Source organism: Umezawaea sp., from assembly GCF_036375055.1.
In the GTDB taxonomy this organism is placed as follows: Bacteria; Actinomycetota; Actinomycetes; order Mycobacteriales; family Pseudonocardiaceae; genus Umezawaea.
In genome coordinates this window covers 1-57,671 of record NZ_DASUSQ010000065.1, presented here as the reverse complement: position 1 = coordinate 57,671, position 57,671 = coordinate 1, and the positions used below count along the sequence as shown (strand labels likewise).

Below are 57,671 nucleotides of genomic sequence, written 5' to 3'. Positions count from 1 at the left end.
CGGTGCCGACCGGCGGGCGGGCGGCTGGATCGTCGGCCCGCCGCGCCCGCACGCGCCCGCCGTCCGGCTGTTCTGCCTGCCGTACGTGGGCGGAGCGGCCTCGGTCTACCACCTGTGGCGCGGTGCCCTCGGCGACGACGTCGAGGTCTGCCCCGTCGAGCTGCCCGGCCACCAGACCCGCCTGCGGGAGCAGGCCTTCGGCAGGCTGGACGACGTGGTCGACGCGCTCGCGTCGGCGATCAGCGACGAGCTGGACGTGCCGCACGCGCTCTTCGGCCACAGCCTGGGATCGCTCGTCGCGTTCGAGCTGGCGCGGGAACTCCGCCGCCGCGGCGCGGGCGAGCCGCTGGCGCTGTTCGTGTCCGGCGGGCCCGCGCCCCGGCTGCCGCGGGTGCACCCGCCGGTGCACGACGGGTCCGACGCCGACGTGGTCGCCCGGCTCCGGCTGCTCGGCGGGCTGCCGGACGAGGTCCTCGCCGAACCGGAGCTGCTGCGGCGCTTCCTGCCGACGATCCGGGCGGACTTCGCGGTGTTCGAGACCTACGCGTACACGCCCGAGCGTCCGCTGACGTGCCCGGTGGTGGCGTTCACCGGCAGCGAGGACACCGACGTTCCCCCCGCTCGGGTGGACCCCTGGGCGGAGGAGTCCACCGGCCGGTTCACCCACCACGTCCTGCCCGGCGGCCACTTCTTCGTCCACACGGCGCGCACCGCGCTGCTCGACCTGGTGCGCGGCGAGCTGGCCGCCCCCTCGCACCCCCGTGACCAGGACAGCCGCGGAGCTGTCGACCAGTGAGCGCTCGTCGCCGTTGAGGAGTCAGACCCATGCCGGAATACTCGATCACCCTCTCCCCGGAGGTCCCTCCGGGCATGGCGGAGGAGTTCGCGAAGCGCGTCTACTACGCCGCGTCCGAGATCCACGGGTTCACCCTCGTCCACGGGCGGGGCGGCGAGGTGCGGGAGATCGAGATCTCCACGGCGGGCGAGGTCGACCCGTCCGAGATCGGCCGCAAGCTGAACCTGGTGGTGCGGCGCGACGTGCTGCCCCAGGGCGCGGTGGAGGACAGCCCCGCGGTGTGGCAGTCGATGGCGATGCCGCGCGCCTCGCGGATCGGGTTCGCGGACCTGGAGGACAACGGGCTCGTGACCCGCATGGGCGACGGGGCCTACGCGGCGACCGGGGTGCTCGCCCGCCTGCTCTACCAGCTGGACCACCGCGTGCGCACGATGGCCGTGGAGGGGTTCGGGGCGGTCGACAACTGCTACCCGGCCCTCATCCCCACCTCCGTGCTGCACCGGGCGGGCTACTTCGACTCGTTCCCGCAGTTCCTGATGACCGCGGGCCGCTTCCGGTCCGACGCCGACGTGTACCAGGGGTTCGCGACCGAGTTCGAGGCGGCGGAGGACAGGACGGCGTTCCTGGACGGCCGGACCGAGCACATCGGGTACTGCCTGTCGCCCACGGTCTGCTACCACTCCTACCACCAGCTGGCCGGGCGGCAGGTGCCGGACGCGGGTGCGGTCCTGACCGCCACCGGCAAGATCTTCCGGTTCGAGTCGCGCTACCACCGCACGCTGGAACGGCTGTGGGACTTCACCATGCGGGAGATCGTGTTCTTCGGCAGCCGCAAGGCGGTGACCGACCTGCGGCAGAACGTCGTGACGGCCGTCTGCGCGCTGGTCGACGACCTCCGGCTCGCGGGTCACGTGGAGGTCGCGAACGACCCGTTCTTCACCAACGGCGCCGACGCCAAGCGGGCCATGGTCCAGCGGGCGCTGAGGATGAAGTACGAGCTCCAGATGCCCGTGGTCGACGGCCGCACCATCTCCGTCGGCTCGTTCAACCTGCACGGCACGAAGTTCGGCGAGGCCTTCGACATCACGACGCCCGGCGGCGCCCCCGCGTACTCCGGGTGCGTCGGCATCGGGTTGGAGCGGATCGCCTACGCCTTCCTGTGCCGCCACGGGATCGACCCGTCCGACTGGCCCGAGATCTGAAGCACCCGACCCACTCCTGGAGGACGACGACATGGCGCACCCAGCGCCCCGCAGATCACCCACGTCCACGCGGACGGCGGGCCTCGCGGGCAACAGCCTCACCGAACTGTTCGTCATGGCCCGCGCCAGCGGAGCGGTCGACCTGGCGGTCGGCACCCCCGGCTACCCCGCGACCTCCGAGAGCCTCGTCGAGGACGCCGCCGAGGCCATGCGCGCCGGGCGGAACCAGTACGAGCACCCCGCGGGGGTCGCCGAGCTGCGGCAGCGGATCGCCGACATGCTCGGCGACGGCGCGGACCCCGACCGCGAGATCACCGTCACCGCGGGCGCCACCGAGGCGCTCTACATCGCACTCCTGTCCACCCTGGACCCCGGTGACGAGGTCGTCCTGTTCTCGCCGGGCTACGAGCAGCTCGCCGCGTCGGCCGCGCTGGTCGGGGCCCGCCTCCGGTACGTGCGGCTGCACGGGCCCGAGTGGCGCTACGACCCGGCCGAGCTGGCCGCCGCGTTCTCCTCCCGCACCAGGGCCGTGCTGCTCAACACCCCGGCCAACCCCACCGGCCGCGTGCTGAGCCGCGAGGAGATGGAGGAGATCGCCGCGCTCTGCGAACGCTGGGACGCCACGGTGATCTGCGACGAGGTGTACCGCTCGTTCACCTTCGACGGCAGGCGGCACGTCTCGGCCACCGAGATCCCCGCGTTCACCGGCCGCAACGTCGTCATCGGCTCGCTGTCCAAGAGCCACGCGATCAGCGGCTGGCGGCTGGGGTTCCTGCGCAGCGACGCCAAGCGCAGCGAGACGTTCCGCCGCGTGCACGAGCTGACCACCAACGGCACGGCGGCACCGCTCCAGGCCGCCGCCGCGAGCGCCGCCCGGTCGGTCGACCTGGACGAGGTGTGCCGCGAGATGAGCCTGCGCCGCGACCTGGCGCAGGAGGTCTTCTCCGGCATGGGCATGAAGTTCACGCCCGTGGAGGGCGGCATCTTCCTGTTCGCCGACATCAGCCCGCTGACCGGCGGGCGCGTGGACTGCCGGGCGTTCGCCCACGACCTGCTGGACCGGGCAGGGGTGCTGCTCGCGCCCGGAGCGCCGTTCTTCGGAGACCCGGCGCAGGGGCGCGACCACGTGCGGATCGCGTTCAACCGGCGGGCCGAGACGCTGCGCGAGGCCGAACGCCGCATCACGGCGTGACGGCGGGACGACGGACGTGGTAGCGGAGAGGAGCACGCGAGTGGCACAGGAGCACGGTGTGGACGACCTGGGTCCGCTCCCGGCGTTCATGGAGCCGGGAAGCGGGGTCGTCCCGTTCGTCACGCCCGTGGGCGACGGGATGTGGCTGGTCCGCGACCACGCCCTCGGCAGGGCGGTGCTCGCGGACCAGCGGTTCAGCCGGGCCGAGGCGACGAAGCCGCACTCGCCGAGGTTCAACGACGCGCAGCCCGCGCCGGACGCCGTGATGAGCATGGACGGCGCGGACCACGCCCGGCTGCGCCGCGTCGTGAGCGGCGCGTTCACCACCCGCCGGGTCGCCGCCATGGCGCCCGCGGTCGAGCGCCTCGCCGACGAGCGCCTCGACGCGCTCGCCGCGGCCGGGCCGGGCGCCGACCTGATCGGGCTGCTCGCCACCCCGCTGCCGCTGTCCGTCCTCTGCTCGATGCTCGGCATCCCGGCCGAGGACGGCGACGTCTTCCGCGACTGGGTCGAGGTGCTGTTCGACATCTCCGCCAGCTCGCCGAGGGAGAAGTCCCGCCGCCGCCTCGAACTCGTCGACTACATGGCGGAGCTGGTGGCGCGCAAGCGCGACAGCGACGACGAGGACCTGCTCACCGACCTGATCGCGGCGCAGGACCAGGGCAGGCTGTCGCCGGGGGAGATGCTGACGCTGGGCCTGTCCCTGCTGATGGCGGGCTACGAGACCACCGTCGGCCAGATCGGCCTGTCGGTGCTCGCGCTGCTGTCGGACCCCGTCGTGCTCGACGACCTCCGCGCCCACCCCGAGAACCTGGACGGGCTGGTCGACGAGCTGCTGCGGCTCACCCCGTCCACCCCGCTCAGCTTCCCCCGCGTGGCGCTGGAACCGGTGCGGCTCGGGACCGTCGTCGTCCGCACCGGCGAGGCCGTTGTCGTCTCGCTGCTGCACGGGAACCGGGACGCCGCGGCGTGGGAGCGGCCGGAGGGCCTGTGCCCCAGCGGTCACGGCGCCGCGCACCTGACGTTCGGGCACGGCGTGCACCGCTGCCTCGGCGCGCCGCTGGCGAGGCTCCAGCTCCGGATCGTCCTGGAACGCCTGCTGCGCCGCTTCCCCGGACTGCGCGTCGCCACGGGGTCCGACGCCGTGGTCTGGAAGGAGGGGATGTCGATCCGCGGCCTCGCCCGCCTGCGGGTGGAGTGGTAGCGGGCCGGGGTTCCCGCACCGCACCTACGGAAGTCGAGTGAGGAGTCACGTGTCCGCCGAGAACACCCACCGCGTCCCGGAGCCCGAGCTGGAGGCCGTCGCCGTCATCGGCGTCGCGTGCCGCTTTCCCAGGGCGGACGGCCCCGCCGCCTTCTGGCGGCTGCTGGAGGACGGCGCGAGCGCCGTCGTCGACGCCCCGCCGGGCCGGTGGGAGGGCGTTCCCGGCCCCCGGCGAGGCGGTTTCCTCGACGCCGTCGGCGACTTCGACGCGGCGTTCTTCCGCGTCTCCCCGCGCGAGGCCGCGGCCATGGACCCCCAGCAGCGCCTCGTGCTCGAACTGGTCTGGGAGGCGCTGGAGGACGCGGGCGTGGTCCCGGAGTCGCTGCGCGGCAGCCGCACGGCGGTCCTCGTCGGCGCGCTGCGCGACGACTACGCGGCCCTGGTCCACCAGCACGGCGACCGGGCGGTCACCCAGCACACGATGACCGGCGTGAACCGCGGGATCATCGCCAACCGCGTCTCCTACCACCTGGGGCTGCACGGGCCGAGCCTCGCGGTCGACACCGCGCAGTCCTCCTCGCTGGCCGCGGTCCACCTGGCGTGCGCCAGCCTGCGCGGCGGCGAGTCGACCCTCGCCATCGCCGCGGGCGTGAACCTGAACCTGCTGCCCGGCAACGTGCTGGCCGAGCTGCGCTTCGGCGGGCTGTCACCGGACGGCACCACGTACGCGTTCGACTCCCGCGCCAACGGCTTCGTCCCCGGCGAGGGCGGCGGGGTCGTCGTCCTCAAACCGCTGAGCCTGGCGCTGGCCGACGGCGACCGCGTCCACGGCGTCATCCTCGGCACCGCGCTCAACAACGACGGCGCCACCGACGGCCTCACCGTGCCGAGCGCGTCCGCCCAGGAGGCGATGCTGCGGGAGGCCTACGGGAAGTCGGGCATCGCCGCCGACGAGGTGCAGTACGTCGAGCTGCACGGGACAGGGACCCCTGTCGGCGACCCGATCGAGGCCGCCGCGCTCGGCGCCGCGCTGGGCACCGGCCGCCCCGCCGACGCGCGGCTGCGGATCGGCTCGGTCAAGACCAACATCGGGCACCTGGAGAGCGCGGCGGGCATCGCCGGGCTGATCAAGGTGCTGCTGAGCATCCGCCACCGCAGGATCCCGTCCAGCCTCAACTTCGAGGCCCCCGCGCCGCGCATCTCCCTGGTGTGGCTGGGCCTGGAGGTGCAGCGGCGGCTGACCCCGTGGCCGCGCGAGGACCGCCCGCTGGTGGCGGGCGTCAGCTCGTTCGGCATGGGCGGCACCAACTGCCACGTCGTGGTGACCGAGCCGCCGCCGGTGGGGACGGCCGCGGTCGCGCCGGTCGAGGGCCACGACCGCGCGGCGCTGTCGTGGGTGGTGTCCGGGCACACCGACGCGGCGCTGCGCGCGCAGGCGTCGCGGCTGCGGGACTTCGCCGCCCGGCACCCCGAGCACGCGCCCACCGCCGTCGCCCGCGCCCTGGTCACCCGCCGGGCCGTGTTCGGCCACCGCGCGGTCGTCACCGCCGCGGACCGCGAGGGCCTGCTGAGCGGACTCGACGCCGTGGCCGCCGGGCTGCCGTCGGCCTCGGTCGTGACGGGCGCGGTCGCTCCGGGGAAGCTCGGCTTCCTGTTCACCGGGCAGGGGTCGCAGCGCGCCGCCATGGGCAGCGGGCTCTACGACGCCTTCCCCCGCTACGCCCGCGCGTTCGACGAGGTCGCCGCGGAACTGGACCCGCTGCTGCCCCGGCCGCTCGCGGACGTGATCGCCGAGGGCGGGGCCGACCTGGACCGCACCGGCTTCACCCAGCCCGCGCTGTTCGCCGTGGAGGTGGCGCTGTTCCGGCTGCTCGAATCGTGGGGGCTGCGCCCCGACTTCGTCGCCGGGCACTCGATCGGCGAGATCGGTGCCGCCCACGTCGCCGGGGTGCTCGCGCTGCCCGACGCGGCCCGCCTGGTGGCGGCCCGCTCCCGGCTCATGCAGGCCCTGCCGGAGGGCGGGGCCATGGTGGCGGTGCGGGCCACCGAGGCGCAGGCGCACGACCTGCTGCGCTCCGAGGAGGGGCGGCTGGCCGTCGCCGCCGTCAACGGTCCCGACTCCGTGGTGCTCTCCGGGGACGTGGAGGCCGCCCTCCGCGTGGCGGCGGCGTTCACCGCGCTCGGGCACCGGACCAGGCGGCTCGACGTGAGCCACGCCTTCCACTCGCCGCACGTGGACGCGGTGCTCGACGAGTTCCGCGCGGCGGTCGCCCCGCTCACCCTCGCGGCACCGGCGATCCCGGTCGTGTCCACGGTGACCGGTGAGGTCGCCACCGCCGACCGCCTCACCTCACCCGACCACTGGGTCGAGCAGGTCCGGCGGCCGGTGCGCTTCCTGGACGCGGTCCGCACCCTGGCGGCCGAGGGCGTCACGACCCTGCTGGAGCTGGGCCCGGACGGCGTCCTCTCGGCGCACGCGGCGGCGTGCCTGCCCGATCCCGGCGCGGTCGTGGCCACCCCGGTCCTGCGCGCGGACCGCCCCGACGTCGACACGGCCCTCACGGCGGTGGCGCACGCCCACGTGCGGGGCCACGGCGTCGACTGGGCCTCGGTGCTCGCCGACGACCCGGCCGCCGCGGACGTCGAGCTGCCCACCTACGCCTTCCAGCGCGCGCACCACTGGTTCGACGACCGCGAGCGGATCACCCCGGCCCTGCCGGGCCCCGCGGGCGAGCCGAGGCCCGTCGAACCGGCCGCGGACGTCGAGGAGCTGGTGAGCAGGCACGTCGCCGCCGTGCTCGGCAGCGCACCGGGCGAGCGGGTGCCGGCGCACACCGCGTTCACCGACCTGGGTTTCACCTCGCTGATGGCCACCGAGCTGCGCACCGCCCTCGCGCACGCCACCGGTCTGGCGCTGCCGAGCGGGCTCCTGTACTCCCACCCGACGCCCGCGGCGCTGACCGCGTTCCTCCGGTCCGAGGAGGACGGTGCGGTCGCGGCGAACACCTCGACCGCGGCGCGGGTCGGCGCCGACGAGCCGATCGCGATCGTGGGCATGGCGTGCCGCTTCCCCGGCGGGGTCTCGTCGCCGGAGGACCTGTGGCGCCTGGTCGCCGACGGCGTGGACGCGGTCGGCGAGTTCCCGGCCAACCGCGGCTGGGACACCGACCTGTACGACCCCGAGCCCGGCCTGCCGGGGCGCAGCACCGTGCGGCACGGCGGTTTCCTGCACGACGCGGGCGAGTTCGACGCGGAGTTCTTCGGGATCTCGCCGCGCGAGGCCGAGGCGATGGACCCGCAGCAGCGGCTGCTCCTGGAGACCGCGTGGGAGGCCGTCGAACGGGCGGGCGTCGACCCGAAGTCGTTGCGGGGCAGCGCCACCGGCGTCTTCGTCGGCGCCACGGCCCTGGAGTACGGGCCGAGGATGGCCGAGGCTCCCGAGTCGACCCACGGGCACGTGCTGACCGGGACGACCACCAGCGTCGCGTCCGGGCGCATCGCCTACCAGCTCGGGCTGACCGGGCCCGCGCTGACGGTCGACACGGCGTGCTCGTCGTCGCTGGTGGCGCTGCACCTGGCCGTGCGCTCGCTGCGCTCGGGCGAGAGCGACCTCGCGCTCGCGGGCGGTGCCACGGTGATGGCCACGCCCGGCATGTTCGTGGAGTTCTCGCGGCAGCGCGGACTGGCGGTCGACGGGCGGTGCAAGTCGTTCGGCGCGGGCGCGGACGGCACGGGCTGGTCCGAGGGCGTGGGCCTGGTCCTGGTCGAGCGGCTGTCGGACGCCACGCGGCTGGGCCACCCCGTGCTGGCCGTGGTGCGGGGCAGCGCGGTGAACCAGGACGGCGCGTCCAACGGCCTCACCGCGCCGCACGGCCCGTCGCAGGAGGCGGTGATCCGGTCCGCGCTGGCCGACGCGGGACTGGCCGCCTCGGACGTGGACGCCGTGGAGGCGCACGGCACCGGGACCGTGCTCGGGGACCCGATCGAGGCCGAGGCGCTGGCGGCGGTCTACGGCGGGAGCCGGTCCGACGGGCGCAGGCTGTTCGTCGGGTCGCTCAAGTCCAACATCGGCCACGCCCAGGCGGCGGCGGGCATCGGCGGCGTGATCAAGATGGTCGGCGCCGTCCGGACGGGAGTGCTGCCGCGCTCCCTGCACGCCGACGTGCCGACACCGCACGTCGACTGGGACACCAACGGTCTCGTCCTGCTGTCGAAGCAGCAGGACTGGCCCGAGTCGGGACGGCCGCGCCGCGCGGGGATCTCCTCGTTCGGGATCAGCGGCACCAACGCGCACCTGATCCTCGAACAGGCCCCGGAGTCCGAGCCCGCCGAGGCCGCGGCCGACGGCGGTCCGGGGGTGGCGGCGCCGTGGGTGCTGAGCGCGCGCGGCGAGGCCGCGCTGCGGGCGCAGGCCTCCCGGCTGCGCGTCCACCTCGACGAGTCCGGAGTGGACACCGCGGGCGTCGGGATCGCCCTGGCCACCGCTCGTTCGGTCTTCGAGCACCGCGCGGTGGTCCTCGGCGGTGACCTCCGCGCGGGCCTGGACGCGCTCGCGGCGGGCACCGCGGCGCCGAACCTGCACCGCGGCTCGGCGGTCGACGCCGGGCGCACCGCGTTCCTGTTCACCGGGCAGGGCGCCCAGCGCGCGGGCATGGGTCGCGGTCTCCACGCCGCCCACCCCGTGTTCGCCGCGGCCTTCGACGAGGTCTGCGCCGCCTTCGACGGCCTGTTGGACGAGCCGCTGCGCGACGTCGTGTTCGCGGCGGACGACAGCGGCCCGCTGCACCTCACCTCCTACACCCAGCCCGCCCTGTTCGCCCTGGAGACGGCGCTCGTCCGGCTCCTCGCGCACCACGGCACCGTCCCCGGTCTGGTGGCCGGGCACTCGATCGGCGAGATCGGCGCGGCCCACGCGGCGGGCGTGCTCTCGCTGCCCGACGCCGCGCGGCTCGTCGCGGCACGGGGCCGGTTGATGATGTCGGCGCCCCCCGGCGGCGCGATGATCGCGATCGAGGCCGAGCCGGACGAGGTGCGGGAGTCGCTGTCTGACCTGGTCTCGCTCGCCGCCGTCAACGGTCCCCGCTCGGTGGTCGTGTCCGGCGACGCGGCCGAGGCCGAGCGCGTCGCCGCCCGGTGGCGCGCGGCGGGCCGCCGGGTGCGCCGCCTGACCGTGAGCCACGCCTTCCACTCCCCGCACATGGACGCGGTCCTGGACGACTTCCGGGCGGTCGCGGCGGACGTCGACCTCCACGCGCCCCGGATCCCGGTCGTCTCGACCGTCACGGGCGAGCGGGCCACGGCCGAGCAGTTGGCCTCGCCCGACCACTGGGTGCGGCAGGTCCGCGACACCGTCCTGTTCGCCGACGCGACCCGCGCGCTGGCCGCGCTGGGCGCCACGGTGTTCCTGGAGGTCGGCCCCGACGCCGTCCTGACCCCGCTGGCGGCGGCCGTCCTGCCGGACACCGCCACGGTCGTGCCGCTGCTGCGGGCGGGCCGCGACGAGGTCGCGACCCTCGGCGCGGGCCTCGCCGAGGCCTACGTCAACGGCGCCCCGCTGGACGCGGGCTCGTTCTTCCCCGGCGCGACCCCCGCTCCGCTGCCCACGTACGCCTTCCAGCGGCGGCACTTCTGGCAGGCCCCCGCGGCGCGGGCCGACGCCCGCTCCCTGGGGCTCGTGCCCGCCGACCACCCGCTGCTGGCGGGCGAGGTGGACCGGGCCGACCAGCGGGACACCCTGTTCACCGGCCGGGTCACGCCGTCGGCCCGGTCGTGGCTGGCCGACCACGTGATCACCGACCGCGTCCTCGTGCCCGCCACGGTGTTCCTCGAACTGGCCGTGGCCGCGGGCGAGCGGCTCGGCGTCCCGAGGGTGGACGAGCTGACGCTGGAGGTACCCCTGGAACCGCTGGGGGACACCGCGCTCCAGCTCCAGGTGGCCGCCCCGGACGCCGAGGGCCACCGCGCCTTCACCGTCCACGCCCGGCCGGAGGGGGCCCCGTGGACCCGCCACGCCGCCGGTGTCCTCGCCCCCGCCGCCGAACCGGGTGACGAGCCGACCGCGTGGCCGCCGGAGGACGCGACGGCCGTGCCCGTCGCCGACGCCTACGAGCGCCTCGCCGACCTCGGCTACCGCTACGGACCCGCCTTCCGGGGGCTGCACGCCGTCCGGCGGGCGGGCACGTCGACGTTCGCCGAGATCCGGCTGCCCGAGCCGCCGAGGGGTGGCGAACGGTACCGGGTGCACCCGGCGCTGCTGGACGCCGCGCTGCACGCGCTCGTCCTGGACGCCGCGGGTGCCGACGACGAGATCCTCCTGCCGTTCAGCTGGCGCGACGTCACCCTGCACCCCAGCGGTGCCACCGAGCTCCTGGTCCGCGCCACGCCGAACGACGACGGCACCACCGCCCTCGTGCTGACCGAACCCGACGGAACCCCCGTGGCGACGGTCGGGTCGCTGACCCTGCGCCCGGTGGCCAGGCGGCGGCTCGCGGCGCCCGCCACGGACGCGCTGTTCACCGTGGACTGGCCGGTCGTCCCGATCCCGGTCGCGGACCCGTCCCCGACAGTCGACGTCGTGCCGGGCGACACCCTCCCCGGTGTCCTGCGCACCGTCCAGGAGTGGCTGGCCACCGACCGCCCGGCCGACGCCCGGCTGCTCGTGGTCACGCGGAACGCCGTCGCGGTGCGCCCGACCGACGACGTGGACCTCGACACCGCCGGGGTCTGGGGCCTCGTGCGCACCGTCCAGTCCGAGCACCCCGGCCGGGTGCTGCTGGCCGACCTCGACGCGGACGCGGCGACCGACCTCCTGCCCTCCGTCGTGGCCACGGGCGAGCCGCTGGTGGCCGTGCGCGCGGGGGAGTTCCACGTCCCCCGGCTCGCCAGGCGCCGGTCGACCACCACGACGGCCCGCCGCCTCGACCAGGGGGGCACGGTGCTGGTCACCGGCGGCACCGGTGGTCTCGGAGCCCTCGTCGCCCGGCACCTGGTGACCGAGCACGGCGTGCGGCACCTGCTGCTCGTCAGCCGCCGCGGCCCGGACGCGCCGGACGCGGACGCCCTCGCCGCCGACCTGACCGCGCTGGGCGCCGAGGTCACGATCGCCGCCGCCGACGTCGCGGACCGCGACGCGCTGGCCGCGGTGCTCGCCGTCGTCGGGCCCCCGCTGACGGCCGTGGTGCACGCCGCGGGCGTCCTGGCGGACGCGACCGTGGAGAACCTGACCCCGGCCCGCCTGGCGGAGGTGCTGCGGCCCAAGGCCGACGCCGCGCGCGTGCTGCACGAGCTGACCGAGGGGACGGACCTCGCGGCGTTCGTGCTGTTCTCCTCCGTCTCCGGCATCATCGGCACCGCGGGCCAGGCCAACTACGCCGCCGCGAACGCGGTGCTGGACGCCCTCGCCCACCACCGCGCGTCCCGCGGCCTGGCGGGCACCTCGCTGGCGTGGGGCCTGTGGGACGAGGGCATGGGGAGCGGGCTGACCGACGCCGACCTGGCCCGGTGGCGGCGGACCGGCGTCCGGCCGCTGACGGCCGCCCGCGGCCTCGCGCTGTTCGACGCGGCCCTCGCGGCGGGCGACCCCCTGGTGGTGCCCGCGGCGCTGGAGCCGTCGAGCCCCCTCCTCCGGGCCCGTCCCCGACCGGCCGCCCGCCCCCGGCCCACCTCGGACTGGGCGGGCCGCGTCGCCGCGCTGCCCGAGGCGAAGCGGGCCGCCGCCGTCCTGGACCTGGTCCGCGCCGAGGCCGCCGCGGTGCTCGGCCACGAGGGACCCGTGGACGCGCGGCGCACGTTCAACGACCTCGGCTTCGACTCGCTGGCGGGCATGGACCTGCGCTCCCGGCTCGGCACGGCCACCGGCCTGCGGCTCACCGCCTCGGTGACCTTCGACCACCCCACGCCCGACCGGCTCGCCGCGCACCTGCTGGCCGAGGTGGCGGGCGCGAAGCCGACGGCGCGGCGCGCGGCGCGGGTCGGCGCCGACGAGCCGATCGCGATCGTGGGCATGGCGTGCCGCTTCCCCGGCGGGGTCTCGTCGCCGCGGGACCTGTGGCGCCTGGTCGCCGACGGCGTTGACGCCGTCGGCGGGTTCCCGACGAACCGGGGCTGGGCCGAGGACCTGTACGACCCGGACCCGGAGCGGACCGGCACCTCGACCACGCGCGACGGCGGCTTCCTGCACGACGCGGACCTGTTCGACCGCGAGTTCTTCGGCCTGTCCCCGCGCGAGGCGACCGCGACCGACCCGCAGCAGCGCCTGCTGCTGGAGACCGCCTGGGAGACCTTCGAGAGCGCGGGCATCGACCCGGAATCGGTGCGGGGCAGCAACACCGGCGTGTTCACCGGCGCCATGTACGACGACTACGCGTCCCGGCTCGCCGACACCCCCGAGGAGTTCGAGGGGTTCCTGCTGGCGGGCAACCTCTCCAGCGTCCTCTCCGGACGGTTGTCCTACACCTACGGGCTGCGGGGTCCCGCGCTGACGGTCGACACGGCGTGCTCGTCGTCGCTGGTGGCGCTGCACCTGGCCGTGCGCTCGCTGCGCTCCGGTGAGTGCGACCTCGCGTTCGCGGGCGGGGTCACCGTGATGAGCAGCCCGCACACCTTCGTCGAGTTCTCCCGGCAGCGCGGGCTGGCGGCGGACGGGCGGTGCAAGTCGTTCGGCGCCGGCGCGGACGGCACCGGGTGGTCCGAGGGCGTGGGCCTGCTGCTGGTGGAACGGCTCTCGGACGCCCGGCGGCACGGGCACCGGGTGCTGGCCGTGGTGCGGGGCAGCGCGGTGAACCAGGACGGCGCGTCCAACGGCCTGACGGCGCCGCACGGCCCGTCGCAGGAGGCGGTGATCCGGTCCGCGCTGGCCGACTCGGGGCTGACCCCCGCGGACGTCGACGCCGTGGAGGCGCACGGCACCGGGACCGTGCTGGGCGACCCGATCGAGGCCGGGGCGCTGGCGGCGGTCTACGGCGCGGGCCGGGGCGAGGCCGACCGGCTGTTCGTCGGGTCGCTCAAGTCCAACATCGGTCACGCCCAGGCCGCGGCGGGCGTCGGCGGCGTGATCAAGATGATCGGCGCGCTGCGGGCGGGCGTGCTGCCGCGCTCGCTGCACGCCGACGTGCCCTCGCCCCACGTCGACTGGGACACCAGCGGACTGTCCCTGCTGACGCGGCGGCGCGACTGGCCGGACCAGGGCAGGCCGAGGCGCGCGGGCGTCTCGTCGTTCGGGATCAGCGGCACCAACGCGCACGTCATCCTCGAACAGGTCCCGGACGCCGAACCGCCGTCGCCCCCGAGCGGCGGCGTCGTGCCGTGGATCGTGACCGGCCGGACCGACCAGGCGGTGCGCGAGCAGGCCGCCCGGCTCGCCCGGCACGTCAAGGACCACCCCGAGCTGTCGGCAGCCGACGTCGGCTACTCGCTCGCCACCGGCCGCGCGCTGCTCGACCGCGGTGCCGCGGTGGTCGGCGCGGACCGGGACACCCTGCTGCGCGGTCTGTCCGCCATCGCCGCGGGCTCAGCGGCACCGGGGGTCGTGCTCGGCCACCGGGCCGCGGCGCCGGGGAAGACGGCGTTCCTGTTCACCGGCCAGGGCAGCCAGCGGCCCGGCATGGGCGCGGGCCTGCACGCGGCGCACCCGGTGTTCGCGGCGGCGCTCGACGAGGTGTGCGGCCACCTGGACCCGCTCCTGCCCCGTCCGCTCAAGGAGGTGCTGTTCGCCGAGGCCGACTCGCCCGAGGCGAAGCTCCTGGACGACACGGTGTTCACCCAGGCCGCGCTGTTCGCCGTGGAGACGGCGCTGCACCGGCTGCTGCGGCACTGGGGGGCCGCACCCGACTACGTGCTCGGCCACTCCGTCGGCGAGGTCTCGGCGGCGTGCGCGGCCGGCGTGCTCGACCTGCCCGACGCCTGCGTCCTGGTCGCCGAGCGCGGCAGGCTGATGCAGGCGGCCCGCCGCGGCGGCGCGATGATCGCCATCGAGGCCGGTGAGGACGACGTGCGCGCCACGCTCGCGCCGTACGGCGACCGGCTCGGCGTCGCGGCCGTCAACGGCCCGAGGGCCGTGGTGGTCTCCGGTGACGCCGAGGCGGCCGACGAGGTCGCGGCCCGGTGGCGGGCCGACGGCGTCCGCACCACCCGGCTGCCCGTGTCGCACGCCTTCCACTCGGCCCACATGGACGGGGTGCTCGACGAGTTCCGCGCCGTCGTGCGCACCCTGACCTTCCACCCCCCGCGCGTCCCGGTCGTGTCCAACCTGACCGGCGACCTCGCCGACGAGGAGCAGGTGATCTCGCCCGAGTACTGGGTGCGCCACGTCCGCGAGGCCGTGCGCTTCGCCGACGGCGTGCGCTGCCTGGAGCGGGAGGGCGTCACGGACTTCGTGGAACTCGGCCCGGACGCCGTCCTGACCGCGCTGGCGCGGACCTGCCTGGCCGAGCCGACCGGGGAACTGGTCCCGACGCTGCGCCGCCGCCGCGACGAGGCCGAGTCCGTCGCACGGGCCGTGGCCCTGCTGCGGCTGCGCGGCGCCGCACCGGACTGGCGGGCCGTGTTCCCCGGCGCGCGCCGGGTCGACCTGCCCACCTACGCGTTCCAGCGCGAGCGGTACTGGCTCTCGGCCGCGGGCGGGCCGGTCGACGCGAGCGGTCTCGGCCTGACCGGCACGGGGCACCCCGTGCTGGGCGCGGTGGTGGGCCTGGCCGACCGGGACGTCCACGTGTTCACGGGTCGGCTCGCCACGGGCACGCACCCGTGGCTGGCCGACCACGTGGTGGCGGGCGTCCCCCTGGTCCCGGCGAGCGCCGTCGTGGAGATGGCCGTGAGCGCGGGCGAGCACCTCGGGGTGCCGCGGATCGGGGAGCTGACGCTGTCGGCGCCGCTGGTCCTGTCGTCGGACGCGCTCCAGCTCCAGCTCACCGTCGGCGAGGCGGGCCAGGCGGGGGACCGCGGCTTCACCCTGCGCGCCCGGTCCGACGGCGGGCCGTGGACGGCGCACGCCGAGGGCGTGCTGACCCCCGCCGCCGATGACGGCGAGGGCCTGGCCCCGTGGCCGCCCGCCGCCGCCGAGGTGGCCGTGGACGACTTCTACGGCACCCTGCCCGGCTTCGACTACGGTCCCGCCTTCCGGGGGCTGCGCCGGGTGTGGCGCGGGGACGGCGAGCTGTTCGCCGAGGTCGACCTGCCCGAGCCCGCGCGGTCGGAGGCCCGCCGCTACGCGCTGCACCCCGCCCTGCTGGACGCCGCGCTGCACCCGCTGCTGCTCGACGCCGACGCGCCGCGCGTGCCGTTCACGTGGCGCGGGGTGGGCCTGCACCCCGCTGGCGCGTCCTCGCTCCGCGTCCGGCTCCGGACGACCGGGGAGCTGACGTCGATCACGGTCGCCGACGGAACCGGTGCGCCGGTCGCCACCGTGGAATCCCTGCTCCTGCGCCCGTTCGAGCGCGGTGCCGTGCGGTCGGGCGGGCTGCACCGGGTCGCGTGGACCCCGCTGCCCGCCACCCTCCGCGCGGCGGGGGGGACTCCGGTGATCACCGGGGACCCGGCGGAGTTCCTCGCCGCGGTGGACCCCGTTCCCGAGACCGCGGTCCTCCAGGCCCGCTCCACCGGACCGGACGTCCCCTCGGCGGCCCGCGCGGTGCTGGGCCGGACCCTGCGCGCCCTGCGGACGTGGCTGGCCGACGAGCGGTTCGCCCGCTCGACGCTCGTCGTCGCCACGCGCGGCGCCGTCGCGACCGGCGGCGAGGGCGTCACGGACCCGGCCGCCGCGGCGGTGTGGGGACTCGTGCGCACCGCCCAGACCGAGCACCCCGGCCGGGTCGTGCTGGCCGACCTGGACTCCGACACCGTGCCGTCGGGACTGGTGGAGCTCGGTGAACCGCAGCTCGCCGTGCGCGACGGCCGGGCACTGGTGCCCCGGCTGGCCGCGGCGGGACCGCCCGCGCCCGCCACGGCCCGGTGGGACCGGGGCACCGTCCTGGTCACCGGGGCGACCGGGGCGCTCGGCACGCACCTCGTCCGCCACCTGGTGACCGAGCACGGGGCGCGCAGGCTCCTCCTCGTCTCCCGGCGCGGCGCCGGGCGCGACCTGGTGGGCGAACTCGCGGCCCTCGGCGTGGACGTCACCACCGCCGCCTGCGACGCGGGCGACCGGGACGCGCTCGCGGCGGTGCTGGCGGCCGTGCCCGCCGAACACCCGCTGACCGCGGTCGTGCACGTCGCGGGCGTGGCCGACGACGCGGTCCTCGCGGACGTGACCGAGGAACGCCTCGACGGGGTCCTCACGGCCAAGCTCGACGCCGCCTGGCACCTGCACGAGCTGACCAGGGACCTGGACCTGTCCGCGTTCGTCCTCTACTCGTCCGTCGCGGGCCTGCTCGGCACCGCCGGGCAGGCGGCGTACGCGGCGGCCAACACCTCCCTGGACGCCCTCGCCGAGCACCGCGCGGCGCTCGGCCTGCCCGCGCGGTCCCTCGCGTGGGGCCTGTGGGAGACGGCCAGCGCGCTGAGCGGGCACCTCGCCGAGACCGACCTGCGGCGCCTGGCCAGGACCGGCCTGCGCCCGCTGGCCACGGCCGACGCGCTGGCCCTGTTCGACGCGGCGATGTCCGCGACCGAGCCGGTGCTGGCCGTGACCCGCCTGGACCTCGACGGCCTGCGCGACCCCGTGCCGCCCCTGCTGTCCGGCCTCGCGCCGCGGACCGCCGCGCGGCCGAGCGCGACGCCCGCCCCCGGCGCGGCCCGGCTCGCCGCGCTGCCGGACAGCGAGGTCGACCGGGTGCTGACCGACCTCGTGCGCGGGCACGTGGCCACCGTCCTGGGCCACAGCGACCCCACCGCCGTCGGCACCGACCGCCCGTTCCGGGACCTGGGCCTCGACTCGCTCACGTCCGTCGAACTGCGCAACCTGCTGACCAGGAGCACCGGCCTGCGGCTGTCCGCGAGCCTGGTCTTCGACCACCCCACGCCCGCCGCCCTCGTGCGGCACCTGCGCGAGCTGGTCGAGGCCGAGCGCGCCCCGGCCGACGAACCGGTCACGGCGCGGCTCGGCGGCCTCACCGAGGCGGTGCGCACGGCCGCCGAGGACCCCGTCGCGTTCGCCCGCATCACGGCGGAGCTGCGGGCGCTGCTCGACGTCGCCGAGGAGGCGGCGGGCCGTCGGGCCGAGCAGGACACCGGGGCCCCACTGGACTCCGCGAGCGACGAGGAGCTGTTCGCGCTGATCAACGACTTCACCTAGCGGTCCCACCCCCACCCGAACCGGACGAGCAGCACGACGGCGGAGAGCTGAGAGCACGTGGCAAACGAAGAGGAACTGCGGACCTACCTGAAGAAGGCCGTCGCCGACGCGCAGGACTACCGCAAGCGGCTCCGCGAGGCCGAGGAGAGGGACCGCGAGCCGATCGCGATCATCGGCATGGCCTGCCGCTACCCCGGCGGTGTCGCGTCTCCGGAGGACCTGTGGCGGCTCGTCGCCGACGGGGTGGACGCGGTCGGCCCGTTCCCGGACAACCGCGGCTGGGACCTGTCGGCGCTCTACGACCCGGACCCGGACAACCACGGGACGTCCTACGCCCGCGAGGGCGGCTTCCTGCACGACGCCGCGAACTTCGACGCCGACCTGTTCGGCGTCTCCCCGCGCGAGGCGCACGCGATCGACCCGCAGCAGCGGCTGCTCCTGGAGGTCGCCTGGGAGGCGTTCGAACGCGCGGGCCTCGACCCGACGTCGGTCCGGGGCAGCCGGACGGGCGTGTTCGTCGGCGCCATGTACGACGACTACGCGTCCCGGCTCGTCCCCGCGCCGCGCGAGTACGAGGGGTACCTGAGCACGGGCAGCGCGGGCAGCGTCGCGTCCGGGCGGCTCGCCTACACGTTCGACCTGACCGGTCCGGCCGTCACGGTCGACACGGCCTGCTCGTCGTCGCTGGTCGCCCTGCACCTGGCCGCCCAGTCGCTGCGGCGCGGCGAGTGCTCGCTCGCCCTCGCGGGCGGCGTGGCGGTCATGGCGACGCCCACCTCGTTCATCGAGTTCAGCAGGCAGCGCGGCCTGGCCGCCGACGGCCGCTGCAAGGCGTTCGGCGAGGCCGCCGACGGCACCGGCTGGGCCGAGGGCGCCGGGCTGCTGCTCGTGGAGCGGCTCTCGGACGCGGTGCGCAACGGCCACGAGGTCCTGGCGGTCATCCGCGGCTCGGCGGTCAACCAGGACGGCGCCAGCAACGGCCTGACCGCGCCCAGCGCCGCCGCCCAGGAACAGCTCATCGAACGCGCCCTCGCCGACGCCGGGGTCTCGGCCGCGCAGGTCGACGTCGTGGAGGCGCACGGCACCGGCACCAAGCTCGGCGACCCCATCGAGGCGCAGGCGCTGCTCGCCACCTACGGGCGGGCGCACACGCCGGAGCGCCCCCTCCTGCTGGGCTCGCTGAAGTCCAACATCGGTCACGCGCAAGCCGCCGCGGGGGTCGGCGGCGTGATCAAGATGGTCGAGGCGCTGCGCCGCGGCGTCCTGCCCGCGACCCTGCACGTCGACCGGCCCACGCCCTACGTGGACTGGTCCGACCGGAGGGTGGCGCTGCTGACCGAGCGGATCGCGTGGCCCGAGGCCGAGCACCCGAGGCGCGCGGCGGTGTCGTCGTTCGGCATCAGCGGCACCAACGCCCACCTCGTCGTCGAGGCCGCCCCGGCCGTGGAGACCGCCGTGCGGGCGGCGGGCGGGCAGCCGCTGACCGCCGTGCCGCTGCTGCTCTCCGCGAGCAGCGCGCCCGCGCTCCGCGCCCAGGCGGACGCGCTGCTGGGCCACCTGGCAGGCGCCCCGACCGCGGACCTGCCCTCGCTCGGCTTCTCCCTCGCCACCACCAGGGGCGCGCTGAAGCACCGCGCGGTGCTGCTCGCCGCCGACCGCGCCGAGTTCGAGGCCGGGCTGCACGCCATCGCCGCGGACGGCACGTCGTCGCGGCTGGTCAGGGGGATCGCGGGCGAGGGACGCACGGCGTTGTTGTTCGCCGGGCAGGGCGCCCAGCGCCCCGGCACGGGCCAGGAGCTGTACCGGACGTTCCCGGCGTACGCCGAGGCCTTCGACGCCGTGTGCGACGCCCTGCGCCCGCACCTCGACCGCCCGCTGCGCGACGTGGTCTTCGCGACCGACCCCACCCTGCTCGGCCGCACCGACTGGACCCAGCCCGCCCTCTTCGCCTGCGAGGTCGCCCTGTTCGGGCTGCTGGAGTCGTGGGGCGTGCGACCGGACGCCGTCCTCGGCCACTCGGTCGGCGCCCTGGCGGCGGCCCACGTGGCGGGTGTCCTCACGCTGACCGACGCCGCCGCGCTCGTGGCCGCCCGCGGTCGGGTGATGGCCCGGCTGCCGGAGGGCGGCGCCATGGTGGCGCTGCGCGCGACCGAGGTCCAGGCCGCCGCGCTCGTGGCGGGCCACGAGCACGAACTCGCCGTGGCCGCCGTCAACGCGCCGGAGTCGACCGTCCTCTCCGGCGACCGCGAGGCGCTCACCGCCGTCGTGGAGGCGTTCCGGGCGGCGGGCGGCACGGCGACGTGGCTGCGCGTCAGCCACGCCTTCCACTCCCCGCTGGTGGACCCGGTGCTCGCGGAGCTGCGCGACGTGGCCGCGCGCACCACCCCCGGCGAACCGCGGATCACCCTGGTGTCCGACCTGACCGGCAAGCCGGTGGAACCGGGCCAGCTCGCCGACCCCGACTACTGGGTGCGCCACGCGCGCGGCACGACCCGCTTCCAGGACGCCGTGCACAGCCTGGTGGACCTGGGCTGCACCCGGTTCCAGGAGCTGGGTCCCGGCGGCGACCTCACGGCGCTGGCCACCGAGTGCCTGGCCGAGGCGATCCCGACCAGCGCACCGGTCCCGTCGCTGCGGCCGAACCGGCCGGAGCCCGAGACGCTGCTGGCGGCGGTCGCCCACCTGCACGTCACCGGACAGGCGGTCGACTGGGCCGCCGTCTTCGCCGACCGGGGCGCCCACCGCGTCCCGCTGCCGACCTACGCCTTCCAGCGCGAGCGCTACTGGCTGACCGCGCCCGCGCCGTCGGGCCTGCCGACCGCCGACCTGCGCGCGGCGGGCCTCACCCCGTCCGAGCACCCGCTGCTCGGCGCGCTCGTCGAACTGCCCGACTCGGACGGCCTGCTGCTGAGCGGCCGGCTGTCGCTGGCCGACCACCCGTGGCTGGCCGACCACCGCGTCGCCGGGACGGTCCTGGTGCCGGGGACCGCCCTGCTGTCGATGGCCGCGTGGGCGGCCGAGCGGGCGGGCTGCGACGTCGTCGAGGAACTCGTGCTGGAGGCCCCGTTCGCGGTGCCCGACGACGCGGAGTTCCAGGTGCGGGTCTCCGTTGCCGCCCCCGACGCCGCCGGGGTGCGGCCCGTCGCCGTGCACGCCCGCCGGGACGACGGCGAAGCGGGCGGGTGGACCCGGTACGCCCACGGCACGCTCGCGCGCGGCCCCGCCGAACCCCCGGCCGACCTGCGCGCGTGGCCGCCCCCGGACGCGGAACCCGTGCCCGCCGACGGCCTCTACGCCGACCTGGCCGCCAGGGGCCTGGAGTACGGACCGGCGTTCCGGGCCGTCCGCGCCCTGTGGCGGCGCGGCGAGGAGGTCTTCGCCGAGGTGGCGCTGTCCGACGGCAGGCTCCACCCGACCGACTACCCCGTGCACCCGGCCCTGCTCGACGCCGCCCTGCACGCCGCCGCGCTGGGAACCGCCGAGACCCTGCTGCCCTACACCTGGTCCGGCGCGCGGACCCTGGCTCCCGCGGGCTCCCGCCTGCGCGTTCGCCTCGCCCCCGCGGGGGCCCGTTCGGTCTCGGTCGACGCGGCCGACGTCGACGGCAACCCGGTGGTCTCGATCCGCTCCCTCGCGCTGCTGCCCCGCGCCGACGGGACCGGCGCCGACGGCCTGCTCTTCCCGTCCTGGACCGCGCTGCCCGACCTTCCCGCGCCGGTCGCGACCGACCGGTGGGCGCTCGTCGCCCCGCCCGGCGACGACCTCGCCGACACGGGCGCGACCGTCCACCACGACCTCGCGGCCCTCGTCGACGGCCTGGCGGGCGGCGAGGCCCCGGACTGGGTCCTCCTGTCCTGCCCGAGGACCGTGGACGACCCGGCCGCCGCCGTGCGCGAGGTGCTCCACGAGGTCCTGGCCTGCGCCGACGTGCTCACCACCGACGACAGGCTCGCCCGCGCGCGACTGGTGGTGTGCACCCGCGGCGCCGTGGCCGTGGACGGCGAGCAGGACCCGGCCGGGCTGGCCCACCGCGCCGCCTGGGGCTTCGTGCGCGCGCTCCAGGCCGAGCACCCCGACCGGTTCGTCCTCCTCGACTCCGACGGCGACCCGGCGTCCCGCCGCGCCCTCGCCGCGGCCCTCGCGACGGGGGAGCCGCAGCTCGCGCTGCGCGTGGGCACCGCCCACCGGCCGACGCTCACCGACGTGGAGCCCGACGCGGTGCTGACCCCGCCCGCGGGGGAGCGGCACTGGCGCCTGGACTTCGTGGGCAGGCAGACGTTCGACAACGTGGCGCTGGCCCCGTGGCCGGAGGCGGGCGGACCCCTCGGCCCCGGTCAGGTCCGGGTGCGGCTGCGAGCCGCGGGCCTCAACTTCCGCGACGTCCTGCTGGCCCTCGGGGTGATCCCCCCGTCGGTCGACCCGGACGCCACCAGCACCGGCCAGGGCGGAGAGGGGGCGGGTGTCGTCGTCGAGACGGGCCCCGGCGTCGTCGGACTCCGGCCCGGCGACCGGGTGATGGGCCTGTTCGCGGGCATCGGACCGGTCTCGCTCACCGACCACCGGCTGCTGGCCCGCGTGCCGGACGGCTGGACGTTCGAGCAGGCCGCCGCGGTCCCGGTGGCCTACCTGACGGCGTACCACGGCCTGGTGACCCTGGCGGGCCTGCGCGCGGGCCAGTCGGTCCTGGTGCACGCCGGGACCGGCGGCGTCGGCACGGCCGCCGTCCGGCTCGCCCGCCACCTGGGTGCCGAGGTCTTCGCCACGGCGGGCCCGGCGAAGTGGGACGCCCTGAGGGCCGCGGGCCTGACCGAGGACCGCATCGCCTCGTCCCGCACGCTCGACTTCGAGCGGAGCTTCCTCGCGGCCACCGGCGGCCGGGGCGTGGACGTGGTGCTCAACTGCCTGGCCGGGGAGTTCATCGACGCCTCCCTGCGCCTGCTGCCGCGCGGCGGCCACTTCCTGGAGATGGGCAAGACCGAGCGCCGCGACCCCGACGCGGTCGCGGCGGCGCACCCCGGCGTGTCCTACCGCGCCTACGACGTGCGCGAATCCGGTCTCGACCGGACGCGGGAGATGTTCGCCTCCCTGGTGGACCTCTTCGACCGGGGTGTCCTCGCCCCGCCGCCGGTGTCGGTCTGGGACGTCCGGCGGGCGCCGCGCGCGTTCCGCCACCTCGGCGAGGCCCGGCACATCGGCAAGGTCGTGCTGACCCTCCCGCAGGAGGACGAGGCGTGGGACACCACCCGCGCCGTGCTGATCACCGGCGGCCACGGCCAGCTCGGCCGCCTCGTCGCCCGGCACCTCGTCGTCGAGCACGGCGTGCGGCAGGTGCTGCTGATGGGCAGGCACCTCCCGGAGCCGGGCGGTGCGGCGGCCGGGGCCGTCGCCGACCTGGTGGGCCTCGGGGCGGACGTCCGCACCCTCGCCTGCGACGCCGCCGACCGCGCCGAGCTGGACGCGGTGCTGGCCGACCTGGCCCGCGACGGCGTCCGGATCGGCGGGGTCGTGCACGCGGCGGGCGTGCTGGACGACGGCGTGCTCGCGTCCACCACCCCGGACAAGCTGGACCGCGTGCTGCGGCCCAAGGTGGACGCGGCCCTCAACCTGCACGCGGCCACCCGCGACCTCGGGGCGTTCGTCCTGTTCTCCTCGCTCGCCGGGACCCTGGGCACGGCCGGGCAGGCGGGCTACGCCGCGGGCAACGCGTTCCTGGACGCCCTCGCCGAGCTGCGGCGCTCGACCGGGCAGCCGGGGATCTCCGTGGTCTGGGGCCTGTGGCAGGGCTCCGACGGCATGGGGTCCGACCTGGCCGCCACCGACCTCGCCCGGATGGCGCGCACGGGCGTGGCCCCGCTGTCCGACGAGCGCGGCCTGGCCCTGCTCGACGCGGCGGTGCGCCGCGACGCGCCGACCGCCGTCGCCGCCGAGTGGGTTCTCGACGGTCTGGGGGACACCGTGCCGGGCCACCTGCGCGACCTGGTCCGGACCCCCGCCCCGACCTCGTCCGCCCCGGCCGCGGGCCCGACGCTCCTGGACACCATCCGGCACGAGACGGCCGTCGTCCTTGGCCACGCGTCCGGCCAGGCGGTCGACCCGCGCGAGCTGTTCGACCGGATGGGCCTCGACTCCCTCGCGGCGGTGGAGCTGCGCAACCGGATCGCCACCGCGACCGGCGTCCGCCTGCCCGCCACGTTCATCTACGACTGGCCGACCCCGGCACACCTGGCCGACCGCCTCGGTGAGCCCACCGGCCCCGCACCCGAGGACGGGACGCCATGACCCTGACCGACATCTCCCCGGTGCGCTCGCCGCACCCCCGGCGCGACCCCGCGGTCCGGCTCGCGTGCTTCCCGCACGCGGGCGCCTCCGCCGACGCCTTCACGGCGCTGGCCCGCGCCCTGCCCGAGGACGTCGAGGTCCTCGCGTTCCAGTACCCCGGCCGCCGCGAGCGCCGGTCCGAGGCCTGCGCCGCGGACGTCGCGGACCTCGCGGGCGAGGCCGCCCGCCTCCTCGCGCCCTACACCGACCGGCCGCTGTCCCTGCTCGGGCACAGCATGGGGGCGCTCGTCGCGTTCGAGACCACCCGGCTGCTCGAAGAACGGGGCTCGGTCGCCCGGCTGTTCGTCTCGGCCGCCCGGCCGCCGAGCGAGGACTGGGAGGAGCAGGACCTCGACGCGGTGGACGACGCGCGCGTGGTCGCCGAGCTGAGGCGGCTGGGCGGCGTGCCGGAAGCGCTGCTGCGGGAGGAGGACGTGGTCGCGGAGATCCTCCGGCTCCTGCGCGCCGACCACCGGGCTCTGCGGCGCTACCGCTGCCCGCCCGACGCGCTGGTGAAGGCGCCCATCACCGTGCTGCTCGCCGACGCCGACCCGAAGAACACCCCGGAGCAGGTGCGGGGCTGGGCCGGGCACACCGCCCTGGACTGCGACACCGAGGTGCTGTCCGGCGGCCACTTCGCCCTCACCTCCGGCGATCCCGCCGTGACCCGGCTCCTCGCGGGCCGCGTGCACCCGAGGACCCCGGCCGACCTGGTGCGCGAGATCTACCTGGCCGGGACCACCGGCGGCACCCCGGCCCTGCCCACCGACCTGACCGCGCTGGAGGAACGGGCGCGCGCCGTCCTGACGCCAGCCGCGGTCGGCTACGTCCTCGGCGACGCCGGGACCGGCGAGACCGGCCGGGCCAACCGCCGCGCCTTCACCCGGCGGCAGCTCGTGCCCCGGATGCTGCGCGGGGCCGCCCGGCGCGACCTCGGGGTGTCGCTGTTCGGCCTGCGGCTGCCCGCGCCGGTGCTGCTCGCGCCGATCGCGGCCCAGACCGTCGTGCACGCCGAGGGTGAGCTGGCCACGGCCGGGGCCGCCGCGGAGGTGGGCGTTCCGCTCGTCCTGTCCACCGGCTCGTCGCACAGCCTGGAGGACGTGGCGGCCGCGGCCGGTGCGGGGCCGAGGTGGTTCCAGCTCTACTGGCCGTCGGACCGCGAGGTGGCGGCGTCCCTGGTGCGCCGCGCCGAGCGGAGCGGCTACACGGCCATCGTCCTCACGGTCGACGCGCCGACGTTCGGCTACCGGCCCACCGACCTCGACAACGGCCACCTGCCGTTCCTGCACGGCCACGGGATCGCGAACTTCACCTCCGACCCCGCGTTCCGGGCGGGCCTGCCCGCCGACCACGACGGGGCGGCCGTGGTCGGGCACTGGGCGCGCGTCTTCGCCAACCCCGCCCTCGACTGGGACGACCTGCCCTGGCTGCGCACCGTCACCTCGCTGCCGATCCTCCTCAAGGGCGTCCTGCACCCCGAGGACGCCCGCCGCGCCCTCGACCTCGGCGCGGTGGACGGGCTGGTCGTCTCCAACCACGGCGGGCGCCAGCTCGACGGGACCGTCGCCGCGCTGGACGCGCTGCCCGCCGTCCGCGCGGCCGTCGGCGACGACGTGCCGGTCCTCGTCGACTCCGGCGTCCGCACCGGGAGCGACGTCCTGAAGGCGTTGGCGCTCGGCGCGGACGCGGTCCTCTACGGCAGGCCGTACCTGTACGGGCTCGCGCTGGACGGCCAGGCCGGTGTCGCACACGTCCTGCGCTGCCTGCTGGCCGACCTCGACCTGGCCCTCGCGCTCGCCGGGTGCCCGAGCACCGCCGACGTCACCGCCGACCTGCTCGCCCCGCCGTCCTGGGGGTGAACGTCCACACGGGAGGGAATGACCAGGTCAGCGCTACCGCTGCTGGAATTGTCGGTGCGTCGGGCTACCGTGCGGTCGACATCGATCCACTGTGGTGGGAGGGCTCGTGCGTCGGCTGGAGTACGTCGGGGGAAGTTCGGAGAAGTTCTGGGAGGCGTCCTGTGAGGACACCGCCGTGACGGTCCGCTGGGGGCGGCTCGGCACGACGGGGCAGACCAAGCGCAAGGAGTTCGCCGACGTCGCCGCGGCCGAGGCGTTCCTGTCCGCCCAGGCGGCGGGCAAGCTCCGCAAGGGCTACCGCGAGATCGGCGCGCCCACCGCCGTCGAGCCGACAGCCGCCTCGACCGCAGCCGTGCCCAGCAGCGCTGAACCGGCGGTGGCAGCGCCGGTCGTGCCGGCTTCCGCCAAACCCGCAGCCGCCTCGACCTCAGCCGCGTCCACCGCCGCTGAACCCTCGGTGGCAGCGCCGGTCGTGCCGGCTTCCGCGGATCCCGCAGCAGCCCCGCCCGCAGCCGCGTCCACCGCCGCTGAACCGTCAGCCGCCCCACCGTCAGCCGTGCCCACCGCCGCCGAACCGCCGGCGGCAGCGCCGGTCGTGCCGGCTTCCGGGGATCCCGCAGCCGCCCCACCGTCAGCCGCGTCCACCGCCGCTGAGCCGGCAGCCACCTCCACCCGCCCCTCCTCGGCGCCGGAGGCCACCGACTGGCCGGACGAGGACGTGTTCGCCCCCGGCACCCAGGTGCGGGCCGCCTACCCGCGCCGGGACGAGGGCAGGGCGAAGTTCAAGGCCGACCCGGCCGCCGCGGGCGCCTCCGCCGCGCTGCTCGATCAGTACCGGCACTCGGTGGGCCCGCTGGTCGAGAGGTCCGAGCCGGAGTTCGCCGACGCGATGGCCCGGTACCTCGCAGGCGCCGCCGACCCGCTGGGTGCCGCGACCGCCGCCGCCGCCCTCGCCGCGGTCGTCGGCTACCAGGAGCGCCGCCAGTTGGCGAAGCTGGCGTCGGAGTGGGTCCTGGGCCACGGGCCCGCGTTCGCGGCCGTCGCCACCGTGCTCGTGACCGAGATCGCGGTCGACGCCGACCGAGCCACGCCGAGGGCGAAGTTCCTGCGCCGCACACGCCCCGGCGACCGGCTGCCGTGGGGGGCGGCCGTCGACGAGGTGCGCGGCGACGTCCGGCGCGCGCTCGCCTCGGCGGGCGACGAGGACTACGCCGCGGCGGTCGCCGAGGTCGGCGCGCTGTCCACCAACGATTCCGGGGCCTGCGTCGCGGCGTTCCTGCTGCCGACCGAACCCGCGCTGGTGGAGCGGGCGGTCGCCGCCACCGAAAGCACCTCGGGCTGGATCACGGCGGCCTGCACGCTGGCCGCGGTCAGCGCACCGGGGCAGCTCGCGAACCTGTCGCGGTACACCGCGCACCGGGCCGTCGACCGCGACGGTCGGGTGGTGCCGACGCTGCTGCGCACCCTCGGCCCCGGCGCGGCGCCCGCGTTCGCCGAGTGGCTGGAGGGCGCCGACACGGACCTGACCCGCAAGCTGCTGGCCGCGCTGGTCGAGATGCCGACGGACGACGCGTTCACCCGACTGCTGGTCCGGGCAGAGGTGCCGCACGTCCGCTCCGCGCTCCAGGAGGCGGCGCGCCGCTACCCGCGTCGCGCGGTCCGCCTGCTCGCCGAGGCCGCCGTGGCGGACCAGCCGTGGTCACCCGCCGCGCGAGACCTGCTGCGCGGCCTCCTCGTCGCCGTCCCCGCCCTGGTGGACGCCGTCGTCCCCGGTCTGGCGCCCGCCGAGCGCGAGGCGGCGCGGGCGCTGCTCGTGGGGGTCGAACGGCTGCCCGACGCACCCGTCGACCTGCTACCCGACGTCCTGCGCACCCCACCGTGGACGCGGCCCCGGCCCGCACCGCCGGTCGTGGTGCCCGACCTGCCGGTCACGGACACCGCGCGGATCGCCTGGCTGCCGGGCGAGGAGCGGGCCGCGGCGGCCGAGCGCGCCGTCAACCTGCTCTACCACAGCCCCACCACCGACTGGGCGGCCGACGTGGCGCAGCACGCGCAGCGCGGCACCATCACGCACTCCACCCTCCTGCACGCTCCACTGGAACTCGTCGAGCCGCTGATCGCCGAGTACCGGCCGTCCTCCACCTGGCGCCTGGAGTCGTGGGGCTCGGCGCTGCTGGAGCGGTTCGGTCTCGCCGCGCTGCCCGCGCTGCTGAGCCTCGCCACCTCCGCCGACGCCCTGCACGTGCTCCAGCCCGTGCTGGAGGAGCGGGTCGCGCGGGCGATGGTCGCCGCGCTGGACAAGAAGACCCTGCGCCCGCAGGCGTTGTCCTGGCTCACCCGGCACGGCGCCGCCGCCCTGCCGTTCCTGCTGCCCACCGCCCTCGGCACCGTCGGCCGCGAGCGCGCCGCGGCGGAGAACGTGGTGCGGCTCATCGCCGCGGACGTGGGGGAGGCCGCGGTGCTCCGCGCCACGTCGCCCCTCGGCGCGGACGCGGTGCGCACGGTCCTCGCGACGGACCCGCTGCTCCTGCTGCCGAAGAAGCTGCCGGTGGCCGGAGCGTGGGTCGACGTGGCGACGCTGCCGCAGGTCCGGTTGCGCGGTCAGCCGTTCGCGCTGTCCGCCGACGCGGTGCGCGACCTGGTGACGATGCTCGTGCTGTCCCGGCCCGGCGAGCCGTACGGCGGGGTCGAGCCGGTCGTCGAGGCGTGCGAGCCCGCGTCGCTCGCCCGGTTCGTCTGGGAGCTGTTCGAGCAGTGGCGCGCGGCCGGGATGCCGCCCAAGGACGGCTGGGCGTTGAGCGCGCTGGGCGTGCTCGGCGACGACGACACGGTCCGCGCGCTCGCGCCGGTGATCCGCTCCTGGCCGGGGGAGGGCGGCCACGCGCGCGCCGTGACCGGTCTGGACGTGCTGGCCGACATCGGCACCGACGTCGCGCTCATGCACCTCAACGGCATCGCGCAGAAGGTGAAGTTCGCCGGGCTGCGCGAGCGGGCGCGGGAGAAGATCGCCTACGTCGCGGCGAGGCTGGGCCTGTCGCCGGAGCGGTTGGCCGACCGCCTCGTCCCGGACCTCGGCCTGTCGCAGGACGGTTCGCTGGTGCTGGACTACGGTCCGCGCCGGTTCGTCGTGGGGTTCGACGAGCGGCTGAAGCCGTTCGTGTCCGATGAGGACGGTACGCCGCGCAAGGCGCTGCCGAAGCCGGGCGTGAAGGACGACGAGGAGTTGGCGACCGCCGCGTACCAGCGGTTCACCGGTCTGAAGAAGGACGTGCGCACGCTCGCGGCCGACCAGCTCACCAGGCTGGAGCGCGCGATGGCGAGCGGCCGCACGTGGTCAGGCGCGGAGTTCACCGAGTTCCTCGCGGGCCACCCGCTGCTGGTGCACCTGGTGCGGCGGCTGGTGTGGGTGGTGCTGGACGGCTCGGGCGCCGTGGTCGGGTCGTTCCGGGTCGCGGAGGACCGCTCGCTGTCCACCGTGGACGACGACGTGTACGTGCTGCCGGAGGACGCCGTGGTGGGCGTGGCGCACCCGGTGCACCTCGGCGAGTCGGTGGCCGCGTGGTCGGAGGTGTTCGCTGACTACGAGATCCTGCAACCGTTCCCGCAACTCGGCCGCCCGGTCCACGAGTTCACCGAGGAGGAGCTGGCCGCGACGAGGCTGGCCAGGTTCGAGGGCGTGGTGCTGCCCACCACCCGCGTGCTGCTGCTGGTGCGCCTGGGCTGGGAGCGCAGCGCGCCGATGGACGGCGGCGTCGAAGCCGGCCTGTTCAAGCACCTCACGGACGGCCTCCACGCCATCGTGGAACTGGATCCCGGCCTGGTCGTGGGCGATCTGGACGCACTGGGCGACCAAACCCTGCACCGGGTGTACCTCGGCCGCAACACCGAGGGCCACCGCTGGCACGCCAACCAGAGCGACACCACGTTCGCCGCACTGGACGCCGTGTCCGCGAGCGAACTGCTGGCCGACCTGACGGAACTGGTGGAGGGAGCCACACCGTGACCACGCAGGTTCGTCCGTGACTGCCTGCCGGCGCGGGCGGCCTCCGGATGGTGTCGGCGAGGCACGACGACCTGCCAGACCGACACCATCCCGCCGCCGTCCCGCCTGACCGACGCACCACCCCACCTGGCGCACCACCCCACCTGGCGCACCACCCCGCCCTACGCGCCAGACCGCCCGACGCACCCGATGCACCACCCACTTGGCGCACCACCCGCCCGACGCACCAACCCACTTGGCGCGTCAGCGCACCCGGCGCACCACCCCGCCCGACGTGCCACGCGTCGCCCGGCGCACCACCCCGCCCGCCAGACCACCCCACCCGCCGCACCAGCCCACCCGACTCTCACCGCTGCGGCTATCCCACAGCGGAATCCTGTCCTCCTCCACCGGCTCCCTGAGCCCACCACCCCGCCGCATCCCCCTCACCCGTGATGGTGGGCAGGAACAACACCTGGTCCACCTGACCGAGCAACGTCTCGTCGATCGGGAAGAAGCGGTAGGTCGGGCTCTTCCGGGGCACGCTCCGCTGTTGCAGGGGCAGCAGCTCAGGCGCGGACAGGAGGTGGATGCCCGGCGACAGGGCCTCGTGGAGCGCGCCTTCGACGGTGTCCGGCGGGGGTGCGGGGAGGTCGAGGTGGGTGGCTTCGCCGAGGGCGCAGGCGATCACGCGGTAGTCCTCGCCCATGCGGTCGGCCAGGAGGGCACCCGCGGGTTGCCAGCGCAGCGTCGTCGTGTCGAACGGCGTCGAGGTGGAGCCGGTGCGCAGGTGCTGGTTGTGCGCGAACGCGAAGGTCGGGCCGCGGTCGGCCAGCACCTGGAGGTTCTCGGCCATCATCGTGTCGCGGATGGCGGCGAGGCGTTGCCAGCGGTTCTCGGTGTCCCGCGCCATGGCCGCGTGGTAGGCGAGCAGGCCCGCGGCGGTGCGGGCCGCGAGTTGGACGTCCTCGATGGTGTGGGGGCTGGTGTCGTCGCGCAGGCGCGGGAGGTCGCCCGCGAGGGTCCAGCGCAGGTCGTCGGTGAGCGCGCGCAGCGCGTGGACGCGCGGGTCGGCGCCGATCGACCGGGCGGGGTCGCGGGCCGCGGCCGGTTCCTCCCAGAGTTCGTCGGCGCCGAGCAGCCGGTCGACGGTCTCCCACGCCGGGAGGTCGAAGTAGCCGCTCAGGAAGTCGTGCAGCACCTGGAGCGCCGATCGCGGACTGGGGGCCGCGGCCATCTCGACGGGTGCGTCGAAACCGGTGAACCGCAGGTGCTCGGCGCGCGGGCGGTGCCGGTTGCGCTCGCGCACCCAGCGGACCAGCGCCCGGTTGGCGGGCGACGCGCCGAAGTCGTGGGTGAAGCCGGTCGCCATGACCTCGTCCTCGTCGCCCTCGCCGCCCCTGACGTAGGCGTCGACGACGCGGGCGTGCCAGGCGCTGGTCTCCAGGGCGACCGTGGTGAAGCCCGCCCGGTCGACGAGCGCGGCGAAGACGGCGTTGCGGAGACGGCCGAACTCGTCCTCGCCGTGCGTGGGCTCGCCGAGTCCGATCAGCCTCGGCCGGTGCGGCAGGTGGGCGACCTGCGCGGCGATGGTCTCGCCGATCGTCTGGCGGTCGTCGCCGCCCGCGCTGATCAGTGGTGTGGGGATGCCGCCGGTCATCATCGGTCCTTCCGGTCTGCGATTGACCAGCTCAACCGTATCGTTGAACATTCGTGTGAACCTTCGAGCCGCTTTCCGCAGGTGGGCTCCGACAAACCTTCAACCGGGGGAGCAATGCGACCGATCGACCTCGCGCGAGGCCACGGGCTGTCGAGCCAGGCGGTGCGCAACTACGAGGAGTCGGGCCTGCTGCCGCCCGCCGACCGCACCGACTCGGGCCACCGCCGCTACACCCGGCGTCACGCACAGGCCCTGGCCGCGTTCCTGGCCTTGGCGCCCGGTCACGGCCACGCGACGGCTTCCGCGATCATGGTCGCGGTCAACGAGGGCAGGCAGGACGACGCGCTCGACCTGATCGACCGCAGCCACGCGGGCCTCGTCTCGGCACGCGCCACCGTCGACGCGGTGGAAACCACGCTGCGAGACCTCACCGTCCAGTCGTGGGACGGCGGCCCGATCTCGATCGGCCCCCTGGCCCACCGCCTCGGCCTGCAACCCGCGACGGTCCGCCGCTGGGAACGGGAAGGCCTGCTGCGCACCACCCGCGACCACCAGGGCCACCGGGTCTACGCCCCGGCCGACGTCCGCGACGCCCACCTGGTCGGCCAACTCCGCCGAGCGGGCCACACCATCGCCGACATCCGCCTGCTGCTCGACGAACTCCGCGACACCCGCGACCCGGCCAGGATCACCCGAGCCCTCGCCGACCGCCGCCGCGCCCTCGACACCCGCTCCCGAGCGATGCTGGCAGGCGCCGCGGCCCTGCACCGCTACCTGGACACCGTGGACCCATGACCCGATCGCCCCCGCCCCGAGTTCGGTCGCCCGCGGTGCCACCGCACCGCCACCACCCGGCTCGCCGCGCAGGTGCCGGTGCACTTCTCCGCCTTACCTGCTCCAGTTCGTCGGCGACTCCCTGCTGGCCGCGCCGTACGAGCAGCGCCGGGCCCAGCTCGACGACCTGGCTCCCGCTCCCGGCGGGCGGGTGATGGTCCCGTCGTTCTACCCGGAGAGCGCGGGGCCGACCGCCTGAAAGATGCGGCCGGTGAACAGCGACACCGAGCTGAGGAAGATCGTGCGGGGGTGGAGCTTCCGCACGAGGAAGCCAGTGGCCGATGAGGATCGCGAGTGCCAGCGGGTAAACGGTGGGCCATGGTGCGGTGGTGGAAGTGACGCCGAGGTCGTCGACCAGGGTGGGAAGGGCCACTCCAGCAGGATCTGCCGTCGGCGCCGGGGTGCGCTGTCGGCTGCCGGAGCCGATGCGCTCAGGTTTGTGCTGCCGGTCATGTCGACAGCCTCACGTCGTCACGACACTGCGCCCGGCCGCAGCAACGTCGAGGTGGCCGGGCGGGCGCAGGCCGGAGCGTGGGTCAGTTGTGGATGAGGCGGTTGACCCGGACCAGGAAGTCCTTGCCGAGGTCGCTGGTGGGGTCGCCCATCAGTTCGGCGATGACGTGCATCGCCAGGTCCCGGCGTTTCGGGGAGCGTTCGGCGATGGCCTTGCCGAGCGCGGCGGGCATCTGTTCGGCGGTGAGGTCGGTGCAGTAGACGGGGCTGCCCGGCTGCTGGCGCCACGAGTCGGTGATGGTGCCGGCGTCGAAGCCGTCGAAGCCCGTCTGCTCGACCAGCGACATGCCCAGGGCCCGGTCGTCGTCATCGTCCGCGGCGACGGGGATCGCGATCCGGCCGGGGGTGCCGCTCGGGTTCGCGTAGGCGACGAAGGACTGTGCCGTGATGGCGTTCCACGCCTTGACGACGCGCCGGCCGAGGTGCTCCTCGACCCAGCGGCTTTCCACCTGCCCGCGATCGAGGGCCGCGATGTGCCCGTCGCGGGTCGGGTAGTAGTTCGAGGTGTCGATGACGACGGCGTCAGCGGGCAGGCCGGTCAGCAGCGGCTTGAGGTCGGGCACCCGGATGAGGGGGACCGAGGTGATGAGGACGTCCACGTCCGCGGCGACGTCGGCCGCCTGCACCGCCCTGGCGCCGGTGGCGAGGACGTCGGCGGGGATCGTCTCGGGACCGCGCGAGTTCGCGATCTCGACGTGGTGGCCGTGGGCGCTCAGCCGCTGGGCCAGCACGCTGCCGATGCTGCCGGCTCCCATGATGCCGATCTTCATGAAGTTCTCCTCCTGGGTGATGTGCTGCGGGTCGTTCATGCGCGCCTCGGGCGCGGCACGCAAAACGGTCGTCTCGTACCTGCGGCGATCACCTGGGTCCGGTCACTGCTCGGTGCCGGTGATGCGTGGGTCGAGTCCGTACTGGTGGGGCACGTCGAGGTTCGTGCGCAAGGTCGTGCCCGGGTACTCGGTGGGGTATCGGTGGGGTAGGTGCCGCGTTGCTGAGCTGCTTGTCCGTCGTGGTCACCGGGCCACCGTCTCGCTGACCGCTGCCTCGGTGGCCGTCTCGCCACCAACCGGTGCGGTCGGGACCGGACCGTCGGCGGCCGGATCCGGTGTCCGACGGATGAAGAAGGCGCCCACCAGCACGAGCAGGCCGATGGCCCCGGCGGTCAGGAAGGCGGCGTGTCCGGCGGACGTGGCCTGGGCGGTGCTGAGCACGCCGGCGTCGCGGGCACCGGAACCGATGGTGTAGGCGGAGACGAACACCGCACCGAAGGCGGCACCGGCGAGCTGCTGGGCCGTGGCGAAGGCCGAGGCGCCGTGGGGGTAGAGCTCGGGGCGCAGGCCGCCCATCGCACTCGTCGTGAGCGTGGCCCACATCGCGGCCTGCGCGCTGGTGAACACCAGCCACGCGACGATCAGCGTGACCACGCTCGTGCTCTCGTCGACCCGGCTGAAGAACCACAGGACGGCCAGCCAGACGAGTGCAGCGGGGATCATCAACGGGCGTGGGCCGAAGCGGTCGTGCACCCGGCCGCTCGCAGCCGCCACGATCGAGATCGCCGCCCCGCCCGGGATCAGGAAGAGCCCGAGTTGCAGGGTGCTCAGCCCGGTGACGTGGGTCAGCACCAGCGGGAGCACGACCAGCAGGCCGATGCCGTTGCCCGCGACGAAGAGCATCACCACCAGAGGTGCGGTGAACGACCCTCGTAGGAAGATCCGCATGTCCAGGAACGCGCTGTCGCGACGTTGCAGGGGAATCTGCCGCAGGACGAACGCCACCAGGCCCACCAGCCCCACCGCGACCGGCAGGTAGGGAGGGATCGGGGTGTGCCCGGAGGACGCCTCGCCGATCAGGGAGAGTCCGTAGACCAGGCCGCCGAACCCGAGCGCGGACAGCAGCAGCGACGGCACGTCCAGGGCCACCGGCTCCGGGGTGGTGGTGTTGCGCAACTTCCACGCGCCCAGAGCCAGGGCGGCAACCGCGATCGGCAGCACCAGGATGAACAGCCAGCGCCAGCTCAGTGTGGAGAGCACGAGACCCGACAGTGCCGGCCCGACCGCCGGTGCCACGGCCGGGACGGCCGTGGTGATCGCCATCATCTGACCGCGGCGACCGGCCGGGACCAGGCGCATGGTCGTGGTCATCAACAGGGGCAGGAAGACGGCGGTGCCGGAGGCCTGGACGATCCGGCCGGTCACCAGGACGCCGAACGTCGGGGCGATCGCGGCGAGCGCCGTCCCGGCGATGAACAGCGACAGCGCGACCAGGAAGACCGTTCGCACGGGGAACCGTCGCATCACGAAACTGCTGGCCGGGATCAGCACGGCCATGGTCAGCAGGAATCCGGTCGTGACCCACTGCCCGGTGCTCGGGGTGACCCCGAAGTCGGCGATCAGCGTCGGGAGCGCGACTCCCAGGAGCAGTTCGTTGAGGAAGACGATGAATGTCGAGACGATCAGGATCCCGATGATCAAGGCGACGCCCGGAGGGAGCCGGTCGCCGGAGTGGACCGCCGGTTCCGGCGCGGCGAGGTCGAATTCCGCGGGGTTGCTCATGTGCGTGCTCGCTGTCTCGGGAGGTCGGAAGGGAAAGATCGATCGGTGCGACGTCCGCGAACCGTCGGCGGGCGCGGGAGCCAGGTCTGGGCCGGGCAAGTCGACGCACGAAGGACGACTGGGCTGGGGGCGGCCAGGTGTGGGTGATCGCGGACCCGCAATCGCCCGAGAGCGGCACTGCGGGTCCGGGACATGCGACCATCGTGCAACCTTCACATCATGTGAATGTCAATTCCGAGCGACGAGGGGTCACTCACACCCCGTCAACCTTGACATCGCTGTAACGTTGCGCGGGTGCTGGGGAGGTGGTCATGAAGATCGGTGAGCTGGCGAAACGCACCGAGGTCCCGACGCGCATGCTGCGCTACTACGAAGAGCAGGGGCTCATCACGCCGCGGCGGCAGCAGAACGGCTACCGAGAGTACGACGAGTACTTGGTGGACCGGGTGAAGAAGATCCGCGGCCTGCTCGACTCCGGCATCCCCACGCGCATCATCGGCGACATGCTGCCGTGCCTCAACCAGCCCCAGGAGATCGTTGTCGCCGATCCCGACCCTGAGCTGCGCGCGATGCTCGTGCGTGAGCGCGACCGGATGACCGACCGCATCGCCCTGCTGGAGCACCACTGCCACGCCCTCACCCAGTACATCGCGGCCATGGACCGCTCCCTCGCCACCACGACCGAGACCCCCCAACCGCGATGAACCTCGACCCTAGGGTGGCCGAATGACCTTGCTCGATCTCGACCCGGACCAGCTGCTCTCCACCACGCGGGCGGTCCGCAAGCGCCTCGACTTCACCCGTCCGGTGCCCGACGACGCGATCCGCGAGTGCGTGGCGATGGCCCTGCAGGCGCCGTCGGGCTCGAACATCGTGACCATGCGGTTCGTCGTGATCCGCGACGAGGCGAAACGCCGGGCGGTCGGAGACGTCTACCGCGAGGTGTACGCCGGGTACAAGGCCTCCCCGGGATATCCCGGCAAGCCCACCGGTGACGACGCCCGCGACGCCGTGCAGCAGCGGGTGGCAAGCTCCGCCGACCACCTGGGCGAGCACATGGGCGACGCACCGGTACTGGTGCTGGCCTGCAACGAAGGCCCCAACCGGCAGTGGGCGGTCGCCGGCATGAGCAACGTCATCCCGGCCACGTGGAGCTTCATGCTGGCCGCCCGCGCCCGCGCGCTGGGCACCGCGTGGACGTCGATGCACCTCGCCCGCGAACGCGACGTGGCCGACATCCTGGGACTCGACTACGAAACGGTCGCGCAGGCCGTGCTCACGCCGGTCGCGTACACGAAGGGCACGGATTTCCGCCCGGCCGGGCGCCCCGACCCGGACGAGGTCATCCGCTGGATCTGAGGCCTGTCCCGTAGGTCACCACCTGGCAGGCCTCGCGGCACGCACACGCCGGCGGCTTGCACGCCAGGAGCTGAGAAAGCCGGACGGGGGTAGGTGCTCTCCGGCTGGCCGAGGCCACCGGTAGCCGGCGGACCGGCTACCGCTCGTCCGCCGCGTCCGGGTCACGCGGCGCCCGGTAGGTGCGTCCGCTCAGGTCGGGCAGGGTGACCGTGTGGTGGCCGTGGACCCGGACGCGGGGGCGCACGTACGGCGGGAGCCGGGCGACGTCGGCGTCCAGCACCGGACAGCCCTGCCCGCGCAGCCCGGCCAGAGCCCGGACCCGGAGGTCGTGCGGGCCATGGCGCACACCGTTGTCGATCTTCTGTCGTGCGTCGTAGAGGTGGGCGCGGGCGTTGATCCGGCGGGCGGTCCCGCCCTGGCTCCACCCGGCCAGACCCGACGGCGTGGAGAAGTGGTCGTTGCGAGGGCGTCCGGTCACGTGCGACGCCCTCGTTCTTGCTGTGTGCAACAGGTTCCGCATCGCAAGTGCGGTTTCAGATGATCACCGGTCCCGCACACCGCACTACTGCCGCTCGCCGTGCACAAGGGGTTCGCAATCCCCGGTGATCCTTCGATGGCCGGTGAGGTCCGCTTCGCAGGCCACCAGCCGCCGGAGCCCGACACCACTCACGGCCGGTTCGTGCCATGAGACAAGAGAGCCACCAGCACCTCGAAACGCCGTCTTCCTCCTGTCGCACCCGCACCCGCGCGGGTCGCCGGTCAGCGCGCGACGTCGCACGGACACGGAACTGGCCGTGGGAGGGCCAGTTCCGTGCCGACCGGAAACACTCGCGGATCCGCGGTGCGGGAATGCTCAATCCTGCGAGAGGTTGCAGGCGAGTTCGGCGGTGCGCTGGTCGACGCCGGATCCGAGCAGCCCCGCGTAGCAGGTGAGCCAGTCGAGCCAACTCCCTTCCGCTCCGGTGGCGCAGGCGTTCACCCTGGGCTCGGTGAGCGGGTAGCCCGCGACCTGGAGGTGCAGTTGGCAGTCGAACGCTCTCCGCGGTTGTGCGTCGGACGCGGCCATGGCGCTTCCCGCCAGCGGAACAGCGGACGCGACCACGAGTGCCGCGGTGATGCCCAGTCGACTCAGGTGTGCACTGATCGGCATGGTGTGCTTCCTCTTTCCGGATTGCTCGGCTCTCCCGACTGATCGCCACCAGGTGTAGTCCGGATCGGTTCTTCACGGTCGAACGGCAGACGTGAACGAACAAAGGCGAACATCGCACCCGACCTCTGCGGACAGGACCGCCGCCACCGGTCTTGACCGCAGGTGCGGCGCTGCGCTCCGCAGGCGGTAGGAGTCGCTTCGTCCGGCCAGAGAGGGGCACCACCAGGCACAAGATCGAGTTGTGGCACCGAGGCACTCCAGGGCACTCGGAACCACTCGCACCGGCCGCGAACCAGGCCCGACGACGATGACGCTGACCCTGGAACCGCCCACCGATGTAGCGGCAGGTGTTCCTCGTAGGCGCTTCAGACGTACAAGCGAGCGATCGTTAGAACTAGAACTGGCTCCAGAAATCAGGCCACGACACCCACGTCCGCAATTTCCGGCTCTTGACCGGTACCGTGCGTGGCTCGTACGAGCCGGGGTCAATCCGTCCGTATCCGTGCCGTATCACGTTGTCGTAGATGGTCTCGGTCACCATGTGCACTGTGTCGGACTCGCTGTTGCGCAAGTTTGGCCCGATGCAGGCGTTTCACGTCGTCGTGACGCGAGCTTGAGTCCTGTATGTCCACGAGGAAGATGCCGCGGTGGTGGAGGTCGTCCGACTGCGGCCGACCGGCGCCGCCGCCGACCGCGGGCCGGTCGACCTGCGGGCCGAGGCGGTGACGGCCGGGCATGTGAGCACCCCGTCCTACCGGGAGTTCCGTAGGAATCCACCAGCCTGGTACGAGGAGATCCATACGCGGCTACGGAAGGACCATTCCTCACGTCGTACCCGTGTCGAGCACGGCATCGCTCATTTGAAGAACTGGCGATCACTGACCCGTCATCTCAGTCGTCGGGAGACCTTGGCCGACACGGTCCGGGCAGTGGCCGGTCTGCTGTCGGAGCATCAGCACCACGACCGCATTGAGGTCGCCCGGCCGGCGGCTCGCTACCGACCCTGATCGAGCTGACCGGGGATCCCGACCGCGTCCTCACCGTCTCGGACTTCGCCGCCGCGGCCGAGTTGGGCGTCCGGATCACCACCGAGATCCGGTACGACCAGATGGACGAGTTCGCCCGGCTCGCCGGCGAAGGCATCCTGGTCGTACCGGTCGCCCGCACCTACACGCTCGACCGGATCCAGGAGGTGGCCGAGCTCAGCCAGTCCCGCCGACCCGGCGGCAAGCTCATGCTCGTCCTGTGATCGCCCTGCCAACCAGGTAAGAGCGAGACTGCCGCGACGAGGAGCGGGCCACGCCTCTCCTCCTCGTCGGGGCGCCACCTTCTGCGTCGGTGCAGGCCGAAGAGAATCCATTGATGGCGACCGCGTTCTGCGGGGCGAGCACCTGCTCGAGATGGACGGCGGGTTGGGCTGAGCATCAGCAACATGATCTTCGAGGGCACCGACGCGCAGGTGTTCTGCCACCAGGATCACAACCCAGGTTGACGATGATCTCGACCGACCTCGGCCGCGCCCGCGGATCCAAGCGCGGGCCGGGGCAGCGGATGCAGGCTTAACCGGCATGATCTTCGAGTAGGTCTGCGTCAAGCCCGAAAGCAGTTTGCTAACCCAGGGTGACACTTTGCTCTTCACGGAGCATGACGCTCGGGCGTGTCGCGGCGTTTGCTGCGATGCAGCGCAGGGCGGGCGGCCCTGGCCGTGCCGCTTCACGGCATGAGCGCGCCGTTGACATGCGAAAACAGTGGCTTGGATCCGTTTCAGCGATTCCTGAGCCGAGTGAGCTCGAGGCGAACGGGGGAGGCGTTGTCATCAAAGGTTCCGGTGATCACCAGTCGATCGCCGGTCAGCTCATAGGCACCGTTGAACAACAGGGGTGTGTCCTTGCGGAGCCATTGGTCCCATATCCGCAGCTCTCGCTGTGCGGGGTCAACCTCGAAATGGTGCTCGATCCATTGATCGCCGAAGCGGAAGACCACCAGGTAGGCGCGGTTGTACTCGAAGTACAGGCGCTCAACCGGGTGAACAGTGCCGACTGGCTGGTAGGTCCCGGTACGGACCTCCCAGGCGCCGTCCAGCGGTGTCGGCGCACGGTTGTTCTCATTGGCAATCCAGTATGTGCCGGCGAACGCGGCGACCAACACCGCGACCTGGATGATCACTCTCACGATGACCTCGCGCACACCTTGTGTGTCGGTGGAGCGCTGGTCGGTCCAGAGCGCGCGCACGAGGTCAGCACGATGCCGGGTCACCACGAAACCCAGGCAGGCGGTGGTTGCCGCGGCCATCACGGTACCGCTGGCGTCGACGCCGTAGGTCAGGTCGATCAGCGTGATCGTGGCGAGCACGCCCAGCCCGCCGCACGCGGCCACCAATGTGGTCTTGCGCCAGCACAACAGCACCCCGAGAGTGATCTGGACCAGCGCGACCAACGTGCCGAAAACCGGCGAGAAGTCGAAGTAGTGCCAGGTCAGCCAGAAACCTGAGACATCACCCATCGGCTTGTCCAATTCGGACGACAGAACCGTGAACTGCGACCCGTTGAGCTTCGCGAACCCATAGAAGACCAGCATCAACGCGGCCCCGTATCGACAGAACGCGTACAACGTCTACCCCCATCGCCTCTATCGACAACCGTGATCGCCGGACGCCTGGCTAAAACAAGGCATGAGGTGCCTTCGTCTCATGCCCTCAGCACTATCTCACCGTTCTTGCGAACACCGAGGGGTCTGCTGCACGAGTAGGTGACAGTGGTGGTCACGCCAGCTTGGCTGGCTGGCGTGGTCATGATTGTTTCGTATTCGATGGGGGTCGACCGGCCGCGAGCGGCTTGGCGTCTGCGGCGGTGGCAAGTGCGCTCGATCCAGGTCACGATTGCGGTCCGGAGCCATCGAGCCGGTCAGGCCGTGGCGGGCGAGGGCATTGGTGAGCGCGGTGACGGCGAGGCGGGACTTCATCCGGAGTCGATGGAGTAGCCGACGATCCGGTTGGAGCAGACGTCCTTGACCGCGCAGAGATGCAGCTTTCCTTCTGTGGTGCGGTGTTCGGTGATGTTGGCCAGCCGCAGCCGGTTCGGCGCGGTGGCGGTGACGTCACGCCGGACCAGGTCGTCGCGGACCGGCGGACCGGTCATCTTTCCGTTGCGGCCGCGTTTCTTGCCGAATGCGCTCCACCTGAGGTTGTCCCTTCCCCCGGACCGTTGTCTGGGATCAGGGTGTCCGGATCAAGGGGACAACCTCACTGATCGTGTGGACCTCGGCGTTGTTGACCGCCGGTGGCCTGCTGGTCAGCCTGTTCGCCGACGGTCCGCCCGTGTTCGTGCCGGCGATCGCCATCGCCGGGATGGGGCAGGGCGCGTTCGTCGCCGTCGACCTGGCGATGCTGACCGAGGTGTTGCCCGCCACCTCGGAGCCAGGAGCGGGCCTGGCCGTGATCGCGTTGTCGTACCAGTTCCCGCAGCTGCTGGTCCCGGTCGTGGGCACCGTGCTGCTGGCGATCGGCGACGCCGGGCCGAACTGCTTCGCGCTGTTCCTGAGCTCGGTCGTCGCGGCGGTGCCGGGTGCGCTCGCCGTCAAGTTCGTGAGCCGACCCGCGTTATCAATCCACTGTGGACGGTGTGGCGAAGCCGTCCGGTACGGTGGGGACATGGGGGACGACCGCGCCGAGATCCGCTACGACAAGCGGGGGAGGGTCGCGCACGTGGTGCTCGACCGGCCCCACGTGCTCAACGCGATGAACCGCCGGATGCACGCGGAACTCGCCGAGGTCTGGGACGACTTCGAGGCCGACGACGACCTGTGGGTCGCCGTGGTCAGCGGCGCCGGTGAGCAGGCGTTCTCGGTCGGGCAGGACCTCAAGGAGCTGGCGGCGCTGGAGAGCGCGGGGGAGGTCGGGCCGTCTTCCTTCGGCAGCGAGGGGAAACCCGGCTGGCCGCGGTTGACCGAGCGGTTCGACCTGGCCAAGCCGGTGGTCGCCAAGGTGCGCGGGTACGCCTACGGCGGGGGGTTCGAGCTGGCGCTGGCCTGCGACGTCGTGGTGGCCTCCGACGACGCGGTGTTCGCCCTGCCGGAGGCCAAGCTGGGGCTGATCGCGGGTGCGGGCGGGGTGTTCCGGCTGGCCCGCCAGGCGCCGTTCCGGGTCGCGCTCGGACACCTGCTGACCGGACGGCCGATGAGCGCGCGGCGGGCGTGGGAACTGGGACTGGTCAACGACGTGGTCCCGGCCGAGGACTTGGACGCGTGCGTGGACGGGTGGGTCGAGGACCTGCTGCGGGCCGCGCCGCTGGCCGTGCGGGCGGTCAAGCAGGCCGCGACGCGGTCGGTGACGATGCCGCTGGAGGAGGCCTTCGCCGCCGACTACCCCTGGGAGCGGGTCAGGTCGCGCAGCCGTGACGCGCGGGAAGGGCCCGCCGCGTTCGCGGAGAAGCGGGAGCCGCGCTGGGAGGGCCGCTGAGTCAGAACGGGGACGGCTGGACGTGGTCGCGCGCGGTCAGCCACTGCAAGCGGGTGAACTCCTCCCAACTGCGGCCCGCTCCGTGCCTGCTGCCGTTGCCCGAGGCTCCCCACCCGCCGAACGGGACGTAGGCGTCGTCCTCGATCGTCTGGTCGTTGACGTGCACGATGCCCGTGGCGAGCCGGTCGGCCAGTGCCAGGCCGCGCCGCACCGATCCGGTCAGGACGGACGCGACCAGGCCGTGCTCGGTGTTGTTGGCCGCCGCCACCGCCTCGTCCTCGTCGGCCACCACGACCACCGGGGCGACCGGCCCGAACACCTCCTCGGTGAAGGCGGGCGCGTCCGCGGTCACGTCGGCCAGCACCGTCGGCCGGTAGAACAGGCCGTCCCGCGTGCCGCCCGCCAGCACCTTCGCGCCCGCGGCCACCGACTCGGCGACGATCCGGTCCACGCGCGCCGCCTGCGCCTCGTCGATCAGCGGCCCGAGCGCGACGTCCTCGCGCCACGGGTCACCCACCGCGAGCGCGTCGGCCCGCTCGGAGAGGAGCTCCAGGTACCGGTCGGCGACCGAGTCGAGCACGATGTGCCGTCCAGCGGCCATGCACACCTGGCCCTGGTGGAAGAACGAGCCCCAGGCCGCCGCCGAGGCCGCCGCCTCCAGGTCGACGTCGTCGAGCACCACGACGGCGTTGTTGCCGCCCAGCTCCAACGAGGCGCGCTTGAGCAGGCGGCCCGCTTCGGCGCCGATGTGCCTGCCCACCTCCGTGGAGCCCGTGAACGCCACCATCGCCACCTCGGGGTCGACGGTCAGCGCACGACCCACGTCGGCCCCGCCGTCGACCACGCGCAGCACGTCCTCGGGAAGACCGGCCTCCCGGAACACCTCCAGGAGCACCTGCCCGCCGCACACCCGCGTGCGAGGGTCGGGCTTGAGCACCACGGCGTTGCCCAGGGCGATGGCGGGCACCGCGGCCCGCGCGCCCAGCAGCAGCGGCACGTTCCACGGGCTGATCACGGCCACCACGCCGAGCGGCACCCGGCGCGCGGAGCTGTGCCGCCCCCCGGCGTCGGGCAGCAGTTGCCCGTAGGGCTGGGTCGGCAACGCGGAGGCCACCCACAGCTCGTCGAGCACCGACCCCACCTCGTGCTCCGCCTTGCCCCGCACGGACCCGCTCTCCCGCACCAGCCACTCGACCACCTCGGCGCGGTGCTCCCGCAGCACCAGCGCCGCACGACGGAGCACCTCGGCCCGCTCCACGGCGGGCGTCGCCGCCCAGTCGGACTGCGCCACGGCCGCTGCGGCCACGACCGGGCGGACGTCGCGGGGATCGTGCACCGGCAAACCACCCAGGACGGCCCCGGTGGCGGGCTCGACGACGGGGGAGAGGCCGGGACCCATGGGGGGCGGGGTGATCACGGGTGCTCCTGGTGTCCGGTGATCGGCACGTCCACGAGGAGCGGGCCGTGCCGGTCGCCCGCTGTGGCGACGATCTCGTGCAGCTGCTTCGCCGAGTCGACGCGCACGGCGGGCACGCCGAAGAAGTCGGCCGCCGTGGTGAAGTCGAGCCGCCCCAGGTCCACCCCGAGGTAGCGCCCCGCCTCGCTGGCGCGGCTGCCCCAGGAGTCCAGGGTCTCCTTGAGGGTCCGGTACTCGCCGTTGCTCATCACCACGAACGTCACCGGGACGCCGCACCGGGCCGCGCTCCACAGGCCGTGCACGCCGAACAGGGCGCACCCGTCGCCCAGCACGGCCACGACGGGCCGGGTGGGATCACCGAGGCGGGTGCCGACGGCCATGCCGATCCCGGAGCCGAGACCGCCGCCGACGGTGTGCACGTACGACCCCGGCCGCGACTGCCGCAGGGCCCCGCGCAGCAGCACCCCCGTGGTGATGGCCTCCTCGACGAGCACCGCGTCCTCGGTCAGCCCGGCCGCGACCGCGCGCGCCGCGACGAGCGGGTCCAGCGGAGCCCGGACGTCCGGCACCTCGAAGTCCACTTCGGACTCGTCGGCGCGGTGGTACGTGCGACCGCTCCGCGGCAGGACCTTCGCCAGTTCGGCGATCGTGGCGCGGATGTCGCCGACCATGCCGGGGGACACCGCGAAGTTCCGCCCCGGCTCGGACGGGTCGTCGTCCAGCTGCACCACGCGCGTGCCCGCCGGGATCGGCGAACCCGGCGTGTAGTGGTGCGGCATGAAGGCGTGGCACCCGACCACGAACACGACGTCGTGGGGTTCCAGCCGCTCCCGGATCCCGGCGTGGGTCGCGGGGAGCGCACCCCGGTAGAGCGGGTGCGCGGTCGGGAAGTCGATGCCGTCGTTGAAGGGCTGGTGGTAGACGGCCGCGCCCAGCGCCTCCGCCACCCCCACCAGTTCGGCGACCGCCGCGGACCGGCCGACCCCGTCACCGGCCACGATCGCGGGCTCGCGGGCCGCGCGGAGCACGTCGGCGGCCTCGCCCACCCCCGTCGCGGGACCGGGCGGCCGGATGGTGGAGCGCTCGGGCAGCACCACCTCCACGTCCTCGGCGAGCAGGTCCATCGGGATCGACAGGAACACCGGCCCGGCCGGGGGCTGGACGGCGAGGCGGAAGGCCCGGCGCAGCGCGACGGGCAGGTCGTGGGCGTGCCGCACGTCGAAGGTGTGCTTGACCGCCGCCCGCGCGAGGCCGACGAGGTCACCGGAGAGCATCGGGTCGTGCGAGAGGTGCCTGCGGTCCTGCTGCCCCGCCGTGACCACGAGCGGGGTGCGCGACCTGGAGGCGTTGAGCAGCCCGACCAGACCGTTGGCGAGCCCGGCCGCGACGTGCAGGCTGACGAACGCGGGCCTGCCCGTGGCGCGGGCGTACCCGTCGGCCATCGCGACGACCGAACCCTCGTGCACGCCCAGCACGTACTCGATGTCGGGCGCGTCGACCAGCGCGTCCAGGAAGGGCAGCTCGGTGGTGCCGGGGTTGCCGAAGACCTTCGTCACACCCTCGTCGCGCAGCACCCGGAGCAGCGCCTGCACCGGCTTCACCCGGCACGTCCCGCCGTGCTGAAGCGGTGCACCTTGTCCAGCACGTCGGCGCTGTGCAACCTGAGCGCCTGCGCCAGCGCGAACTCGGCCGCGTAGGCGCGGAACCGGTCGGGCGGCTCCTCCGCGAGGTCGATCATGCGGCGGTTCACCGCCACGGCGGGGGAGGCCAGCCGCTTCGCCGCGGCCGCGGCGACCTCGCCCACCCGCTCCGGCGCGACCACCTCGTCGCACAGCAGCCGCGCCTCGGGGGCGTGGGCGGGGACGCGCCTGCCGTCGAGGATCACCTGCCTGGTCAGCCGTCCGCCGAACAGCGCGGCCAGCCGCAGGTTCGCCATCCCCGGCACGATCCCCTCCTGGGCGGCCGGGAGGCTGAAGTACACGTCGTCGGCGGCCACCACGTGGTCGACGGCGAGCAGGACCTGCATGCCACCGCCGATCGCGAACGTGTCGACCGCGGCCACCCACGGCTTCGCGACGTCGAGGTGCGGCCAGGACCCCGGATCGCCCTCGTCGGGCCGCAGGCCGCGCCGCAGCTTGCTCAGCAGGCCGAGTTCCCTGCCGAGCAGGAAGTCGGTGTAGGAGATGCGGCCCGCGTGCAGGTGCTTGAGGTTGATGCCGGGGCTGAACACCCGTTTCCCCTCGTAGCGCGGGTGCGTCATCTCGGCGCCGCGCAGCAGTCCGACCCGGACGTCCTGGTGCAGCAGGACCAGGTCCACCGCCGTTTCGAGGTCCGCGGTCAGCTCGTTGGTCTCGGCGTTGAGGCAGTCGAGGTTGCGCAGGGTCACGTGCGCGACGTCGTCGACGCGTTCCAGGTGGACGGTGCCGAGGTCGAGTTCCCCGAGCGACTCGAACGCGGTCAGCAGGTGCAGCGCCCGCTGGGTCGGCGCGCGCATGGCGTCCACGAGGTGCTCGCCGGTCACCGGGTCGCCGAGCACCCGGCGGAAGAAGATGCCCTGGTCGATGGCCAGGCCTTCCTTGAGCGCCTGCGGCAGGCCGTCCTCCTCCGCCAACCGGGCGCGGCCGGGCAGCAGGCCGGGGTAGAGGTCGGCGACCTCGGCCGCGAGCGGGGCCAGCCGGGGGCGCCGCTCGAACCCGCCGGTGGCGGACTCGTACACGCGCCTGCCGTGCCGCAGCAGGAAGCGGTCGCGCAACCACCGGACCGGGTGGTGGGCGGCGTCGGCGATCCGCTGCTCCTCCGGTGAGCGCACGGGTTTCGGCGGCAGCGCGGCGATCGTCTCGTCGCACGCCCCGGCCTGTTCGGCCAGCAGTGCGGCGTCGACGCCGGGGACGCCGCTGAGCGGAGACGGGGAGGACAGGGGCACGGGCACCACCTCGGGTCAGTAGCGCAGCAGGGCGGTCTCGATGGTCGAGCCCGGCCCCATCGTCATCAGCACGCCGTGGTCGCCGGGCGCGGCCACGCCCTCGTCGACGAGGCGCTTGTAGGAGAACAGGAAGGAGCCGCTGGACACGTTGCCGTAGTCGCGCAGCACGCCGGTGGTGTGCCGCACGTCGTGGCGCGTCAGGCCGAGGTTCACCCGGACCGAGTCGATGACCTTCTTGCCGCCGGAGTGCACGATCCAGTGCGCGATGTCGGACCGCCGCAGGCCGGTGCCCGCGAGCAGCCGGTTGACGACCGTCTCGGCGTGCGCGCCGACCACGTAGGGCACGCCGGGGTCCAGGAAGAAGCTGAACTTGCCCTGCTCGTCGTCCCAGTCGTAGCGCATCGCGTCGATGGCGTCGGGGATCACGCAGCTGGCGAACTTCAGCACCTCGGGGGCGCCGCTGTCGGCCCCGCCGCCGTCGGTGGTCAGCGCGACCGCCGCCGCGCCGTCGCCGAACAGCGAGTTGACCACCGAGGAGCGCATGGTGCCGTCGAAGACGTAGGCCGCGGAGCACACCTCGACGCAGACCGTCAGGGCCAGGCCGCCGGGGTGGGTCGCCGCCCAGCCGGTCGCGGCGGACAGTCCGTTGAGGCCCGCGTTGCAGCCCATGCCGACCACGTCCAACCGCCCGGTGTGGTGGCGCAGGCCCAGCTCACGAATCAGGAAAGCGCTTACTCCCGGCGTGAGGAAGCCGGTCGAGGTGACGCAGCACAGGTAGCCCACGTCCGACAGGTCGGCGTTCGCGCGGTCGAGGCAGTCCAGCACGGCGCTCGCGGCCAGCCGGACGCCCTCTTCCCGGTGCTTGGCCAGCAGTTGGCCCTGCGTCTCGACGCCGGGGCCGCCGTCCGGCGAGACGGGCGGGAGCACCAGGTGCCTGCGGTCGATCGCGCTGTTGAGGAACATCGAGCGGATCCGGCCGTCGGTGATGCCGTAGCGGTCCAGGACGTCGAGCTGGCTGTAGGACCGCTCCGGCACGGCGATGCCCGACCCGACGATCCGCGGTCTGGTGCCCGGCCGCTTCTCCTGCACGGGAAGAGGAAGTTCGACGACGGCTTGGCTCATCGGCTCTCTCCTGTTGGGAGGTGGGCACCTCATCGCAGACTAGCCACGGACGAGCAGGTCGCGGCCGGTGTGACCGGTGTTCTGGGGTGACCGGGTTAGGGGGCCGCGCTAGGGGTTGACCGGTGCTCCGGGAGCCGGTGATCTGGGTGCTCCCCAACGGCTGACGGCAGTCGTCGTGCGATGTGACGAGGTGTTCGAACGTGGTTGTGAGCGCGACTGACCCGGTGTCGACCCCGCAGGCGGACGGGGTTTCCGCCGCGGTCGAGCTGAACGGCTCGGTGCTGGTGGTGCACACCGGGACCGTGCGGGTGAACTACTCGTGCAGCCTGCCGGAACGGGCGGAGCCGATCGTCGACGAGATCGAGTTCGGCATCACCGCGCCGGTGGTGGTCCCCCGAGGCTCGCACGTCGACCTGTGGCTGACCCTGCGCACGTTGCACGGCACCAAGTTCGAGCGCCCGGCGAACGACATCACCGGGAAGCTCGGCGTGGTCGTCACCGGCCCGGTGGACTTCGAGCCGACCGCGAACGGCCTGACCAACGTGGAACCGGCCAGGATCGGGCACACCGTCCTGCTCAGCGGCGGCCACACCCGCTTCCTGGCGACCGAGCCCGGCCTGTACACGTTCGCCCCCGGACACCTGGTCACCGTGGTCAACGGCGGGCAGGACGGGCCGAGGACGATCTGCGAGCTCGTCGGACCCCCGGTCCCGGCCATCCGCACGCTGGTCGTCTGACGGTGGTGGTTCCGGCGCTGGACCTCACCCGGCTGCCGTCGCTGCTGCGCGGTGAGGCGGTGTTCCCCGGAGACCCGTCCTACGACCTGGCGGTGCGGTTGCAGATCGCCGAGTACGACGCCGTCGCACCCGCCTGCGTCGCCTACTGCGCCGACGAGGCCGACGTGCGCGCCGGGCTGGCCTTCGCCGCCGAGCACGACGTGCCGGTGCGGCTGCGCAGCGGCGGCCACAGCTTCGCGGGCTGGTCCACGACCTCCGGCCTGGTGCTGGACCTGTCTCGCCTCGACCACGTCCGGCACGACGGCCGCACCGTCCACATCGGACCGGGAACGCAGGCGGTGGACGCGCTGGCCGCGCTGTGGCCCGACGGGCTCGCGGTGGCCAACGGGATGTGCCCCACGGTCGCGGCGGGCGGGTTCGTCTCCGGCGGCGGCAACGGGCCGCAGAGCCGCAAGCACGGCCTCGCCTCGGACAACCTGGTGTCCGCGCGGGTCGTGCTCGCCGACGGCACCGCGCTGCGCTGCTCCGCGGAGGAGCACCCGGACCTGTTCTGGGCGCTGCGCGGCGGTGGCGGCGGGAACTTCGGCGCCGTCGTGGACTTCGAGGTGGTGCCCCGACCCATCCCGAGGATGGTGCTGTTCCACCTCGTGTGGACGGGCGACGCCGCCGTGGACGTGCTGTCCGCCTGGCAGGACTGGGTCCTCGCCGCACCCGACGAGCTGAGCACGTCGATCAGCCTGGTGCTCCTCGACGCGGCGCCCGGCGAACCCGTCACGGTCGCGATGATCGGCACCCTGATGGGGCCGCCCGCGCGGGCCGAGGCGCTGCTGGCCGACCTCGTGGCGGCCGCGGGCGTGGAACCGGTCGCCGAGGTCGTGCTCGACCAGACCTACTTCGACACCATGATGTGGATCTACGGCGGTGGCCGGGGGCTCACCGTCGACCAGTGCCACCGGGAGGGCACCCGCCCCGGCGCGGTGCTGCCCCGCCAGCGGTTCCAGCGCGAGCGCAACCGGCTGTTCGACCGGCCGCTGGACGCGGAGCGGATCTCCGCGCTGGTCGAGGGGTTCGGCGCCGACCGCGAGGCCGGGCAGACCCGGTTCGTCAACTTCACCGCGATGGGCGGCGCGATCAACCGGGTCGCCGCCGACGCCACCGCCTACGCCCACCGGGACGCCCGGTTCCTCATCGGCCACGTGCTGCTGCTGCCCGAGGTCCCGGACGAGGGCGGGAGGCGGCGCGCGGAGTCCTGGGTGGACAGCGGGTTCACCCTGCTGGACCCGTGGTCGAGCGGACGCTCCTACGTGAACTTCCCCGACCCCCACCTCGCCGACTGGCAGCGGGCCTACTGGGGCGACAACCACGCCGAGCTGGTCCGCGTGAAGCGGCGCTACGACCCCGACAACCTGTTCCGACTGCCGCAAGGCGTGTGAGGCCGTGATGAACGCTGTGGACGTCCTGGTGGTGGGAGCGGGGCCGTCCGGCCTGGCTGTCGCCTGCGAACTGGCACTGGCGGGCGTGCGGCCCGCCGTGATCGACCTGCTGCCCGAACCCAACCGGCACTCCAAGGCGCTGGGCCTCCAGCCCAGGACCGTGGAGCTGCTGGACTGCCGAGGTCTGCTCGACGCCGTCCTGGCCGACGCGGTCGCCCGCATCCCCGACGGCCACTTCGCCGGGCTGCCGGTGCCGCTGACCTACGACAGGTGGGGCAGCGCGCACCCGTACCACCTGATCTACCCGCAGAACCTCCTGGAAGGGGTGCTGGAGGCCGAACTGCTCAGGCTCGGCGTGCGGGTGTCGCGCGCACACGAGCTGATCGGCCTGTCCCAGGACGAGGAGCGGGCCACCGCGGTCGTCTCCACCCCCGACGGCGTGGTCGACCTCCACGCCCGGTACGTGGTCGGCTGCGACGGCCACGCCAGCTCCGTGCGCGCGCTGGCGGGGTTCGACTTCCCCGGCACCTCGACGGACTTCTCCGGTGTGGTCGCCGACGTGCTGCTGCGGTCCGCGCCGCCGGAGGTGCTCACGAAGCCGCGGCGCACCTCGGACCTGCTGGGCGAGGACCGCCGGGACCGGCGGGAGGTGTCCTACCCGCTGGTGCCGCTGCCCAACGGGCGCTACCGGGTGGTGTGGGCGGAGCACGGGCGCGAGGCGGCCGCGGAGGTGACCGAGCGGGAGGTCCGCGCGGCCGTCGCGCAGCGCTACGGCTCGGCGGTGGACATCGCCGAGGTGGAGTGGGCGTCCCGGCTGTCCGACGCGGCGCACCAGGCCGCGGACTACCGCCTCGGCCGGGTGTTCGTGGTCGCCGACGCCGCGCACATCCACATCCCGGCGGGCGGTCAGGGGCTGAGCGTCGGTGTGCAGGACGCCGTGAACCTGGGCTGGAAGCTGGCCGCGGACGTGCTCGGCCACGCGCCCGCTGGCCTGCTGGACACCTACCACTCCGAGCGGCACCCGGTGGGCGCCCGCGTGCTGGAGAACACCCGCGTGCAGGCGTTCCTGACCAATCCGGCGCGGGAGTACGACCCGCTGCGGCGCACGTTCCTCGACCTGCTGCGGATGCGCGAGGTGAACGACCGGTTCGCGGGCATGCTGTCCGGCCTCGACGTCCGCTACGAGATGGGGAGCGGGGTGGAGCACGAGGTGCTGGGCGCGCGGATGCCCGACCTGGCGCTCGACCGCGGTCGGCTGTTCGAACGGCTGCGCTCCGGGCGCGGTGTGCTGGTGGCGGGCGCCGAGCACGCCGGGCGCGCGCGGGGCTGGGCGGACCGGGTGGAGGTGGCCGACGGCGACCTGTCGCCCTGGTCGGCCCGCGGGGTCCTCGTGCGGCCGGACGGCCACGTCTGCTGGGTCGCCCCCGACGACGACGGCGACCACGCCGAGCACCTCGACACCGCCCTGCGGACCTGGTTCGGTCCGCCGCGCTGACCGCACGACGTCGATGGACCGAGGGGGGCTCCCCGGAGTGATCCGGGGAGCCCCCCCTCGTGTCGTGGGTCAGGTCCGCAGCCAGGCGTCCACGGCGGCGGCGGTCGTGTCCGCGAACCCCTCCAGGATCGTGAAGTGGTCACCCGCGGTGTCCACCTCCCGGTGCTCCAGGTCCCAGGACGACCGCCAGTCCCCGAACTCCGTGATCGCCGGGGAGAACGGCTCGGCGGCGCGGACGTGCAGCGTCGGCGCGCCGGTCGGGGAGGGCCGCCACCCCGCGAAGGCCTCGAAGTACCGGCCCATCGTGATCAGCCGCGCGTCGTCGTGCAGCACCGCCCCGCTCTCCCGCGCGGCGACGGCCAGGTTCAGCTCCCGCTCGACCCAGTCGTTCTCCTCGGTGAACGCGGGCGGGTAGACGTCGAGCAGCACGACCGCCCGCACCGGGTCGCCCTCCGCCTCGACAGCCGCGGCCAGCGCGTTGGCCAGCAGGCCGGAGGCCGACCGCCCCACCAGCACGCACGGCCGTCCGCCGGACACCGCGCGGACCGCCGCGACCTGCACGGCGACGATCGCGGCCAGGTCGGCGGGAATCGCCTCCCCGGCCCCGAAACCGGGCTCCGGCAACGCCCACACCTCGTGCGGGAGCGCGGCGGCGAAGCGGGCGAACTCGTGCGGACCGGCGACCGCGTTGAACGAGGGCAGGCACAGCAGCGGAACCGGTTCGCCCGACCGCGACGACAACCGCACGGGGGTCGGCGGCTCCGGGGGGTCCGCCGCGGTGAAGGCGGGCCGGAGCCGCGCCGCCGCGCGCAGCAGCTCACCCGCCTCGGCCGACCGGCCGTCCGAGCACGCCGCCCAGTACAGCGATCCGATGGCGCTCGACGGCGCGGCCTCCGGCTTCGCCAGCAGGTCGGCGACGTGCGCCGCGAGCGCGTTCGCCGACGGGTGGTCGTACACGGCCGTCGCGGTGAGCCGGACCTCCGCCGCCGCTTCCAGCCTGCCACGCAGCTCCGTCGCCGTCATCGAGTCGATGCCCAGGTCCGCGAACGGCGCGTCCGGGTCGAAGTCCTCCGGCGAGTGGCCGAGGACCGCCGCCGCCGTGCGGCGGACCAGGTCGTCGACACCGCCGCCGTCGAACGGCGTTCCGGCCGCGGCGGGCGCCGCGGTCACGGTGAACCCGCCGTCCAGCCAGTAGCGCCTGCGGTCGAAGCCGTAGCCGGGAGCGGTGCCGCCGGACCGGGGGAGCAGCGTCGACCAGCGCACGGCCGCTCCGCCGCTCCACAGCCCCGCCAGCGCCCGGACCAGCGTCTCCGCCTCGCTGTGCCCGCGGCGCACCAGCGGTCGCACGACGTGGTCGGTGGGCACCAGGTCGCGGACCAACGGGGTGAGCACCGCGTCCGGTCCCAGCTCGACCATCCGGGTCACCCCCAGCCGCAGCGCCTCCCCGACGCAGTCGGCGAAGCGCACCGGCCGCCTGGCCTGGCGCACCCAGTACTCCGCCGTGGTCACCTCGTCCCCGACGACCCGTCCGTCCACGTTGGACAGCAGTGGGACGTCCGGCGCCCGGAACGCCAAGCCCTCCACCACCTCCCGGAACCCCTCCAGCAGCCCGTCGAGCTGGGGCGAGTGGAAGGCGCGGTCGACGCGGAGCCGCTTGGTGCGGGCGAACCGCGCCGCGACCTCGTCGACCACCGACCCGGTGCCGGACAGCACCGTCGACAGCGGGCCGTTCACCGCCGCCACCGACACCTCGTGCTCCAGGCCCTCGATCGCCGCGAGGACCTCCTGCTCGGAGGCGGCGATGGCCACCATCGCGCCGTCGGCGGGCAGCTCGGCCATCAGCCTGCCCCGCGCGGTGACGAGCGCGGCGGCGTCGGCCAGGTCCAGCACCCCGGCGACGTGCGCCGCGGCCACCTCGCCGACCGAGTGGCCCAGCAGCACCCGCGGTCGCACGCCGTGCTCGGTGTCCAGCAGGGCCGCGAGCGCGACCTGGAGCGCGAACAGCGCGGGCTGCACCAGGTCGGTGCGCGCCAACTGCTCGGCGGTCGGGGTGAGCACCAGGCCGCGGGTGGACAGGCCCAGGTGCTGGTCCAGCGCCGCGCAGACCTCGTCGAGCGCCTTGGCGAACACCGGGAACAGCTCGCACAGCTCCGCGCCCGCGGCCCGCTGGGACCCCTGGCCGGTGAACAGGAACGCGGTCAGCCCGTCCGGCGGCGCGGACGACGGCACCGAGGAGGCCAGGGCGGTCAGCTCGTCGCGGATGTCCGCGCCGGGCGCGGCGACCAGCGCGAGCCGGTGCGGGAACGCCGTGCGCGCGGTGGCCAGCGTGTGCGCGCAGGCCCGCGGCGACGAGGTCGCGAGGTGGTCGCGCAGGCCGAGCGCCTGGTTGCGCAGCGCACCCGGAGTCCGCGCCGACAGCAGCACCGGCACGGGCAGGCCGGTGTCGCCGACCGGCTCCGGGACCTCGGGTCCCTGTTCGAGCACCAGGTGGGCGTTCGTCCCGCTGATCCCGAACGCGGACACACCGGCTCGCCGGGGGCGTCCCGTCTCCGGCCACGGCACGGGGGTCGTGGTGAGCACGACCTGCCCGTCCCAGTCGACGTGCGGCGTGGGGTCGGCGGCGTGCAGGGTCGGGGGAACCACGCCGTGGCGCATCGCCAGCACCACCTTCAGCACGCCTGCGACGCCCGCGGCGGCCTGGGTGTGGCCGATGTTGGACTTGATCGACCCGAGGTGCAGGGGCCGGTCGCGGTCCTGGCCGTAGGTCGCGAACAGGGCCTGGGCCTCGATGGGGTCGCCGAGCGCCGTCCCCGTCCCGTGGGCCTCGACGACGTCGACGTCCGAGGGCGCCAGCCCGGCGTTGTGCAGGGCGGTGCGGATGACCCGCTGCTGGGCAGGACCGCTGGGCGCGCTCAAGCCGTTGGACGCGCCGTCCTGGTTGACCGCGCTGCCCTTGATGACCGCGTGCACCCGGTGGTTGTTCCGCCGCGCGTCGGAGAGCCGCTCCAGCAGCAGCACCCCGATGCCCTCCGCCGGACCCATGCCGTCCGCCGTCGCGGCGAACGCCTTGCTGCGCCCGTCGGCGGCCAGCCCGCGCTGCCTGCTGAACTCGACGAACACCGAGGGCGTGGCCATCACGGTCACACCGCCCGCCAGCGCGAGCGTCGACTCGCCGGACCGCAGCGACTGCGCGGCCAGGTGCAGCGCGACCAGCGAGGAGGAGCACGCCGTGTCGACCGTCATCGCGGGCCCCTCCAGCCCCAGCACGTAGGCCAGCCGCCCGGAGAGGACGCTCCCGGCGTTGCCGGTGCCCAGGTAGCCCTCGACCTCCGGCGGCAGGTCCCGCGCCAGCCGCGTGTAGTCCTGGTTGCTGATGCCGGTGAAGACCCCGGTCGGCGTGCCCCGCAACGTCGTCGGATCGATGCCCGCGTCCTCCACGGCGTGCCACGCGGTCTCCAGCAGCAGTCGTTGCTGGGGGTCCATGGCGAGCGCTTCGCGGGGGGAGATGCCGAAGAACGCCGCGTCGAAGTCGGCCACGCCCTCCAGGAAACCGCCCTCGCGGGCGTAGCTGGTGCCCGGCCGGTCCGGGTCCTCGTCGAACAGCGCGTCGAGGTCCCACCCCCGATCGGTGGGGAACGCCCCGATCGCGTCGCCGCCCTCCGCCAGCAGCCGCCACAGGTCCTCCGGGCCCGCCACGCCGCCGGGGAACCGGCACGCCAGCCCGACGACGGCGATCGGCTCCGCGGACGAGGCCGCCACCACCCGCTCGCGCGGTGCGGCGGCGCCGAGCAGCCGCTCGCCGAGGAACCGGGCGAGCGCCTCGGGACGCGGGTGGTCGAACACCACCGTGGCGGGCAGGTGCAGGCCCGTCGCGGCGTGCAGGCGGTTGCGCAGCTCGACCGCGGTGAGCGAGTCGAAGCCCAGTTCCCGGAACGGCTGCGCGTCGTCGACGGGGTGGTCCTCGGGGTGGCCGAGAACCGCGTTCGCCTGGCCGCGCACGATGGCCAGCAGCGTCGCCCGGCGTTCGTCCTCCGCCTGCGCCCGCAGTCTGATCACCAGCTCGGAGGCGTCCTCGGCGTTGGCCGCGCTGCGCAGCCGGGTCCTCGCCCTGGCGGGGACCAGTTCGCGCAGCAGCGGGTGCGCGGTCTCGTGCCGCAGCGACCCGACCGCGATCGGGCTGGCGACCAGGTGCGCGTGACCCGCGCCGCCGACGACGTCGTGCAGGGCGAGCGCCCGCGCGGGCGACATCGGCAGGAAACCGCCCCGGCGCACGCGGCGCAGGTCGGACTCGCCCAACCGGGCGGCCATGCCGGTGCCGGTGTCCCACAGCCCCCAGCCGACCGACGTCACCGGCAGACCGGCGGCCCTCCGGTCGTGGGCGAAGGCGTCCAGGAACGTGTTGGCCGCCGCGTAACCGGCCTGGCCCGCACCGCCGAACGTGGCCGCCGCGCTGGAGTACAGGACGGTCGGGACGCCGCGGGTCAGCTCCTCCAGCACGAGCGTGCCCCGCACCTTGGTGCGCAGCACCCTGGCGAGCTGCTCGGCGGTGATGCCGCGCAGCGTGGCGTCGTCGAGCACCGCCGCGGTGTGCACCACGGCCTGGAGCGGGTGCTCCTCCGGGATCGCCGCCAGCGCCTCGGCGAGCCGGTCGGGGTCGGCGACGTCGCAGGCCAGCGCGATCGGCACACCACCGAGGGAGGTGACGTGCTCCGCGAGCGCGGTCGGGTGCGAGCGGCTGAGCAGCAGCAGGTGCTTCACCCCGTGGTGGGTGACCAGGTGTTCGGCGACGTGCCACGCGATGCCGCCGTTCGCGCCGGTGACGAGCACGGTCCCGTCCTGGTCCGGCCGGTCGGGTTCGGGCACGGGAACCGGGGCGAGGCGCGGTGCGAGCAGGACGCCGCCGCGCACGGCGAGCTGCCGCTCCTGCGAGGCCAGCACCGCGTTCAGCAGCTCGTCGACGTCGTCCGGCACCGGATCGGCCGGGTCGAGGTCCAGCAGCACGATCCGGCCGGTGTGCTCGGCCTGCGCGGCGCGGGTCATGCCCCAGAGGGGAGCGTGCACGAGGTCCAGCGGGCCCGGTTCGGTGGCGACGGCGCCGGTGGTGGCGACGATCAGCGGGATCTCGTCGTTGCCGGGGGTTTCGAGCCAGGCGGCGAGCGCGGCGCCGTGCCGCTGGACCGCCGTCACCACGTCGTCGCCCAGCCGGTCGAGGCCCGTGGCCGCCGGGAAGTGCAGGACGACCGCGGTGTGGTGCTCCGGGGCAGAGGTCGAGCCCGGCGCGCCGAGGAAGGTGTGGCGCTCGGTGCTCTCCCCGTTCGGCGCCTCGTCGAGAGGGCGCCACGCCAGGTGGAACAGCTCGTTGCGCTGCGCGCGCGTGACCGTGGGGACGGCGCGCAGGCGCAGCTCGTCGACGGACGCCACCGGGGCGCCGGACACGTCGGCCGCCAGGAGGCTGAGCGCTTCACGGCCGCGCACGGTCAGCCGCACCCGGAGCACGGACGCGCCCCTGGCGTGCAGGACGGCGCCGGTGAACGCGAAGGGCATGACCTGCTCGTCGGACTTCCCCAGCGCGAGCGGGTGCAGGGCGGCGTCGAGGAGGGCGGGGTGGAGTCCGAAGTGGAGGGTGTCGGTGCCGTCGGGGAGAGCGGCCTCGACGTAGGTGTGCGCGCCGTCGCGCCACACCCCGCGCACCGCCCGGAACGTCGGACCGTAGTCCAGGCCGCCCGCGACGAGGTCGGGGTACAGGTCGTCCACCGGGACGGGCTCCGCGCCCGGAGGCGGCCACTCGGCCAGCGAGTCGGTCGGGTCGGGCGCCTCGGCGCCGAGCGCGGCCGTGGCGTGGTGCACCCACTCGCCGTCCGGACCCCGCGTGTGCACGAGGGCTTCCCGGTTCTCCGGGGACACGGTCACCCGCAGGCGTGCCGGCTCGTCGGGGACGGGGACCGGTGCGTGCAGCGCGAGTTCGTCGACCGACCGGAAACCGTTCTCCTCGGCCACGTGCCAGACCAGGTCCACCAGCGCGGAGCCGGGGAGCAGCGCGAGACCGCCGACCGAGTGCTCGGCGAGCCACGGGTGCTCGACCCGGTCGAGCAGTCCGGTGTAGACGGTGGTGTCGTCGGCGAGGTCGACCTTCGCCGTGAGCAACGGGTGTTCGGTGTCCTCCTGTCCGGTGTGGACGGGGGAGTGGCGGAGGGTCCTGGCGGGTGTGGGCCAGTGGTGTTGGTGTTGGAAGGGGTAGG

At 74.4% G+C, this 57,671-nt stretch carries 27 protein-coding genes and 3 pseudogenes (1 of these 30 running past the window's edge); 18 read left to right on the top strand and 12 right to left on the bottom strand.

The genetic code is table 11. The features are described 5' to 3' along the window. The 9 genes and pseudogenes from VFZ92_RS18480 to VFZ92_RS18445 all read left to right on the top strand — a co-directional run. A protein-coding gene (locus tag VFZ92_RS18480; RefSeq protein WP_330877199.1) for a thioesterase II family protein crosses the window boundary here: on the top strand, positions 1-796 show its 3' portion. The gene continues 20 nt to the left of window position 1, outside the view; the window shows 796 of its 816 coding nt (coding positions 21-816); its start codon lies beyond the left edge, outside the window; the stop codon is at positions 794-796. Between the two features lie 29 nt (positions 797-825). Continuing rightward, the gene (locus VFZ92_RS18475; protein WP_330877198.1) at positions 826-1,998 is read left to right on the top strand and encodes a hypothetical protein; all 1,173 of its coding nucleotides are present in this window, start codon (positions 826-828) and stop codon (positions 1,996-1,998) included. A 31-nt stretch (positions 1,999-2,029) separates the two neighbouring features. Beyond that, complete coding sequence (locus VFZ92_RS18470) at positions 2,030-3,190, top strand: pyridoxal phosphate-dependent aminotransferase (protein WP_330877197.1); 1,161 nt, start codon at positions 2,030-2,032, stop codon at positions 3,188-3,190. A 40-nt stretch (positions 3,191-3,230) separates the two neighbouring features. Further along, positions 3,231-4,394, top strand: a complete 1,164-nt coding sequence (locus tag VFZ92_RS18465) for a cytochrome P450 (RefSeq protein WP_330877196.1) — start codon at positions 3,231-3,233, stop codon at positions 4,392-4,394. Between the two features lie 49 nt (positions 4,395-4,443). Beyond that, positions 4,444-17,622, top strand: a complete 13,179-nt coding sequence (locus VFZ92_RS18460; protein ID WP_330877195.1) for a type I polyketide synthase — start codon at positions 4,444-4,446, stop codon at positions 17,620-17,622. Between the two features lie 156 nt (positions 17,623-17,778). Next, positions 17,779-23,901, top strand: a pseudogene (locus VFZ92_RS18455) (type I polyketide synthase); the annotation flags it as partial. Further along, positions 23,898-24,599: pseudogene (locus VFZ92_RS42510) on the top strand (thioesterase II family protein); the annotation flags it as partial. The pseudogenes VFZ92_RS18455 and VFZ92_RS42510, both read left to right, overlap by 4 nt. 51 nt (positions 24,600-24,650) lie before the next feature. Beyond that, on the top strand, positions 24,651-25,799 hold the full coding sequence (locus VFZ92_RS42505) for an alpha-hydroxy-acid oxidizing protein (protein ID WP_414719937.1): 1,149 nt from the start codon (positions 24,651-24,653) through the stop codon (positions 25,797-25,799). Positions 25,800-25,905: 106 nt separating this feature from the next. Continuing rightward, entirely contained in the window at positions 25,906-29,802 is a 3,897-nt protein-coding gene (locus VFZ92_RS18445; RefSeq protein WP_330877192.1) for a DUF4132 domain-containing protein, read from the top strand. Positions 29,803-30,160: 358 nt separating this feature from the next. On the opposite strand, the gene VFZ92_RS18440 is transcribed toward VFZ92_RS18445, so the two are convergent. Next, entirely contained in the window at positions 30,161-31,441 is a 1,281-nt protein-coding gene (locus VFZ92_RS18440) for an erythromycin esterase family protein (RefSeq protein WP_330877191.1), read from the bottom strand. A 114-nt stretch (positions 31,442-31,555) separates the two neighbouring features. Between VFZ92_RS18440 and VFZ92_RS18435 the strand changes: the two genes are divergently transcribed. Then, positions 31,556-32,236, top strand: coding sequence for a MerR family transcriptional regulator (locus VFZ92_RS18435; RefSeq protein WP_330877190.1), 681 nt, complete (start codon positions 31,556-31,558; stop codon positions 32,234-32,236). Between the two features lie 575 nt (positions 32,237-32,811). Here the strand turns inward: VFZ92_RS18435 and VFZ92_RS18430 are convergent. Then, positions 32,812-33,597 carry an NADPH-dependent F420 reductase gene (locus VFZ92_RS18430; RefSeq protein ID WP_330877189.1) on the bottom strand — a complete coding sequence of 262 codons (786 nt, stop codon included), beginning with the start codon at positions 33,595-33,597 and terminating at the stop codon, positions 32,812-32,814. Between the two features lie 204 nt (positions 33,598-33,801). Then, complete coding sequence (locus tag VFZ92_RS18425) at positions 33,802-35,340, bottom strand: MFS transporter (protein ID WP_330877188.1); 1,539 nt, start codon at positions 35,338-35,340, stop codon at positions 33,802-33,804. Between the two features lie 311 nt (positions 35,341-35,651). Here VFZ92_RS18425 and VFZ92_RS18420 point away from each other — a divergent pair, with 311 nt between their 5' ends. Beyond that, entirely contained in the window at positions 35,652-36,044 is a 393-nt protein-coding gene (locus VFZ92_RS18420) for a MerR family transcriptional regulator (protein ID WP_330877187.1), read from the top strand. Positions 36,045-36,066: 22 nt separating this feature from the next. Then, a complete protein-coding gene (locus tag VFZ92_RS18415; RefSeq protein ID WP_330877186.1) occupies positions 36,067-36,699 on the top strand; it encodes a nitroreductase family protein in 633 nt (210 codons plus the stop codon). 136 nt (positions 36,700-36,835) lie between these two features. Here the strand turns inward: VFZ92_RS18415 and VFZ92_RS18410 are convergent, their stop codons facing one another. Next, positions 36,836-37,177: a hypothetical protein gene (locus tag VFZ92_RS18410; RefSeq protein WP_330877185.1), complete on the bottom strand. Its 342-nt coding sequence runs from the start codon at positions 37,175-37,177 to the stop codon at positions 36,836-36,838. 375 nt (positions 37,178-37,552) lie between these two features. Continuing rightward, positions 37,553-37,849 carry a hypothetical protein gene (locus VFZ92_RS18405; protein ID WP_330877184.1) on the bottom strand — a complete coding sequence of 99 codons (297 nt, stop codon included), beginning with the start codon at positions 37,847-37,849 and terminating at the stop codon, positions 37,553-37,555. A 647-nt stretch (positions 37,850-38,496) separates the two neighbouring features. Between VFZ92_RS18405 and VFZ92_RS18400 the strand changes: the two genes are divergently transcribed. Then, entirely contained in the window at positions 38,497-38,856 is a 360-nt protein-coding gene (locus VFZ92_RS18400) for a hypothetical protein (RefSeq protein WP_330877183.1), read from the top strand. Between the two features lie 62 nt (positions 38,857-38,918). Continuing rightward, positions 38,919-39,098 (top strand): hypothetical protein, encoded by a 180-nt coding sequence (locus VFZ92_RS18395; protein WP_330877182.1) that lies wholly within the window; start codon positions 38,919-38,921, stop codon positions 39,096-39,098. A 515-nt stretch (positions 39,099-39,613) separates the two neighbouring features. Here the strand turns inward: VFZ92_RS18395 and VFZ92_RS18390 are convergent. Together VFZ92_RS18390 and VFZ92_RS18385 are read right to left on the bottom strand one after the other, a co-directional pair. After that, positions 39,614-40,429: a hypothetical protein gene (locus tag VFZ92_RS18390; RefSeq protein WP_330877181.1), complete on the bottom strand. Its 816-nt coding sequence runs from the start codon at positions 40,427-40,429 to the stop codon at positions 39,614-39,616. Positions 40,430-40,617: 188 nt separating this feature from the next. Then, a pseudogene (locus VFZ92_RS18385) lies at positions 40,618-41,025 on the bottom strand (IS3 family transposase); the annotation flags it as partial. A 74-nt stretch (positions 41,026-41,099) separates the two neighbouring features. On the opposite strand from VFZ92_RS18385, the gene dpgD reads away from it, so the two are divergent. Further along, the gene (gene dpgD, locus VFZ92_RS18380) at positions 41,100-42,305 is read left to right on the top strand and encodes an enoyl-CoA-hydratase DpgD (protein WP_330877180.1); all 1,206 of its coding nucleotides are present in this window, start codon (positions 41,100-41,102) and stop codon (positions 42,303-42,305) included. A 1-nt stretch (position 42,306) separates the two neighbouring features. On the opposite strand, the gene VFZ92_RS18375 is transcribed toward dpgD, so the two are convergent. Genes VFZ92_RS18375 through dpgA form a run of 4 tightly spaced genes read right to left on the bottom strand, consistent with a single transcriptional unit; the run spans position 42,307 to position 47,767 of the window. Continuing rightward, positions 42,307-43,722: an aldehyde dehydrogenase family protein gene (locus VFZ92_RS18375; RefSeq protein WP_330877179.1), complete on the bottom strand. Its 1,416-nt coding sequence runs from the start codon at positions 43,720-43,722 to the stop codon at positions 42,307-42,309. Continuing rightward, positions 43,719-45,323, bottom strand: coding sequence for a thiamine pyrophosphate-binding protein (locus VFZ92_RS18370; protein ID WP_330877178.1), 1,605 nt, complete (start codon positions 45,321-45,323; stop codon positions 43,719-43,721). Before VFZ92_RS18370 ends, VFZ92_RS18375 begins: the two co-directional genes overlap by 4 nt. Beyond that, the gene (gene dpgC, locus VFZ92_RS18365; RefSeq protein ID WP_330877177.1) at positions 45,320-46,645 is read right to left on the bottom strand and encodes a (3,5-dihydroxyphenyl)acetyl-CoA 1,2-dioxygenase DpgC; all 1,326 of its coding nucleotides are present in this window, start codon (positions 46,643-46,645) and stop codon (positions 45,320-45,322) included. The genes VFZ92_RS18370 and dpgC overlap by 4 nt, the downstream gene beginning before the upstream one ends. 15 nt (positions 46,646-46,660) lie before the next feature. Continuing rightward, positions 46,661-47,767, bottom strand: coding sequence for a 3,5-dihydroxyphenylacetyl-CoA synthase DpgA (dpgA, locus tag VFZ92_RS18360; RefSeq protein WP_330877176.1), 1,107 nt, complete (start codon positions 47,765-47,767; stop codon positions 46,661-46,663). 206 nt (positions 47,768-47,973) lie between these two features. Here dpgA and VFZ92_RS18355 point away from each other — a divergent pair, with 206 nt between their 5' ends. Genes VFZ92_RS18355 through VFZ92_RS18345 form a run of 3 tightly spaced genes read left to right on the top strand, consistent with a single transcriptional unit; the run spans position 47,974 to position 51,432 of the window. Beyond that, positions 47,974-48,504 (top strand): hypothetical protein, encoded by a 531-nt coding sequence (locus tag VFZ92_RS18355; protein ID WP_330877175.1) that lies wholly within the window; start codon positions 47,974-47,976, stop codon positions 48,502-48,504. A 2-nt stretch (positions 48,505-48,506) separates the two neighbouring features. Further along, positions 48,507-49,937: an FAD-binding oxidoreductase gene (locus VFZ92_RS18350; RefSeq protein WP_330877174.1), complete on the top strand. Its 1,431-nt coding sequence runs from the start codon at positions 48,507-48,509 to the stop codon at positions 49,935-49,937. Positions 49,938-49,944: 7 nt separating this feature from the next. Beyond that, positions 49,945-51,432: an FAD-dependent monooxygenase gene (locus VFZ92_RS18345; protein WP_330877173.1), complete on the top strand. Its 1,488-nt coding sequence runs from the start codon at positions 49,945-49,947 to the stop codon at positions 51,430-51,432. 69 nt (positions 51,433-51,501) lie between these two features. Here the strand turns inward: VFZ92_RS18345 and VFZ92_RS18340 are convergent, their stop codons facing one another. After that, positions 51,502-57,576 carry a type I polyketide synthase gene (locus VFZ92_RS18340; RefSeq protein ID WP_330877172.1) on the bottom strand — a complete coding sequence of 2,025 codons (6,075 nt, stop codon included), beginning with the start codon at positions 57,574-57,576 and terminating at the stop codon, positions 51,502-51,504. Positions 57,577-57,671 lie beyond the last annotated feature (95 nt).

Excerpts from the sequence above, each read along its gene's own strand:
- VFZ92_RS18475 (WP_330877198.1), top strand. The coding sequence starts at position 826 with ATGCCGGAATACTCGATCACCCTCTCCCCGGAGGTCCCTCCGGGCATG.
- VFZ92_RS18470 (WP_330877197.1), top strand. The coding sequence starts at position 2,030 with ATGGCGCACCCAGCGCCCCGCAGATCACCCACGTCCACGCGGACGGCG.
- VFZ92_RS18440 (WP_330877191.1), bottom strand. The coding sequence starts at position 31,441 with ATGACCGGCGGCATCCCCACACCACTGATCAGCGCGGGCGGCGACGAC.
- VFZ92_RS18435 (WP_330877190.1), top strand. The coding sequence starts at position 31,556 with ATGCGACCGATCGACCTCGCGCGAGGCCACGGGCTGTCGAGCCAGGCG.
- VFZ92_RS18430 (WP_330877189.1), bottom strand. The coding sequence starts at position 33,597 with ATGAACGACCCGCAGCACATCACCCAGGAGGAGAACTTCATGAAGATC.
- VFZ92_RS18425 (WP_330877188.1), bottom strand. The coding sequence starts at position 35,340 with ATGAGCAACCCCGCGGAATTCGACCTCGCCGCGCCGGAACCGGCGGTC.
- VFZ92_RS18420 (WP_330877187.1), top strand. The coding sequence starts at position 35,652 with ATGAAGATCGGTGAGCTGGCGAAACGCACCGAGGTCCCGACGCGCATG.
- VFZ92_RS18415 (WP_330877186.1), top strand. The coding sequence starts at position 36,067 with ATGACCTTGCTCGATCTCGACCCGGACCAGCTGCTCTCCACCACGCGG.
- VFZ92_RS18405 (WP_330877184.1), bottom strand. The coding sequence starts at position 37,849 with ATGCCGATCAGTGCACACCTGAGTCGACTGGGCATCACCGCGGCACTC.
- dpgA (WP_330877176.1), bottom strand. The coding sequence starts at position 47,767 with ATGAGCCAAGCCGTCGTCGAACTTCCTCTTCCCGTGCAGGAGAAGCGG.
- VFZ92_RS18345 (WP_330877173.1), top strand. The coding sequence starts at position 49,945 with ATGAACGCTGTGGACGTCCTGGTGGTGGGAGCGGGGCCGTCCGGCCTG.